Source organism: Citrobacter pasteurii, from assembly GCF_019047765.1.
Taxonomy (GTDB): Bacteria; Pseudomonadota; Gammaproteobacteria; order Enterobacterales; family Enterobacteriaceae; genus Citrobacter; species Citrobacter pasteurii.
In genome coordinates this window covers 229971-287641 of sequence record NZ_CP077262.1, presented here as the reverse complement: position 1 = coordinate 287641, position 57671 = coordinate 229971, and the positions used below count along the sequence as shown (strand labels likewise).

46 protein-coding genes, 3 tRNA genes and 3 rRNA genes (1 of these 52 only partly in view) are annotated in these 57671 nt (G+C 52.0%); 23 read left to right on the top strand and 29 right to left on the bottom strand.

What is annotated here, in order from left to right:
• From pstB to asnC, 19 genes are all read right to left on the bottom strand, one after another.
• Positions 1-138 carry the 5' end (the start) of a phosphate ABC transporter ATP-binding protein PstB gene (gene pstB, locus I6L54_RS01415; protein ID WP_003023821.1) on the bottom strand. It extends 636 nt beyond the left edge of the window, so 138 of the gene's 774 nt are visible here — the first part of the coding sequence; the start codon lies at positions 136-138; its stop codon lies beyond the left edge, outside the window.
• Between the two features lie 46 nt (positions 139-184).
• Positions 185-1075, bottom strand: a complete 891-nt coding sequence (gene pstA / locus I6L54_RS01410; RefSeq protein ID WP_005121466.1) for a phosphate ABC transporter permease PstA — start codon at positions 1073-1075, stop codon at positions 185-187.
• Complete coding sequence (gene pstC / locus I6L54_RS01405; protein WP_005121465.1) at positions 1075-2034, bottom strand: phosphate ABC transporter permease PstC; 960 nt, start codon at positions 2032-2034, stop codon at positions 1075-1077. The genes pstA and pstC overlap by 1 nt, the downstream gene beginning before the upstream one ends.
• Before the next feature lie 144 nt (positions 2035-2178).
• Positions 2179-3219: a phosphate ABC transporter substrate-binding protein PstS gene (pstS, locus tag I6L54_RS01400; RefSeq protein WP_040231490.1), complete on the bottom strand. Its 1041-nt coding sequence runs from the start codon at positions 3217-3219 to the stop codon at positions 2179-2181.
• A gap of 334 nt (positions 3220-3553) precedes the next feature.
• Positions 3554-5383, bottom strand: a complete 1830-nt coding sequence (glmS, locus tag I6L54_RS01395) for a glutamine--fructose-6-phosphate transaminase (isomerizing) (RefSeq protein WP_005121462.1) — start codon at positions 5381-5383, stop codon at positions 3554-3556.
• A gap of 347 nt (positions 5384-5730) precedes the next feature.
• Positions 5731-7101 (bottom strand): bifunctional UDP-N-acetylglucosamine diphosphorylase/glucosamine-1-phosphate N-acetyltransferase GlmU, encoded by a 1371-nt coding sequence (glmU, locus tag I6L54_RS01390; RefSeq protein WP_040231488.1) that lies wholly within the window; start codon positions 7099-7101, stop codon positions 5731-5733.
• A 649-nt stretch (positions 7102-7750) separates the two neighbouring features.
• Positions 7751-8170, bottom strand: a complete 420-nt coding sequence (locus I6L54_RS01385) for a F0F1 ATP synthase subunit epsilon (RefSeq protein ID WP_005121460.1) — start codon at positions 8168-8170, stop codon at positions 7751-7753.
• A 20-nt stretch (positions 8171-8190) separates the two neighbouring features.
• Positions 8191-9573, bottom strand: coding sequence for a F0F1 ATP synthase subunit beta (atpD, locus tag I6L54_RS01380; protein ID WP_005121459.1), 1383 nt, complete (start codon positions 9571-9573; stop codon positions 8191-8193).
• Between the two features lie 26 nt (positions 9574-9599).
• The gene (gene atpG / locus I6L54_RS01375) at positions 9600-10463 is read right to left on the bottom strand and encodes a F0F1 ATP synthase subunit gamma (protein WP_005121458.1); all 864 of its coding nucleotides are present in this window, start codon (positions 10461-10463) and stop codon (positions 9600-9602) included.
• Between the two features lie 50 nt (positions 10464-10513).
• The gene (gene atpA, locus I6L54_RS01370) at positions 10514-12055 is read right to left on the bottom strand and encodes a F0F1 ATP synthase subunit alpha (RefSeq protein WP_003827026.1); all 1542 of its coding nucleotides are present in this window, start codon (positions 12053-12055) and stop codon (positions 10514-10516) included.
• A 12-nt stretch (positions 12056-12067) separates the two neighbouring features.
• Positions 12068-12601 (bottom strand): F0F1 ATP synthase subunit delta, encoded by a 534-nt coding sequence (atpH, locus tag I6L54_RS01365; protein WP_005121457.1) that lies wholly within the window; start codon positions 12599-12601, stop codon positions 12068-12070.
• Positions 12602-12615: 14 nt separating this feature from the next.
• A complete protein-coding gene (gene atpF, locus I6L54_RS01360; RefSeq protein WP_040232304.1) occupies positions 12616-13086 on the bottom strand; it encodes a F0F1 ATP synthase subunit B in 471 nt (156 codons plus the stop codon).
• 59 nt (positions 13087-13145) lie between these two features.
• Positions 13146-13385, bottom strand: a complete 240-nt coding sequence (gene atpE, locus I6L54_RS01355) for a F0F1 ATP synthase subunit C (RefSeq protein WP_000429386.1) — start codon at positions 13383-13385, stop codon at positions 13146-13148.
• A 46-nt stretch (positions 13386-13431) separates the two neighbouring features.
• The gene (gene atpB / locus I6L54_RS01350) at positions 13432-14247 is read right to left on the bottom strand and encodes a F0F1 ATP synthase subunit A (RefSeq protein WP_005121454.1); all 816 of its coding nucleotides are present in this window, start codon (positions 14245-14247) and stop codon (positions 13432-13434) included.
• Between the two features lie 8 nt (positions 14248-14255).
• Positions 14256-14636 (bottom strand): F0F1 ATP synthase subunit I, encoded by a 381-nt coding sequence (gene atpI / locus I6L54_RS01345; protein ID WP_040232303.1) that lies wholly within the window; start codon positions 14634-14636, stop codon positions 14256-14258.
• 614 nt (positions 14637-15250) lie between these two features.
• Positions 15251-15874 (bottom strand): 16S rRNA (guanine(527)-N(7))-methyltransferase RsmG, encoded by a 624-nt coding sequence (rsmG, locus tag I6L54_RS01340; protein WP_005121451.1) that lies wholly within the window; start codon positions 15872-15874, stop codon positions 15251-15253.
• Between the two features lie 103 nt (positions 15875-15977).
• Entirely contained in the window at positions 15978-17867 is a 1890-nt protein-coding gene (gene mnmG / locus I6L54_RS01335) for a tRNA uridine-5-carboxymethylaminomethyl(34) synthesis enzyme MnmG (RefSeq protein ID WP_040232301.1), read from the bottom strand.
• Positions 17868-18239: 372 nt separating this feature from the next.
• On the bottom strand, positions 18240-18689 hold the full coding sequence (mioC, locus tag I6L54_RS01330) for an FMN-binding protein MioC (RefSeq protein WP_005121447.1): 450 nt from the start codon (positions 18687-18689) through the stop codon (positions 18240-18242).
• Between the two features lie 88 nt (positions 18690-18777).
• Positions 18778-19236 (bottom strand): transcriptional regulator AsnC, encoded by a 459-nt coding sequence (gene asnC / locus I6L54_RS01325; protein WP_003023780.1) that lies wholly within the window; start codon positions 19234-19236, stop codon positions 18778-18780.
• A gap of 151 nt (positions 19237-19387) precedes the next feature.
• Here asnC and asnA point away from each other — a divergent pair, with 151 nt between their 5' ends.
• Positions 19388-20380 (top strand): aspartate--ammonia ligase, encoded by a 993-nt coding sequence (asnA, locus tag I6L54_RS01320; RefSeq protein WP_005121446.1) that lies wholly within the window; start codon positions 19388-19390, stop codon positions 20378-20380.
• 3 nt (positions 20381-20383) lie between these two features.
• On the opposite strand, the gene viaA is transcribed toward asnA, so the two are convergent.
• Positions 20384-21835 (bottom strand): ATPase RavA stimulator ViaA, encoded by a 1452-nt coding sequence (viaA, locus tag I6L54_RS01315; protein ID WP_040232300.1) that lies wholly within the window; start codon positions 21833-21835, stop codon positions 20384-20386.
• Positions 21829-23325, bottom strand: coding sequence for an ATPase RavA (gene ravA / locus I6L54_RS01310; protein ID WP_005121444.1), 1497 nt, complete (start codon positions 23323-23325; stop codon positions 21829-21831). Before ravA ends, viaA begins: the two co-directional genes overlap by 7 nt.
• Positions 23326-23656: 331 nt before the next feature.
• Between ravA and kup the strand changes: the two genes are divergently transcribed.
• The 7 genes from kup to rbsR all read left to right on the top strand — a co-directional run bounded on the left by kup (position 23657) and on the right by rbsR (position 31603).
• Positions 23657-25525: a low affinity potassium transporter Kup gene (gene kup / locus I6L54_RS01305; protein WP_005121443.1), complete on the top strand. Its 1869-nt coding sequence runs from the start codon at positions 23657-23659 to the stop codon at positions 25523-25525.
• 192 nt (positions 25526-25717) lie between these two features.
• Positions 25718-26137 carry a D-ribose pyranase gene (rbsD, locus tag I6L54_RS01300; protein WP_003023766.1) on the top strand — a complete coding sequence of 140 codons (420 nt, stop codon included), beginning with the start codon at positions 25718-25720 and terminating at the stop codon, positions 26135-26137.
• Between the two features lie 7 nt (positions 26138-26144).
• Complete coding sequence (rbsA, locus tag I6L54_RS01295; RefSeq protein ID WP_040232307.1) at positions 26145-27650, top strand: ribose ABC transporter ATP-binding protein RbsA; 1506 nt, start codon at positions 26145-26147, stop codon at positions 27648-27650.
• Between the two features lie 5 nt (positions 27651-27655).
• On the top strand, positions 27656-28621 hold the full coding sequence (gene rbsC / locus I6L54_RS01290; protein ID WP_003023762.1) for a ribose ABC transporter permease: 966 nt from the start codon (positions 27656-27658) through the stop codon (positions 28619-28621).
• Positions 28622-28645: 24 nt separating this feature from the next.
• Complete coding sequence (gene rbsB / locus I6L54_RS01285; protein WP_003023760.1) at positions 28646-29536, top strand: ribose ABC transporter substrate-binding protein RbsB; 891 nt, start codon at positions 28646-28648, stop codon at positions 29534-29536.
• Positions 29537-29677: 141 nt separating this feature from the next.
• Positions 29678-30607, top strand: coding sequence for a ribokinase (gene rbsK / locus I6L54_RS01280; protein ID WP_005120884.1), 930 nt, complete (start codon positions 29678-29680; stop codon positions 30605-30607).
• A 3-nt stretch (positions 30608-30610) separates the two neighbouring features.
• On the top strand, positions 30611-31603 hold the full coding sequence (gene rbsR, locus I6L54_RS01275; RefSeq protein ID WP_086523518.1) for a ribose operon transcriptional repressor RbsR: 993 nt from the start codon (positions 30611-30613) through the stop codon (positions 31601-31603).
• Here the strand turns inward: rbsR and mdtD are convergent.
• Positions 31569-32996, bottom strand: a complete 1428-nt coding sequence (mdtD, locus tag I6L54_RS01270; RefSeq protein WP_005120882.1) for a multidrug transporter subunit MdtD — start codon at positions 32994-32996, stop codon at positions 31569-31571. The two genes, rbsR and mdtD, sit on opposite strands and share 35 nt — an antisense overlap.
• Before the next feature lie 3 nt (positions 32997-32999).
• Positions 33000-33704 carry a FadR/GntR family transcriptional regulator gene (locus I6L54_RS01265; RefSeq protein WP_005120881.1) on the bottom strand — a complete coding sequence of 235 codons (705 nt, stop codon included), beginning with the start codon at positions 33702-33704 and terminating at the stop codon, positions 33000-33002.
• A 475-nt stretch (positions 33705-34179) separates the two neighbouring features.
• Between I6L54_RS01265 and I6L54_RS01260 the strand changes: the two genes are divergently transcribed.
• From I6L54_RS01260 to I6L54_RS01235, 6 genes are all read left to right on the top strand, one after another.
• Positions 34180-35721 (top strand): 16S ribosomal RNA (locus I6L54_RS01260).
• Between the two features lie 85 nt (positions 35722-35806).
• Positions 35807-35882, top strand: a tRNA-Glu gene (locus I6L54_RS01255).
• 219 nt (positions 35883-36101) lie between these two features.
• Positions 36102-39008, top strand: a 23S ribosomal RNA gene (locus I6L54_RS01250).
• Between the two features lie 196 nt (positions 39009-39204).
• Positions 39205-39320, top strand: a 5S ribosomal RNA gene (gene rrf / locus I6L54_RS01245).
• The 16S, 23S and 5S rRNA genes sit together here with 3 tRNA genes alongside, the layout of an rRNA operon.
• Positions 39321-39375: 55 nt before the next feature.
• Positions 39376-39452, top strand: a tRNA-Asp gene (locus I6L54_RS01240).
• A 52-nt stretch (positions 39453-39504) separates the two neighbouring features.
• Positions 39505-39580, top strand: a tRNA-Trp gene (locus tag I6L54_RS01235).
• A 102-nt stretch (positions 39581-39682) separates the two neighbouring features.
• On the opposite strand, the gene hdfR is transcribed toward I6L54_RS01235, so the two are convergent.
• Positions 39683-40528, bottom strand: a complete 846-nt coding sequence (gene hdfR, locus I6L54_RS01230; RefSeq protein WP_137378410.1) for an HTH-type transcriptional regulator HdfR — start codon at positions 40526-40528, stop codon at positions 39683-39685.
• A 106-nt stretch (positions 40529-40634) separates the two neighbouring features.
• Between hdfR and maoP the strand changes: the two genes are divergently transcribed.
• Positions 40635-40973 carry a macrodomain Ori organization protein MaoP gene (gene maoP / locus I6L54_RS01225; RefSeq protein WP_003018025.1) on the top strand — a complete coding sequence of 113 codons (339 nt, stop codon included), beginning with the start codon at positions 40635-40637 and terminating at the stop codon, positions 40971-40973.
• A 25-nt stretch (positions 40974-40998) separates the two neighbouring features.
• Here maoP and I6L54_RS01220 read toward each other — a convergent pair whose 3' ends face one another.
• Positions 40999-42519, bottom strand: a complete 1521-nt coding sequence (locus tag I6L54_RS01220) for a YifB family Mg chelatase-like AAA ATPase (RefSeq protein ID WP_040230053.1) — start codon at positions 42517-42519, stop codon at positions 40999-41001.
• 352 nt (positions 42520-42871) lie between these two features.
• On the opposite strand from I6L54_RS01220, the gene ilvL reads away from it, so the two are divergent.
• The 6 genes from ilvL (at position 42872) to ilvA (ending at position 49423) form a co-directional block, all read left to right on the top strand.
• Positions 42872-42970 carry an ilv operon leader peptide gene (gene ilvL / locus I6L54_RS01215; RefSeq protein WP_001311244.1) on the top strand — a complete coding sequence of 33 codons (99 nt, stop codon included), beginning with the start codon at positions 42872-42874 and terminating at the stop codon, positions 42968-42970.
• Positions 42971-43109: 139 nt separating this feature from the next.
• Positions 43110-44756: an acetolactate synthase 2 catalytic subunit gene (ilvG, locus tag I6L54_RS01210; RefSeq protein WP_040230054.1), complete on the top strand. Its 1647-nt coding sequence runs from the start codon at positions 43110-43112 to the stop codon at positions 44754-44756.
• Positions 44753-45016, top strand: coding sequence for an acetolactate synthase 2 small subunit (ilvM, locus tag I6L54_RS01205; protein WP_040230055.1), 264 nt, complete (start codon positions 44753-44755; stop codon positions 45014-45016). The genes ilvG and ilvM overlap by 4 nt, the downstream gene beginning before the upstream one ends.
• Positions 45017-45033: 17 nt before the next feature.
• Positions 45034-45963 carry a branched-chain amino acid transaminase gene (locus I6L54_RS01200; RefSeq protein WP_003018014.1) on the top strand — a complete coding sequence of 310 codons (930 nt, stop codon included), beginning with the start codon at positions 45034-45036 and terminating at the stop codon, positions 45961-45963.
• A gap of 60 nt (positions 45964-46023) precedes the next feature.
• Entirely contained in the window at positions 46024-47874 is a 1851-nt protein-coding gene (gene ilvD / locus I6L54_RS01195) for a dihydroxy-acid dehydratase (protein ID WP_005133366.1), read from the top strand.
• Between the two features lie 4 nt (positions 47875-47878).
• Complete coding sequence (gene ilvA / locus I6L54_RS01190) at positions 47879-49423, top strand: threonine ammonia-lyase, biosynthetic (RefSeq protein ID WP_040230057.1); 1545 nt, start codon at positions 47879-47881, stop codon at positions 49421-49423.
• Positions 49424-49509: 86 nt separating this feature from the next.
• Here ilvA and ilvY read toward each other — a convergent pair whose 3' ends face one another.
• Entirely contained in the window at positions 49510-50400 is an 891-nt protein-coding gene (gene ilvY / locus I6L54_RS01185) for an HTH-type transcriptional activator IlvY (RefSeq protein WP_005133364.1), read from the bottom strand.
• 158 nt (positions 50401-50558) lie between these two features.
• On the opposite strand from ilvY, the gene ilvC reads away from it, so the two are divergent.
• Complete coding sequence (ilvC, locus tag I6L54_RS01180; protein ID WP_005133363.1) at positions 50559-52034, top strand: ketol-acid reductoisomerase; 1476 nt, start codon at positions 50559-50561, stop codon at positions 52032-52034.
• Between the two features lie 117 nt (positions 52035-52151).
• Here the strand turns inward: ilvC and ppiC are convergent, their stop codons facing one another.
• Positions 52152-52433, bottom strand: coding sequence for a peptidylprolyl isomerase PpiC (gene ppiC, locus I6L54_RS01175; RefSeq protein WP_003017999.1), 282 nt, complete (start codon positions 52431-52433; stop codon positions 52152-52154).
• Between the two features lie 84 nt (positions 52434-52517).
• Here ppiC and rep point away from each other — a divergent pair, with 84 nt between their 5' ends.
• Positions 52518-54539, top strand: coding sequence for a DNA helicase Rep (gene rep, locus I6L54_RS01170; RefSeq protein WP_040230059.1), 2022 nt, complete (start codon positions 52518-52520; stop codon positions 54537-54539).
• A 50-nt stretch (positions 54540-54589) separates the two neighbouring features.
• Here the strand turns inward: rep and gppA are convergent, their stop codons facing one another.
• Together gppA and rhlB are read right to left on the bottom strand one after the other, a co-directional pair.
• Positions 54590-56071, bottom strand: coding sequence for a guanosine-5'-triphosphate,3'-diphosphate diphosphatase (gppA, locus tag I6L54_RS01165; RefSeq protein WP_040230060.1), 1482 nt, complete (start codon positions 56069-56071; stop codon positions 54590-54592).
• A 136-nt stretch (positions 56072-56207) separates the two neighbouring features.
• A complete protein-coding gene (gene rhlB, locus I6L54_RS01160; protein ID WP_217124632.1) occupies positions 56208-57476 on the bottom strand; it encodes an ATP-dependent RNA helicase RhlB in 1269 nt (422 codons plus the stop codon).
• Positions 57477-57671 lie beyond the last annotated feature (195 nt).

The window sequence follows — 57671 nt, the reverse complement described above, 5'->3', positions numbered from 1 at the left end:
GCCTGACGGCCCGATAAACGCCGTTACCTGGTTTTTCGCGATATCCAGGTTGATGTTCTTCAGGGCATGGAATTTTCCATAGTAGAAGTTCAAATCACGAACCTGAATTTTACCCGGGGCAGTATCAACCATACTCATTTCAATCTCTTCCTCATCCGGCGCCGCATCAGCCGCGCCGTAAAAATTAACCGTGTTTCTTCTTCGCGAAAATGACGCGCGCCAGAATGTTCAGCAGCAGTACGCACAGGGTAATAATCAGTACCCCGGCCCAGGCCAGTTGCTGCCATTCAGCAAATGGGCTCATCGCAAACTTAAAGATAGTGACCGGCAGGTTGGCGATTGGCTGCATCATGTCAGTGCTCCAGAACTGGTTGGAGAGCGACGTAAACAGCAGCGGAGCCGTTTCACCGGCGATACGGGCAATTGCCAGCAGAATACCGGTAATAATGCCCGACACAGACGCCTTCAGGGTGATCGCGGAAATCATCTTCCACTTTGGTGTACCCAACGCATAGGCGGCTTCTCGCAGGCTATCCGGCACCAGCTTGAGCATGTTCTCAGTGGTACGAATAACGATAGGTACCTGCAGCAGCGCCAGCGCAATCACACCCGCCCAGCCGGAGAAGTGTTCCATTTTTGCCACCACGATGGTGTAGACGAACAGACCGACCACAATCGATGGTGCAGACAGCAGGATATCGTTGATAAAGCGGATGACTTCAGCCAGCCATGACTTACGCCCATATTCCGCCAGGTAGATGCCCGCCATAATACCGAGCGGCGTACCAAAGATGGTCGCCCATAGAATCAACAGCCCACTCCCGGCGAGCGCGTTCGCCAGACCACCACCCGCGGTATTCGGCGGCGGGGTCATTTCGGTGAACAGTGCCAGTGACATACCGTCAATACCGCGGGTGATCGTGGACATCAGGATCCAGATCAGCCAGAACAGACCGAACGCCATCGTCGCCATCGAGAGCGTCAGCGCGATGCGGTTCTTCAGACGACGACGCGCCTGCATTTTACGGCGGGATTCCGCAAGCTGAGCGGTGTTTTGCATTTCCAGCGTAGCCATTAGCGTGCCCCCTCGTTTTTCGCAAGGCGCATGATCATGAACTTAGATGCCGCCAGCACGATGAAGGTGATCACAAACAGAATCAGACCCAGCTCCATCAACGCGGCAACGTGCAGCCCTGATTCCGCTTCAGCAAATTCATTCGCCAGCGCAGAGGTGATACTGTTGCCCGGCATATACAGCGATGCGCTGTCGAGTTGGTAGGTGTTACCGATGATAAAGGTCACCGCCATGGTTTCACCCAGCGCGCGACCCAGACCCAGCATTACGCCGCCAATGACACCATTTTTAGTGAACGGCAGAACGATACGCCAGATAACTTCCCAGGTAGTACAGCCAATACCGTAGGCTGACTCTTTCATCAGTACCGGCGTTTGTTCGAACACATCACGCATCACCGCCGCAATGTATGGGATGATCATGATGGCGAGGATCACGCCAGCCGCCAGAATACCGATACCAAATGCCGGGCCAGCAAACAGTGCGCCAACAAACGGAATGTTGGAAAGAATATTACCGACCGGCTCCTGGAAATACGTCGCAAACAGCGGGGCAAAGATAAACAGGCCCCACATGCCGTAAACGATACTCGGGATCGCCGCCAGCAGTTCAATAGCGATACCCAGCGGACGTCTCAGCCAGCCAGGAGCAAGTTCCGTCAGGAACAAAGCAATGCCAAAACTCACCGGAACGGCGATCAGCAGTGCGATAAATGAGGTAACCAGCGTACCGTAAATCGGAACCAATGCACCGTAGATATCATTTGGCGCATCCCAGTCTTTGGTCCAAAGGAATGAGAAACCAAATTTCTGGATGCTTGGCCAGGAGGAGATGATCAGAGAGACAATAATGCCACCCAACATCAATAGCACAATCAGCGCTGCCAGTTTTACCAGCGCGCTGAATATCATGTCACCCTTTTTACCCGGTGGGTTAAAAGCAGGCTTGGTTGCAGCCATAAATCACTCTTTAAGTTAAACGCGTTTACGAAGTTGCCCATGCCGGATGGCGCTACGCTTATCCGGCCTACAAAGCGGGCCTACAGTCGAAACCGTAGGGCGGATAAGCGTAGCGCCATCCGCCAACTCGTTAAAGATATTCTATTAGTACAGCGCTTTACCGCTGCTGTCTTTCACGTTGGTCTTCCATGCAGCACGAATCTGCTCAACCACGCTGTCCGGCAGGCTGGCGTAATCCAGGTCATTTGCCTGTTTGCCGCCATTTTTATATGCCCAGTCAAAGAATTTCAGTACTTCAACGCCTTGCTCTGGTTTCTTCTGCTCTTTATGCACCAGGATGAAGGTGGTGGAAGTGATTGGCCACGCATTGTCACCTTTCTGGTTAGTCAGATCCTGAGCGAAGGTTTTGCTCCAGTCAGCGCCTTTCGCTGCATTAGCAAAGCTCTCTTCGGTCGGGCTTACCGGTTTGCCATCAGCAGAAACCAGTTTGGTGTATGCCAGGTTGTTCTGCTTAGCATAAGCGTACTCAACGTAGCCGATAGAGCCTGGCAGACGCTGTACGAACGCAGCGATACCGTCATTACCCTTACCGCCCAGACCGGTCGGCCAGTTCACAGTAGAGCCTGCGCCAATTTTAGATTTCCACTCTTCGTTCACTTTCGCCAGGTAGCTGGTGAAGACGAAGGAGGTACCGGAACCATCTGCACGACGCACAACGGCGATATTCTGTGAAGGCAGCTTCAGACCCGGGTTCAGTTTGGTGATGGCTTCATCATCCCACTTCTTAATTTTGCCGAGGTAGATATCGCCCAGGGTTTTACCGTCAAGCACCAGCTCACCGGACTTCAGGCCAGGGATATTCACCGCCAGCACCACACCGCCGATCACTGTCGGGAACTGGAACAGGCCTTCCTGAGCCAGCTTCTCGTCAGATAACGGTGCATCAGATGCACCGAAATCAACGGTATTTGCGGTAATTTGTTTTACACCACCGGAGGAGCCGATACCCTGGTAGTTTACTTTGCTACCGGTTTCTTTCTGATAGGTATCAGCCCATTTGGCATACACTGGCGCAGGAAAAGTTGCACCAGCACCTGTCAGGCTCGCTGCAGCAAAGGCAGAGAACGCGCTCATAGATAAGGTCGCGGCGACAACAGTTGCGACAGTGGTACGCATAACTTTCATAATGTCTCCTGCACGGTTTTCGTAAATTGTTGTTTGAGTTGCTACTGTGAGCAAAATAGGACAAACAGGTGACAGTTAAATGTACGAAATATGACAGTTTTATGACAATGAAAAATAATGCGCGAAAAACAATTAAAAATTGTATAAAAACAGTAATTTAATCGATTATATAACAATTATATTTCGGCAAAATTTTCTTTTTATGACACTGAAAACAGTAGCTGAAGATGACGGTTTGTCACATAAAACAGGCGGGATAATTGATTAAAAACAGAACAGGTTTAAAAAAATGCCCCGCTTTGAGCAGGGCATTTTCAGTTCAGCGAGGTATCGCTTATTCCACGGTAACCGACTTCGCCAGGTTACGCGGCTGGTCCACGTCAGTACCTTTAATCAGCGCCACGTGATACGCCAGCAGTTGCAGCGGAACGGTATAGAAGATCGGTGCAATCACCTCTTCCACATGCGGCATCTCGATGATGTGCATATTTTCATTACTGATAAAACCTGCATCCTGATCAGCGAAGACATACAACTGGCCGCCACGAGCACGCACTTCTTCAATGTTGGATTTCAGTTTTTCCAGCAACTCGTTGTTCGGTGCAACCACGATAACCGGCATATCCGCGTCAATCAGCGCCAGCGGGCCGTGCTTCAGCTCACCAGCGGCATACGCTTCTGCGTGAATATAAGAAATCTCTTTCAGCTTCAGGGCGCCTTCCAGCGCAATGGGGTACTGATCGCCACGACCAAGGAACAGTGCATGGTGTTTGTCAGAGAAGTCTTCCGCCAGCGCGGCAATACGCTTGTCCTGTGACAGCATCTGCTCAATACGGCTCGGCAGCGCCTGTAACCCGTGAACAATCTCTTGTTCAATAGACGCATCCAGACCTTTCAGACGAGACAGCTTCGCCACCAGCATTAACAGAACAGTCAGCTGGGTGGTAAAGGCTTTCGTGGAGGCCACGCCGATTTCGGTCCCGGCATTGGTCATCATCGCCAGATCAGATTCACGCACCAGAGAAGAGCCCGGTACGTTACAGATTGCCAGTGACCCCAGATAGCCCAGCTCTTTAGATAAGCGCAGACCCGCCAGGGTATCTGCCGTTTCACCGGATTGGGACAGGGTAATCATCAGACTGTTACGACGCACGGCAGATTTGCGATAGCGGAACTCGGAAGCGATTTCGACATCACAAGGAATACCCGCCAGCGACTCAAACCAGTAACGGGATACCATGCCTGAGTTGTATGACGTGCCGCAGGCGATAATCTGGATATGCTCAACCTGAGACAGCAACGCGTTGGCATTAGGGCCAAGCTCACTTAAATCCACTTCGCCATGACTGATACGCCCGGTCAGCGTATTTTTAATCGCGTTCGGCTGTTCGTAGATCTCTTTCTGCATGTAGTGGCGATAAATACCTTTTTCGCCCGCGTCGTACTGCAGATTAGATTCAATATCCTGACGTTTTACTTCCGCGCCAGTCTTGTCAAAAATAGAGACTGAACGACGCGTTACCTCGGCGATATCGCCCTCTTCCAGGAAGATAAAGCGACGGGTTACCGGCAGCAGCGCCAGCTGGTCGGAAGCGATAAAGTTTTCACCCATGCCCAGACCGATAACCAGCGGGCTACCAGAACGCGCCGCCAGCAGTGTTTCTGGGTTACGGGTATCCATGATCACTGTGCCGTAGGCCCCGCGCAGCTGCGGAATAGTACGCAGTACCGCTTCACGCAGCGTACCGCCCTGTTCCAGTTCCCAGTGCACCAGGTGAGCAATCACTTCGGTGTCCGTTTCAGACACAAAGGTGTAACCACGCGCTTTCAACATTTCACGCAGCGGTTCATGGTTTTCGATGATGCCGTTATGCACTACCACAATGTGCTCAGAAACATGGGGATGCGCGTTCGCTTCTGAAGGTTCACCGTGTGTCGCCCAACGGGTATGAGCGATACCTGTACCACCATGCAGCGGATGTTCTTCCGCCGCAGCAGTCAGCATCTGCACTTTACCCAGACGACGCAGACGGGTCATGTTACCTTCAGCATCAACAACAGCCAGACCGGCTGAGTCATAACCACGATATTCCAGACGACGTAAACCTTCGAGAAGGATTTCAGCTACATCACGCTGCGCGATAGCGCCAACAATTCCACACATATTTTTTGATTCCGAATTTAGGCATTGTGCCTGTCGTTGTCGCTGACCTGTTTCCCCTTCGTCTTTCACTCCGTAGCTACGTTGGCTACGCTTGCTCACTACGGTCACTTACTTTAGTAAGCTCCCGTAGATTCCCAAGCTTGCCGCCTTGCTACAGCGCGAAATACTTTGGGTAATACCCTTTCCGGGCGCCCCGAGCCTTGTAGAGAGTGGGGTTATTTTTATAGGTACTGCTTGTTGAGCGGAGGATTATGTTATCCCCTCATCTCTTGTCTGCCTGATGGCGCTCACGCTTATCAGGCCTACAGAACGTCATCGCACGTAGGCCGCCATCAGGCAAAAATCACTTACTTTTTCTTCACCGGGCGCTGCCAACCTTGTTTATGGACCTGCGGTACACGGCTTAATACCAGTTCGTTATCAGCGATATTACGCGTCACTGTGGTTCCAGCGGCGATCGTCGCGCCTTTACCCACGGTGACAGGCGCCACCAGTTGAGTATCCGAACCCACAAACACATCATCACCAATAATGGTTTTAAATTTATTAGCGCCATCGTAATTGCAGGTGATCGTACCCGCGCCGATGTTCACGTTATCGCCAATTTCAGCATCGCCCAGATAGGTCAGATGACCGGCTTTAGAACCTTTACCCAGACGCGCTTTTTTCATTTCGACGAAGTTACCCACGTGTGCGCCTTCCAGCAGCTCAGCGCCTGGGCGCAGACGCGCAAAAGGCCCGATAGTACAGGCTGCTTCCAGATGGGCATCTTCCACCACGCTGTACGGGCTAAGCTCACAGCCATCGCCAATTACGCTATTTTTGATAACGCAGCCAGTACCAATCTTGACGCGATCGCCAAGGGTTACGTTGCCTTCAATGATAACGTTAGTATCAATTTCAACATCGCGCCCGTGAATAAGCGAACCGCGAAGATCAAAACGTGCCGGATCACGCAACATAACGCCTGCTAACAGCAGTTTCTCTGCCTGTTCGGACTGATAGACACGTTCAAGACGGGATAACTGAAGACGGTTATTCACCCCTTCGGTTTCGCTAATACGTGCCGGATGTACCGCAGCAATTTCACGACCTTCCTGGTACGCCATCGCAATGATATCGGTGATGTAATATTCACCCTGCACATTATTGTTGGTTAGTTTAGACAACCAGCGCTTCATATCAGCGCCATTGGCAATCAGGATGCCGGTGTTAATTTCCTGGATCTGGCGTTGTTCATTGGTCGCATCTTTATGCTCAACGATGCCAGTAACTTTGCCGTTATCACGCGTAATGCGCCCATAGCCGGTTGGGTCGTCCAGTTTTACTGTTAATAAGCCAATACCACCCTGAGGTTTAGCATTGCGCAGGCGGCGTAACGTTTCGGTGGAGATTAACGGTACATCGCCATATAACATTAAAATGTCTTCGTCATCACCAAAGAACGGTGCAGCCTGCTGCATAGCATGGCCGGTTCCCAACTGCTCTGCCTGCAGAACCCAGTTCAGATTGCCATCTTTTAGCGTCTGCTTGAGCAAATCACCACCGTGCCCGTAGACCAGGTGTACATGAGTTGCGCCTAATTCATTAGCGGCATCAATAACATGCTGCACCATCGCTTTTCCTGCGAGAGTGTGCAGCACTTTAGGAAGATCGGAATACATACGTGTACCTTTGCCTGCGGCAAGGATCACGACGCTCATAGCATTATTCAACATACACATCCTGACTGTCATTTGAGAACGAATTTATACCCTTTAACATTGAAAATACTACATTTTTTTCATCATGAAATGGGCCGAAGATAAAACGTTCAATAGGGGGGAATCCCTAACTATTAACTCACTATTTTCGACTATATCGGCGCCTTTTGTCTCCCAAAAACCAGGAGCATGCTCTTATTAAAGCCTTAGGTTAATGTTTTTGCTATTTTTTTGCCGCATGAATAAAGAGTTACACATGCAAAGTCCGATTTTATTTATGTGATTCAGTGAGAAACCGAAAATGCGTACGCGAAAATAAAAAGTTGAGGGAGAAAAGTAGGGGAAGGGGAGTTATAACAACAAGTGGCGCTGACTGATAAACCCTATCAAGCATCGCGCCACAGGACGGGCAGGTAAAGGCTAAAAGCTCATATTGCTGAACATGGCGATGATTTTATTGAGTAATTTCATGTTGGTGTCTCTTTTTATCTGAATTCATTATGTGATATAAATCACATAAAAAGAGTCTACGCCGCATTTTTTAACCAATCAATATTTTTATGATCTAAATCACAAAACAGCTTTCACTTTAAATGTTCATGCAAAAAAACAAAAAAAAGCCAGCCTGGAAACCAGACTGGCTTTTGTGCTTTTCAAGCCGGTGTTACATCGCTTTTTTGGTCAACTCGATAACGCGCAGTTTCGCGATCGCTTTGGCCAGTTCCGCAGATGCCTGAGCGTAATCCACGTCACCATGAGAGCTCTTAATATGCTCTTCAGCCTTACGTTTCGCTTCCAGGGCTCTCGCTTCATCGAGATCCTGCCCGCGAATCGCGGTATCAGCCAGTACGGTCACGTTGCCAGGCTGCACTTCAAGAATGCCGCCAGACAGATAGATAAACTCTTCATGACCGAACTGTTTAACGATGCGGATCATACCAGGCTTAATGGCGGTGAGCAGCGGTGCGTGACCCGGGAAAATACCCAGTTCACCTTCACTACCCGTTACCTGGATTTTTTCGACCAGACCAGAGAACATTTGTTGCTCTGCACTGACGACGTCCAGGTGGTAAGTCATTGCCATATCACCCTCCGATTAAGGCGTTAAAGTTTTTTGGCTTTTTCTACGGCTTCGTCGATAGAACCAACCATGTAGAACGCCTGCTCTGGCAGGTGGTCGTATTCGCCTTCCATGATGCCTTTAAAGCCACGGATGGTGTCTTTCAGGGAAACGTATTTGCCCGGAGAACCGGTGAATACTTCCGCAACGAAGAACGGCTGGGACAGGAAGCGCTGGATCTTACGCGCACGAGCTACCACCAGTTTATCTTCTTCAGACAGTTCATCCATACCCAGGATGGCGATGATGTCTTTCAGTTCCTGATAACGCTGCAGCAGGGACTGTACGCCACGCGCAGTGTCATAGTGTTCCTGACCAACAACCAGCGGATCCAACTGACGGCTGGTGGAGTCCAGCGGATCAACTGCCGGGTAAATACCCAGAGAAGCGATCTGACGGCTCAGTACCACGGTTGCATCTAAGTGAGCAAAGGTGGTGGCTGGGGATGGGTCAGTCAAGTCATCCGCAGGTACGTATACCGCCTGAACGGAGGTGATAGAACCTGTTTTGGTAGAAGTGATACGTTCCTGCAGAACACCCATCTCTTCCGCCAGGGTCGGCTGGTAACCTACCGCTGATGGCATACGACCCAGCAGTGCGGATACTTCCGTTCCGGCCAGGGTGTAACGATAGATGTTATCGACGAACAGCAGTACGTCACGACCTTCGTCACGGAATTTCTCAGCCATGGTCAGACCGGTCAGCGCAACGCGCAGACGGTTTCCCGGCGGCTCGTTCATCTGGCCATAAACCAGGGATACTTTATCCAGAACGTTGGAGTCGGTCATTTCGTGGTAGAAGTCGTTACCCTCACGAGTACGTTCACCTACACCCGCAAACACAGAGTAACCGGAGTGCTCGATCGCGATGTTACGAATAAGCTCCATCATGTTTACGGTTTTACCTACACCCGCACCACCGAACAGACCAACTTTACCGCCCTTAGCGAACGGACACATCAGGTCGATAACTTTGATGCCGGTTTCCAGCAGTTCCTGAGAGCTGGACAGCTCTTCATAGGTAGGTGCTGCGCGGTGGATAGCCCAACGCTCTTCTTCACCGATATCGCCTTTCATGTCGATCGGGTGACCCAGAACGTTCATGATACGACCCAGAGTTGCTTTACCTACCGGGACTTCGATCGGGTGCTCGAGGTCTTTAACTTCCAGACCACGACGCAGACCGTCGGAAGAACCCATTGCGATGGTACGTACGATACCGCCGCCGAGCTGCTGCTGAACTTCCAGCACCAGGCTCTCTTTACCATTCATAACCTCAAGAGCATCGTACACGCGCGGTACGGCATCCTGAGGGAATTCGACGTCAACCACGGCGCCGATTACCTGGACAATTTTTCCAGTAGCCATCTTGAATCCTCTACGAATTAACCTGGTTATACCGCGGATGCACCACCGACGATTTCGGTGAGTTCCTGAGTAATGCTGGCCTGACGAGCTTTGTTGTATACCAACTGCAGCTCTTTAATCAGGCTGCCGCCATTGTCGGTCGCGGCTTTCATCGCCACCATACGTGCGGCCTGCTCGCTGGCCAGGTTTTCTACCACGCCCTGATAAACCTGAGATTCAACGTAACGACGCAGCAGGGTATCCAGCAGCGGTTTCGGGTCTGGTTCATACAGGTAATCCCAGGCTTTTTGTTTTAACTCTTCATCTTCTGAAGCCGGTAAAGGCAGCAGCTGAGTGAGAGTCGGAACCTGAGACATGGTGTTAATAAATTTGTTGCTGACAACGTACAGTCTGTCCAGACGACCTTCATCGTAGGCCTGCAGCATCACTTTAACCGGGCCGATCAGTTCGGACAGGGAAGGGTTATCCCCCATACCGGTTACCTGAGCAACCACGTTACCGCCTACGGAATTAAAGAAAGACACGCCCTTAGAGCCGATCATTGCGATGTCGCACTGAACGCCTTTATCGGACCATGTTTTCATATCCGCCAGCAGCTTTTTAAACAGGTTAATGTTCAAGCCACCGCACAGACCACGGTCGGTCGACACCACCAGGTAGCCCACGCGCTTAACGTCGCGTTCTTCCAGGTAAGGGTGCTTATATTCCAGATTACCATTCGCAAGGTGACCAATCACTTTGCGCATGGTCTCTGCATAAGGACGGCTGGCCGCCATGCGATCCTGCGATTTACGCATTTTGGAAGCGGCGACCATCTCCATCGCTTTAGTGATCTTCTGCGTGTTCTGGACGCTTGCGATCTTACTACGTATCTCTTTTGCGCCGGCCATGAGCTTCTCCTCAATGCCTTGCGGTCCGTCCTAAGACAGACCGCCAGACGTTACCAGGACTGGGTTGCTTTGAAGGAATCGAGGATAGCTTTCAGCTTGCCTTCGATTTCATCGTTATAGCCACCGGACTGGTTAATCTCTTGCATCAGCGGAGCGTGATCACGGTCAACGTAAGCCAGCAGAGCGGCTTCGAAGCTACCGATTTTCGCCAGTTCCACATCTTCGAGGTAACCGCGTTCAGCCGCAAACAGCACCACACCCTGCTGTGCAACAGACATTGGGGCATACTGTTTCTGCTTCAGCAGTTCCGTTACTTTCTGGCCGTGGCTCAGCTGCTTACGCGTAGCTTCGTCAAGGTCGGAAGCGAACTGAGAAAACGCTGCCAGTTCACGATACTGCGCCAGTGCGGTACGAATACCACCGGACAGTTTCTTGATGATCTTGGTCTGCGCTGCGCCACCTACACGAGATACGGAGATACCCGGGTTAACTGCCGGACGAATACCGGAGTTGAACAGGTTGGTTTCCAGGAAGATCTGACCATCGGTAATGGAAATTACGTTGGTCGGAACGAACGCAGAAACGTCACCCGCCTGGGTTTCGATAATCGGCAGAGCGGTCAGGGAGCCGGTTTTACCTTTAACTTCACCATTGGTGAATTTCTCAACGTATTCCGCGTTAACGCGGGATGCGCGTTCCAGCAGACGGGAGTGGAGGTAAAATACGTCGCCTGGGAATGCTTCACGTCCTGGTGGACGACGGAGCAGCAGGGAAACCTGACGGTAAGCAACAGCCTGTTTGGACAGGTCATCATAAACGATCAGTGCATCTTCACCGCGGTCACGGAAGTATTCGCCCATTGCGCAACCAGCATAAGGTGCCAGATATTGCAGTGCAGCAGATTCAGACGCGGTCGCCACAACAACGATGGTGTTGGACAGTGCGCCGTGTTCTTCCAGTTTACGAACCACGTTAGAAATGGTGGACGCTTTCTGGCCGATAGCCACGTACACACATTTGATGCCGGAATCACGCTGGTTGATGATGGCATCGATTGCCATCGCGGTTTTACCTGTCTGACGGTCACCGATGATCAGCTCACGCTGGCCACGACCGATTGGGATCATGGCATCAACAGATTTATAACCGGTCTGTACTGGCTGGTCGACGGACTGACGTTCGATTACGCCTGGTGCGATAACTTCGATTGGCGAGAAGCCATCGTTATCAACCGGACCTTTACCGTCAATAGGGGAACCCAGAGTGTTCACCACACGACCCAGCAGGCCACGGCCAACCGGAACTTCCAGAATACGCCCCGTACACTTAACCTTCATGCCTTCGGCGAGGTCAGCGTATGGACCCATCACAACTGCACCTACAGAGTCGCGCTCCAGGTTCAGTGCGATAGCGTAACGGTTACCCGGCAGAGAGATCATTTCCCCCTGCATACAGTCAGCAAGACCGTGGATGCGGATAACACCGTCACTTACAGAAACAATAGTACCTTCGTTGTGAGCTTCACTCACAACACTGAACTGAGCAATGCGCTGCTTGATCAGTTCGCTGATTTCGGTGGAATTCAGTTGCATGCTCCAGTCCCCTTAAGACTGCAAGACGTCTGCAAGGCGCTCAAGACGGCCGCGTACGCTGCCATCAATGACCATATCACCCGCACGGATGATTACGCCTGCCATTACAGACTTATCGATTTTGCAATTCAGCTTAACTTTGCGTGACAGACGTTTTTCCATCGCTGCACTAATCTTCGTAAGCTGTTCATCACTCAGTGCATTGGCAGAAGTGACTTCTACCTCAGAGATAGCCTCACTGGCTGCACGCAGGTGAATAAACTGCTCAAGAACATCCGGGAGCGCATTAAGACGGTTATTTTCAGCCATTACCTTAATCAGGTTTTGACCGCTTTCGTCCAACTGCTCACCGCAGATTGCGATAAACGACTCAGCGAGCGTTTCCGGCGCCAGCGCGCCAGAGAGAAGCTCTGCCATTTGTTCGTTCTTCGTCACCTCAGCGGCAAACGTCAGCATATCCTGCCAACGGTCAACGCTTTGGTGCTCAACGGCAAAGTCAAAAGCTGCTTTGGCGTAGGGGCGAGCTACCGTAATAAATTCAGACATCAGCCCCTCCCTCCTTACAGTTCAGCGACAAGTTTGTCCACGATGTCGCTGTTAGCAGCTTCATCCACGGAACGTTCGATGATCTTCTCGGCGCCAGCAACAGCCAGGACAGCAACTTGCTTACGCAGCTCTTCGCGAGCACGTTTACGCTCGGCGTCAATTTCCGCCTGCGCTTGTGCCACGATTTTAGTACGTTCCTGCTCTGCTTCAGTTTTAGCTTCGTCCAGGATCTGAGCGCGGCGTTTGTTTGCCTGCTCGATAATTACCTGAGCTTCCGCCTTCGCTTTTTTCAGCTGGTCAGTCGCGCTGGCCTTTGCAAGGTCAAGATCCTTATGTGCTCGTTCAGCAGAAGCAAGACCGTCAGCAATTTCTTTTTGACGTTTTTCGATGGCTGCCATTAATGGCGGCCATACGTACTTCATGCAGAACAGAACGAACAGGACAAACGCGATGGCCTGGCCGAGGATTGTTGCGTTAAGATTCACAGCACAATGCCTCTATCTAGTTAACGTTCTGATATTGCTCTTAATTCAAGCAACGCTTACTACGCGACAGCGAACATCACGTACAGACCCAGACCTACAGCGATCATCGGGATAGCATCCACCAGACCCATAACGATAAAGAACTGAGTACGCAGCAGAGGAATCAGATCAGGTTGACGCGCTGCGCCTTCCAGGAATTTACCCCCGAGGATGCCGATACCGATCGCAGCACCGATTGCCGCCAGACCCATCATCACAGCGGCAGCCATGTACAGCAGATCCATATTCAGGTTTTCCATGACAGTCTCCAGTTTGTTTCAGTTAAAACGTAGTAGTGTTGGTAAATTAATGCTCTTCAGACGCCATCGACAGATAGACAATCGTCAGAACCATGAAGATGAAGGCTTGCAGCGTGATAATCAGTATGTGGAAAATGGCCCACGGCACATTCAGAATCCACTGTGACCACCACGGCAACAGGCCAGCAATCAGAATGAAAATCAGCTCACCAGCGTACATGTTGCCGAACAGTCGCAGACCAAGAGAAACTGGTTTGGACAGCAGGCTTACCCCTTCAAGGATTAAGTTGACAGGAATGAACGCCCAGTGATTGAACGGCTGCAGCGTCAACTCTTTCGCGAAGCCGCCGATGCCTTTCATTTTGATGCTGTAGAACAGAATCAGGATAAACACGCCCAGCGCCATCGACAGGGTGATGTTTACGTCCGCAGACGGAACCACGCGCAGCGCCGGCAGGCCCAGTATATGCTCAGCAATATACGGCAGCAGGTCGATTGGCAGTAAATCCATCAGGTTCATCAGGAAGACCCAAACGAAGATCGTCAGGGCAAGCGGTGCGATAACCTTGCTTTTGCCATGGTACATGTCTTTGACACTGCCATGAACAAAGCCGATTACCAGCTCAATCGCGGTCTGAAATTTCCCTGGTACGCCGCTGGTTGCCTTTTTAGCAACGCTACGGAACATAAGCAGGAACAACAGACCCAGCACCACCGAGAAGAACATGGAGTCAATATTGAGCGTCCAGAAGGTGGCTGGGGGGTTATGCGGATCTACCAGCGAGAAAGTACGCAGGTCCAACTGAAGGTTATTCAGATGGTGCCCTATGTATTCCTGCGGCGTCATATTTTCAGAAGCCATGATGCCTTTTACCCTTTGTTGTTAATTACAGCCGGTGCCAGTATCTGAACCACCAGCACCAAAACCCACGTAACGATCAGCGGTAAGAACACCGCCTTCAAAACCGCCAACGCCACCACAAGCAAAACCAGCATCGCTAACACCTTGAAGGCTTCGCCGAAAGCGAACGACCAGGCCACTCGACCCTTTGCTGGTGTATGTGCCTGGTGACGCCAGGCAAATATCATAAAAAACATATTAGGCAGTAACACTGCCAATCCCCCGCACAATGCGGAGATGCCCCAGAAAGGGTCTTTGAGGCTAAACAGCAATCCACTTGCTATTATCGCCAGAAGCTGTGTGAGCAAAAGCTTACGAGCAACGTTTCGACTCAAGAGCGACATAGACATCACGTTTTTACTCCTGCTCCCTTCGAGGTATGCCGCGTGTCGTATAAAACGTTCTTTATGGCTTAGAGTCAAGCATCAAAAAGCGGTCAAATTATACGGTGCGGCTTCGTGATTTCAAACAATAAGTAGCTAAAAAGTGAATAAATGTTTAAATATTTTTCTCCAGGCCACATTTATTACTTTTCGGCAAACTGTGAACGATCATGCAAAACTGCAAAAGCCGCGTAAACACTGGCTGCAAAGCGTGCACCAGATCACATATTAAGCATATTCGCCCCGGCACTATTTATTTACTTGGCAAATGATGCCATTTCAACTTTTTGATATTTAAGCCTAAAATTCGTTACTGTTTTAAAAATAGCGAATAACAACAAAAAAACCACCCATTGACATTTATAATAAAAAATTAACACAAGCGGTGATTCTTTGATTCTATTTTTAGCAGGCTGATATTTTCACAGTTGACTTGTTTCACTTTTAACAAAAAACGGTACGTTATAGTTATGATGCAAAACCGTAAGACATTAGTGAAATGTAACGACATTTAACCACACTATTCCCTATGACTTTTAACACCTGAAGAGCCGTTTTTTTTCTATTTTTTTTGATAAAAATTAAATTTTGTTTGGCTTAATAACCACCAAATGACGCTCACCATCCAGTTGTGGAACCCGTAATTTTACAACTGATTCTACGCTGAACGTCGCAGGCAATGTGGCGATCTCATCTTCCGGTAATTGCCCTTTTAAAGCATAAAAACGCCCGTTTTGACCAGGTAAATGGTGGCACCAGCTCAGCATATCGTTAAGAGACGCAAAAGCACGACTTATCACGCCATCAAAAGGTGGCTCGGAAGGGAATTCTTCTACCCTGCTTTGCACTGGAGTGATGTTATCCAGTTTAAGTTCATGTTGTACCTGACGCAGAAAACGTACGCGTTTTCCCAAACTATCCAGCAGAGTAAAATGCGCCGCAGGACGCACGATAGAAAGAGGAATTCCTGGTAAGCCCGGTCCCGTGCCGACATCAATAAAACGTTCGCCATGCAGATGGGGGGCGGCAACAATGCTGTCCAGAATATGGCGCACCAGCATTTCGTTGGGATCCCGCACCGATGTCAGGTTGTACGCTTTATTCCATTTGTGCAGCATATCGACATACGCAATCAGCTGATTTTTCTGGTGATCGGTAAGAGAAATACCAGCATCAGCCAGCAGACGAGAGAGTTTGTTGAGCACGGTCGTTACCTGTTAATAATCAATGACCCGATAAGCTATAGCGTATCGGGTCGACAAATTTGCAGGACGGGCAAGCGAAGCGCCCCCCGCCCAAATAGTGTGATTAAGCGCTACGGCGCAGCATACCTTGTTTTTTCAACCAAACCAGCAGAATGGAGATGGCGGCTGGCGTGACACCAGAAATGCGCGATGCCTGGCCAATTGATACCGGTTTGTGATCGTTCAGCTTGGCAATAACTTCATTCGACAAACCGGAAACCTGACGATAATCCAGAGTCGCAGGCAGCAACGTATTCTCGTTACGCTGTTGTCTTTCGATTTCATCCTGCTGACGGGCGATATATCCTTCGTATTTCACCTGAATTTCAACCTGTTCCGCGGCCTGAGCATCATCAAGCGCAGGTGCGAACGCAGATAAAGAGGTCAACTGGGCATAGGTCATATCCGGGCGACGCAGCAAATCTTCACCGCTGGCTTCACGTGACAAAGGCGTAGCCAGGTGAGCATTCACTTCTGCTGCAGACTCCGCTAACGGGTTTACCCAGGTTGATTTCAGACGCTGGCGTTCTTGTTCGATGCGTTCCAGTTTTTCATTGAAGCGCGCCCAGCGTTCATCCCCCACCAGACCCAGTTCACGACCAATCTCGGTCAGACGGAGATCGGCGTTATCCTCGCGCAGCATCAAACGGTATTCTGCGCGCGAAGTAAACATGCGGTACGGTTCTTTGGTGCCCAGCGTACACAGGTCATCCACCAGCACACCAAGATAGGCCTGAGAACGCGCAGGTGCCCACCCCTCTTTGTCAGCGGACAAGCGTGCGGCGTTCAGACCCGCCAGCAAACCTTGCGCAGCGGCTTCTTCGTAACCGGTTGTACCGTTAATCTGACCAGCAAAGAACAGACCCTGAATGAACTTGCTTTCCAGAGTAGGTTTCAGGTCGCGCGGATCGAAGAAATCATACTCAATCGCATAGCCAGGGCGGACAATTTTGGCGTTTTCCATCCCCTGCATGGAGCGGACAATTTGCATCTGCACGTCAAACGGCAGGCTGGTGGAAATACCGTTCGGGTAAATTTCGTTAGACGTCAGTCCTTCTGGCTCCAGGAAGATCTGGTGCTGGTTACGATCGGCAAAGCGCATCACTTTGTCTTCGATCGACGGGCAGTAACGTGGGCCGATACCTTCGATCACGCCAGCGTACATCGGGCTACGATCGAGGTTATTACGGATCACGTCATGGGTTTTCTCGTTAGTATGCGTGATGTAGCACGGCATCTGGCGTGGATGTTGAGAAACATCGCCAAGGAACGAAAAGACCGGCATTGGGTTATCGCTGTTTTGCTGACCAAGTACGCTGAAATCGATGGTACGCGCATCAATACGCGGCGGTGTGCCGGTTTTCAGACGGCTAACGCGCAGCGGCAGTTCACGCAAACGGCGTGACAGTGGGATAGACGGCGGATCGCCAGCACGGCCACCACTGTAGTTGTCCAGACCAATGTGAATTTTCCCATCGAGGAAGGTTCCTACGGTTAATACAACCGCTTTGGCACGGAACTTCAGACCCATCTGAGTCACTGCACCGACAACACGATCGTTTTCAACAATCAGATCTTCAACCGCTTGTTGGAAGATCATCAGATTCGGCTGGTTCTCCAACGCAGTACGTACAGCCTGACGATAGAGCACGCGATCCGCCTGAGCACGGGTGGCGCGAACTGCCGGGCCTTTGCTGGCGTTTAGTATTCTAAACTGGATACCGGCATGGTCAATTGCAGTTGCCATCAGGCCGCCAAGCGCATCCACTTCTTTTACCAGGTGTCCCTTCCCAATGCCGCCAATCGCCGGGTTGCAGCTCATCTGTCCCAGAGTGTCGATATTGTGTGTCAACAGCAGGGTCTGTTGACCCATTCGCGCCGCAGCCATTGCGGCCTCGGTGCCTGCATGACCCCCGCCAATGATGATGACGTCAAAAGGATCCTGATAAAACATGGTAATTGCCTCGCATAACGCGGTGTGAAAATGGATTGAAGCCCGGGCCGTGGATTCTACTCAACTTTAGTCGATGGAGAAAGACTTCGGATCCTGGGTATTAAAAAGAAGATCTTTTTATTTAGAGATCTGTTTTATTGTGATCTCTTATTAGGATCGCAACTATCTGTGGATAAGGGCGATCCTTTGAATAAGATCAACAAGTTGTTGAGGATCATTAGCTGTGAATGATCGGTGATCCAGGTCCGTATAAGCTGGGATCAGAATGAAGGGTTATACACAACTCAAAAACTGAACAACAGTTATTCCTTGGATAACTACCGGTTGATCCAAGCTTTTAACCAGAGTTATCCACATAAAAAAGTACGATCTTTACAAATCTCTGAGCAATGGATGCCAGGATCCCAACCAAATTTCAGCCGGATCTTCCGGAATTTCATGTTCCAGTACGTTGATCCTGAGCGTTTCACCGATCTGTTTCGCCCCGCAGGCCTTCAGTTCAGCTTCCAGCTTGTCAATCGCACCGCAGAACGTGTCATATTCGCGGCTTCCAATGCCGATGGCACCAAAGCGTACCTGCGAAAGATCCGGTTTCTGCTCGCGCAATGCGTCATATAAAGGTTGCAGGTTATCAGGAATGTCTCCCGCACCGTGCGTTGAGCTGATTACCAGCCAAACCCCGTGAGTTGGAACCTCGTCGAGCATCGGTCCATGCAGTATTTCGCTGGAAAAACCGGCGTCATCCAGCTTTTCTGCCAGATGTTCTGCTACATATTCCGCACTGCCAAGCGTGCTACCGCTGATAAGAGTGATATCTGCCATTGATCGCTACCTCGATGAAGAGGCAGCATTGTACGCTGTGAGCGAGTTGGGATCTACCTGTGGAAAACCAGGGGATTAAAAAAAGCGATCAGGGCTTGATGGTACGCATGATCGGGTTCTGCAACACGATCAAAGTTTCAGTGGACTGAATTTCATCAATTGTTTGGATCTTGTTGATAAGTACCTGTTGCAGGGCATCGATAGATTTACACATCACCTTAATAAAGATGCTGTAGTGCCCGGTGGTGTAATACGCCTCGGTCACTTCATCGAGACTTTCCAGTCTGGCCAGCGCTGACGGATAGTCTTTCGCACTTTTCAGGATAATGCCGATAAAGCAGCCGACGTCATAACCCAGTTGTTTTGGACTGACATCAATACGTGCGCCAGTAATAATCCCTGCCTGCTTCATCTTTTCTACACGAACGTGAATTGTCCCTGGACTGACGCCGAACTGTTTGGCTAATTCTGCGTAGGCGGTACGGGCATTTTCCATCAGGGCGTCAAGAATGCCGCGGTCCAGATTGTCGATCTGATAATTTTCCATAGGTTTTTCTTATGTAGATTGATGATTCACTCTATTTTAGACGTTAATTTTAACGAATCAAAATCGAAGTTGGCTTTTTGTTTGTTGATTATTGAATATTACCCTCATTCTGTTGCTTAATCATAGGCAACAGGACACAGGAGTACACATAATGAAAACCGCTTACATTGCCAAACAACGTCAAATTAGCTTCGTAAAATCTCATTTTTCTCGTCAGCTGGAAGAGCGTTTAGGTCTGATCGAAGTTCAGGCTCCGATCCTCAGCCGCGTAGGAGATGGCACGCAGGATAACTTGTCGGGCTGTGAAAAAGCGGTGCAGGTGAAGGTTAAAGCATTGCCAGACGCTCAGTTCGAAGTGGTTCATTCCCTGGCGAAGTGGAAGCGTCAAACGTTAGGACAACACGACTTTAGCGCAGGCGAAGGGCTGTACACGCATATGAAGGCCCTGCGTCCCGATGAAGATCGCCTCTCCCCGCTGCACTCAGTATATGTTGACCAGTGGGACTGGGAGCGCGTGATGGGCGACGGCGAGCGTCAATTTTCCACTCTGAAAAGCACAGTAGAGGCTATCTGGGCGGGAATTAAGGCCACCGAAGCTGCGGTAAGCAAAGAATTTGGTCTGGCACCGTTCCTGCCGGAGCAGATCCACTTTGTGCATAGCCAGGAGCTGTTATCTCGCTACCCTGATCTTGATGCAAAAGGTCGTGAACGTGCAATCGCTAAAGAGCTGGGCGCGGTGTTCCTGGTCGGGATCGGCGGTAAACTCAGTGACGGTCACCGCCACGATGTTCGTGCGCCAGATTATGATGACTGGAGTTCAGCCTCCGAGCTGGGTCATGCCGGTTTGAACGGTGATATTCTGGTCTGGAACCCGGTACTGGAAGATGCGTTTGAACTGTCTTCTATGGGGATCCGCGTGGATGCCGATGCGCTGAAACACCAGCTTGCTCTGACCGGCGATGAAGATCGCCTGAGTCTGGAATGGCACCAGGCGCTGCTGCGCGGTGAAATGCCGCAGACGATTGGTGGAGGGATTGGACAGTCACGCCTGACGATGCTGCTGCTGCAGTTGCCGCACATTGGCCAGGTTCAGTGCGGTGTGTGGCCGGCTCAGGTACGTGAAAGCGTCGCATCTCTGCTGTAAAAATTAACGCCGCCAGCGTCTGAGCAGGCGGCTTCGCATCCCGGTATCAAAGCGCCAGATATGATCGAAAATGCGCATGATGCCGGGTTTGCCATGTGCTGACATCGCCACCGCATGGAAACGATGCTGGTGCACTCGTTGCAATTCCCCAACTTTGTTGACAACTTCGTCAGGTAATCGCTGGGCGATAAAATCCGAAATCACCACCGCATCGGCATCAAACCATTCCCGACCTTGCATACGTTCAATAATGGCGCGAAAACAGCTGGCAATGTCTGTACCACCGCGAAAACGCTGGCTTAAAAAACGGATTGCCTGCTCAATGCCTTCCGGACCGGATAGCTCATAGCGCACAACTTCTGTCGAAAATAACATGATGAAACAGCGACGGTTATCGGCGAGAGCCACGCGCATTAGTGCGAGGCAAAAGGCTTTCGCACACTGCTCATTAAATCCGCCCATCGATCCCGACGTATCGACGCAGACAATAAAGGGCCCGCGCGGCTGCTCGTCAAAATCCTGATGCACCACCGGTCGTTCCGTGACTTTCTCACGCCACGCTTCGCCGTGCAGGCGGTAAGTCAGCAGTTGTTTTTCCACCAGCCGACGGTAGAACTCGTATTCCAGTTCGGTAATGCCCAGCGTCGCCAGCTCCGGCGGTAGCAGGCGCAGGATATCGTCGCTTTGCTGGATGCCATCCACCTGCTCCGGGACGGTGGCCGGCTCGCGCACCAGGGTACGGAAGGTTTCCATTGGCGCATCTTTACGCGGCACGGATTTCGCCTCTCTGGAACGACCTAATTGCTCAGCCAGACGCTGGAGTTCAGGTTGTTGCGTCAGGAATTCGCCGTATTTCACCATCAGTTGATAATCACCGCGCTTGATTTGACCCGCGCTCATATCCCACAACCGACCCGCTGCGTTGTCATTTTCCGCCAGCACAGGTTCCAGTTGGCCACTGAGCGTCATCCGTTCCTGCACTTCACTGAGCAACTGTTCGCGTTCTTCTTCCAGTAGCTGCTGATTAAGCGTGGTGGTTTGAACCACCAGGCTCAGGCGCCAGCGCTGAAGAAAAAGCGTATGCAGGGCGGGCGTAAACGTGTTGTTGTCATCGACCAGTTGCTGCGCTTGTCCAGCCCATGGTGAGTGGAGTCGGTGCAGGAGCGCTAAGATTTGCGGTAGCTGGACGGTAAACTGCGGAGTGGAGAGGAGCTGACTTTGCTGATAGCACATGACCTCTTCTGTGAGCTCCGGCGGTACGTGGGTATCTTTGAGGCGGTTACGTAACGCTTCACGCCAGCGGGGGACATCGTCAGTAATCGCTTTTTTTAGCCGGGGAAATTTTTTGAAAAAGACCGCCATCTGCGGGGAAGCCAGCAGTGCGATGATCATCTCTTCAATCATCCCCTCTTCGCCGACCGCCAGCATGATATTTAGCGTATCAAGGGTCAGCATTGTTGTGCCTGTCGGATCTGTGTTCCGACGTCCTGAAGGCTGGCTTCAATGCGGCCTAACCAGTCACTATGAATAAACAGACATTTTTGCTGTTCACTAAATTCGCTGTGCTGCTGGTGCCATTCGTTGTCGAGCGCTTCAAGCTGCTGCTTTATCTCATTGGGCATGCTTTCTTCTGATGCACCGGGTAGTGCCAGTCGGGAACCTTGCAAACTGACGTCGCGTACGACCAGGTGCTGAGCGCTGTCGACTTCCATATTCAGCGTCTGGGCAAATCCGATACCGTTTAATTTTCCGCGGATCTCACCGCCTTTAGTCAGCCACTGCTCCAGAGCGCCGCGTTCAAAGGCAATATGGATAACCTCCATATCGTGCAGTTTTAGGGGTTTTTGCAGTAACAGCGTCAGTACGGAAGTGTTGGTTTCCGGCGGTAAATCATAGTGAGGACGGCGGCTGAACATTCCACCCTGACGAATTACCGTGAAGGCCGTTTTATCACTTTGCTGCTGCTGGAGCTGGATGCGGCGCTGCATTATGGCCCCAAGGCGAGTCAACATTGTCTGCTGCTGCCAGGCGTGCCCGGTCATCAATATTTCGATTTGTTGCTGCATCAGATTCAGGCTTTGTGCGTCATACCACAAGCAATCTTTCAGCAGAATAAGGTCGATAGGCGCAACGGCATCGCGCCCGCTAAAGAAGGCGCTGGCCTGGAGTAAGCGGATTGCTTTTTTCCAACGACGGTCAGATACGTAGGGGGCGTTCGGCAGCGCATCCAGTTGCTGGCGCAGAGTGAAAATCAATTCAAATACACGATCGGGAAGCGTGATTTTGCCAATGTCTTTTTGCCACTGGTAGTACTCTTCATCCGTCACTTGTAGCGTTGTTGGAACGGGGTTGTCACTTTCATCCTGTTGGCTTAACAGCATGGACCGGAAGTTGGCCTTGTCCTGTACTTTATCCAGCCACAGGCGAATCAGCATACGGTCGTATAATGCTTCCAGGCTGCTGTCCGCTTCAGGTAGTTCGTTGGAGGCCGCGACCAGCAGACGCATCGGGATTTTCTCCTCGTGTGCGCCGTTGCGGAAGTGGCGTTCGTTGATGGCGGTCAGCAGGGTGTTAAGAATCGCCGGGCCTGCTTTCCAGATTTCATCGAGAAAAACAATTTCGGCTTCAGGGAGATAGCCTGCTGTTAAGCGCTCATAGCGACCTTCGTCTTTAAGCGCCTGAATGGATAGTGGGCCAAAGACCTCTTCAGGTGTCGAGAAGCGCGTCATCAGATATTCGAAAGCACGGGCATTTTTAAAGGCAAACTTCAGTCGGCGAGCGATTAAGCTTTTCGCGATCCCTGGAGGGCCTAATAAGAAGACGCTCTCGCCGCTGAGTGCTGCCAGCAGACACAGACGAATGGCGTGGCTACGTTCATAAAGTCCCTTTTCCAGCGCATTGCTCAGACGGGAAATTCTTTCCGCTAATAAATGTGGGTGAGCCATAATGAAGTGGCGTCCTTTCGCCAAATGTACCGCGTTAAACAGCGAGTATAGATGTTTAGCCCCTGGGCTGTAATAGACTGAAGGCGCGTTTATTTTTCTTTGAGCCAGATTAATCTGGTCTCATTTAGGGGTACGATTTTGCGATTAATCGTGCATACTGTGCGCCTTTTTGTGGGCCAAGGGACGACGCACACATTTCTTATATATACACCATATCAATCAAGCTGCACCAAGGCGGCAATGGAGTTATTCCCTGGGATGGGTGGAATAACGAATGCAGCCAACGCGGAGGTAGCTTGAACGATGATGTGTATAAACGAAAGACGAGTCTATGAGCACTGATAATAAGCAATCATTGTCTGCGATTACCCTCGCGGCCATTGGGGTTGTCTACGGTGATATTGGTACCAGCCCACTTTATACGCTTCGTGAATGTTTGTCCGGGCAGTTTGGTTTTGGCGTTGAACGTGATGCCGTGTTTGGTTTTCTCTCGCTGATTTTCTGGCTGCTGATTCTGGTTGTTTCCGTTAAGTATCTGTCATTTGTTATGCGTGCTGATAACGCCGGGGAAGGCGGGATCCTGACGTTGATGTCGTTAGCCGGGCGTAATACGTCGGCGCGAACGACCTCGATGCTGGTAATTATGGGATTGATTGGCGGCAGCTTTTTCTATGGCGAGGTGGTGATTACGCCAGCGATTTCGGTGATGTCGGCGATTGAAGGTCTGGAGATTATTGCTCCACAACTGGACACCTGGATTGTTCCTCTCTCTATTATCGTACTTACCCTGCTGTTTTTGATTCAAAAACACGGTACCGGCATGGTCGGTAAGCTGTTTGCGCCGATTATGCTGATATGGTTCCTGGTACTTGCCGTGCTGGGTGCTCGCAGCATTATTGCAAATCCGGAAGTGTTGCATGCCCTAAATCCGTATTGGGCTGTGCATTTCTTCCTGGAATTCAAAACGCTGTCCTTTATTGCGCTGGGCGCGGTGGTGCTGTCGATTACCGGTGTTGAAGCGCTGTATGCGGATATGGGCCACTTCGGTAAGTTACCGATTCGCCTGGCATGGTTCTCCGTCGTATTGCCTTCGCTGGTGTTGAATTATTTTGGTCAGGGGGCATTGCTGTTAAAGCATCCCGAAGCGATTAAAAACCCGTTCTTCCTGCTGGCACCGGACTGGGCGCTGATTCCGCTGCTGATCCTTGCCGCTCTGGCAACGGTTATCGCCTCTCAGGCGGTTATCTCCGGCGTATTCTCACTGACGCGCCAGGCTGTGCGTCTGGGTTATTTATCGCCGATGCGGATTATCCATACCTCAGAAATGGAATCGGGTCAGATCTATATTCCTTTCGTAAACTGGATGCTTTATTTCGCCGTGGTTATCGTGATCGTGAGCTTTGAGCACTCCAGTAATCTGGCTGCTGCGTATGGTATTGCGGTAACGGGAACGATGGTACTGACGTCCATTCTGTCGACCACCGTGGCGCGGCAAAACTGGCACTGGAATAAATACTTCGTCTTCCTGATTCTGGTGGCGTTCTTGTGCGTTGATATTCCGTTGTTCTCCGCGAACCTCGATAAACTGATTTCCGGTGGTTGGCTGCCTCTGACGCTGGGTCTGGTGATGTTCACTATTATGACGACCTGGAAAAGCGAACGCTTCCGTCTGCTGCGTCGCATGCATGAGCACGGCAACTCTCTGGAGGCGATGATTGCCTCGCTGGAGAAATCCCCACCGGTACGCGTGCCGGGAACAGCGGTGTATATGTCCCGTGCGTTGAACGTTATCCCGTTTGCGCTGCTGCATAATCTCAAACACAACAAAGTGTTGCATGAACGCGTTATTCTACTGACGCTGCGTACGGAAGATGCGCCCTATGTACACAATGTACGTAGAGTGCAGATTGAGCAATTGTCGCCTACCTTCTGGCGCGTGGTGGCCAGCTACGGTTGGCGTGAAACGCCAAACGTTGAAGAAGTATTCCACCGCTGCGGTCTGGAAGGCTTAAGCTGTCGGATGATGGAAACCTCCTTCTTTATGTCGCACGAGTCGTTGATTGTCGGCAAGCGGCCATGGTATCTGCGCCTGCGCGGCAAGTTGTATCTGCTGCTACAGCGCAATGCGCTGCGCGCGCCGGACCAGTTTGAAATCCCACCGAACCGGGTTATTGAACTCGGTACGCAGGTCGAGATTTAATGTTGTTAACGCCCTCTTTCATCGTGAAAGGGGGCGTTTTGTTTGACCCCTCTCAGTTTTCTTTTCATCTCATGATAATCCTTGCGAAACGTTTCGATGGTGATCACATTTTCGTAACGTCGCGGTGGTTTTCTGTCCACTCTTCGAACTACACTTATCTTCAGCGAAACGTTTCGCTAGTGGGGAAAGAAAATGAAGAAAGGCACGGTACTCAACTCTGAAATTTCATCGGTGATCTCCCGTCTGGGGCATACCGATACGCTGGTGGTGTGTGATGCAGGTTTACCCATCCCGAACAGCACAACGCGTATCGATATGGCATTAACCCAGGGCGTACCTTCTTTTATGCAGGTATTGGATGTGGTTACACGTGAAATGCAGGTCGAGGCGGCCATTCTCGCGTCGGAAATTAAACAACATAATCCGCAACTCCACGAAACGTTGCTCAGTCACATTGAGCAACTGCAACAACACCAGGGAAACACCATAGAAATTCGTTACACCACGCATGAACAATTCAAAAAACAAACCGCAGACAGTCAGGCGGTAATTCGCAGCGGAGAATGTTCTCCGTATGCGAATATCATTCTCTGTGCTGGCGTCACGTTCTGAGGCCATCATGAACGCATTACTGCAACTCAAAGGGATCGATAAAGCGTTCCCGGGCGTAAAAGCGCTATCCGGCGCCGCGCTGAATGTTTACCCAGGCCGCGTAATGGCGCTGGTGGGCGAAAACGGCGCGGGCAAATCCACCATGATGAAGGTGCTGACCGGAATCTACACCCGTGATGCCGGTTCCTTATTGTGGCTGGGTAAAGAGACCACCTTTAACGGCCCGAAATCCTCCCAGGAAGCCGGAATCGGTATCATCCACCAGGAGCTGAACCTGATCCCGCAACTCACTATTGCCGAGAACATTTTTCTCGGTCGCGAGTTTGTGAATCGCTTTGGCAAAATTAACTGGAAAAAGATGTACGCCGAAGCCGATCTGCTGCTCGCCAAACTCAATCTGCGCTTTAAAAGCGACAGGCTGGTCGGTGAGCTGTCGATTGGCGATCAGCAGATGGTCGAAATTGCCAAAGTGCTGAGCTTTGAATCGAAGGTCATCATTATGGATGAACCGACGGATGCCCTCACCGACACCGAAACCGAATCCCTGTTCCGCGTCATCCGCGAACTGAAATCCCAGGGTCGCGGCATTGTCTATATTTCTCACCGCATGAAAGAGATCTTCGAGATTTGCGATGACGTAACCGTCTTTCGCGACGGGCAGTTTATTGCCGAGCGTGAAGTCGCATCGCTTACCGAAGACTCGCTGATTGAAATGATGGTGGGACGTAAGCTGGAAGATCAGTACCCGCGTCTGGAAAAAGCGCCGGGTGATATTCGCCTGAAGGTCGATAATCTGTGCGGCCCTGGCGTAAACGATGTGTCATTCACGCTGCGTAAAGGCGAGATCCTTGGCGTATCGGGGCTGATGGGTGCCGGACGTACCGAGCTGATGAAAGTGTTGTACGGCGCATTGCCGCGCACCAGCGGTTACGTCACGCTTGATGGCCATGAAGTTGTCACCCGTTCGCCGCAGGATGGACTGGCTAATGGCATCGTCTATATTTCTGAAGACCGTAAACGCGATGGTTTAGTGCTCGGCATGTCGGTGAAAGAGAACATGTCACTGACCGCTCTGCGCTATTTCAGCCGTGCAGGCGGAAGCCTTAAACATAAAGATGAGCAGCAGGCGGTGGGTGATTTTATTCGCCTGTTCAATGTTAAAACGCCATCGATGGAACAGGCTATCGGCCTTCTTTCCGGTGGTAACCAGCAGAAAGTAGCGATTGCGCGCGGTCTGATGACCCGGCCAAAAGTGCTGATCCTCGATGAGCCGACGCGCGGCGTCGATGTTGGGGCGAAAAAAGAAATCTATCAGCTTATCAACCAGTTTAAGGCTGATGGGCTGAGTATCATTCTGGTCTCTTCTGAGATGCCAGAAGTATTGGGCATGAGCGATCGAATTATCGTTATGCATGAAGGGCATCTCGGCGGTGAATTCACTCGCGAGCAGGCCACTCAGGAAGTATTAATGGCTGCCGCTGTGGGCAAGCTCAATCGCGTGAATCAGGAGTAAAAAAGATGACTACCCAGGCTGTTTCTGGTCGCCGTTATTTCACTAAAGCATGGCTTCTGGAGCAAAAGTCGCTCATCGCTCTGTTAGTGCTGATCGCGATTGTTTCCACCATGAGCCCCAACTTTTTTACCGTTAATAACCTGTTCAACATTCTCCAGCAAACGTCGGTGAACGCCATCATGGCGGTCGGCATGACGCTGGTCATCCTGACGTCGGGTATCGACCTGTCCGTCGGTTCCTTACTGGCGCTGACCGGCGCGGTTGCGGCTTCGATTGTCGGGATTGAAGTCAATGCGCTGGTGGCTGTTGCTGCGGCTCTGGCGCTCGGCGCTGCCATTGGCGCGGTAACCGGGGTGATTGTCGCGAAAGGTCGCGTGCAGGCATTTATCGCGACGCTGGTGATGATGCTGCTGCTGCGCGGTGTGACCATGGTTTACACCAACGGTAGTCCGGTAAACACCGGGTTTACTGATAATGCCGATCTGTTTGGCTGGTTCGGGATTGGTCGTCCGTTAGGCGTCCCGACGCCGGTGTGGATCATGGGGATTGTCTTCCTCGCGGCGTGGTACATGCTGCACCACACGCGTTTGGGGCGTTATATCTATGCGCTGGGCGGTAACGAAGCGGCAACGCGTCTGTCCGGTATCAGCGTCAGTAAAATCAAAATTATCGTTTACTCACTGTGCGGTCTGTTGGCATCGCTGGCGGGCATCATTGAAGTCGCGCGCCTCTCCTCTGCGCAACCGACGGCAGGTACCGGCTATGAGCTGGATGCTATCGCCGCGGTGGTATTAGGCGGTACCAGCCTGGCGGGTGGTAAAGGGAGAATTGTTGGGACGCTGATCGGCGCATTGATTCTTGGTTTCCTCAATAATGGGTTGAATTTGTTAGGTGTATCCTCCTATTACCAGATGATCGTCAAAGCGGTGGTTATTTTGCTGGCGGTACTGGTAGACAACAAAAAGCAGTAACAACGATTACAGGACATCTTAAATATGAACATGAAAAAACTGGCTACCCTGGTTTCTGCTGTTGCGCTGAGCGCCACCGTGAGCGCGAATGCGATGGCGAAAGATACCATTGCGCTGGTGGTCTCCACCCTCAATAACCCGTTCTTTGTTTCTCTGAAGGATGGGGCGCAAAAAGAGGCGGATAAGCTGGGTTACAACCTGGTGATTCTGGACTCGCAGAACAACCCGGCGAAAGAGCTGGCTAACGTTCAGGACTTAACGGTTCGCGGGACCAAAATTCTGCTGATCAACCCGACTGACTCCGATGCCGTGGGTAACGCTGTGAAGATGGCTAACCAGGCGAAAATTCCGGTTATCACCCTTGATCGCGTAGCGTCTAAAGGCGAAGTGGTAAGCCATATTGCATCTGATAACGTGCTGGGCGGCAAAATTGCCGGTGATTACATCGCGAAGAAAGCAGGTGAAGGCGCGAAAGTTATCGAACTGCAGGGGATTGCCGGAACGTCCGCGGCGCGTGAGCGTGGCGAAGGTTTCCAGCAGGCCGTTGCGGCACACAAATTTAACGTACTGGCCAGCCAGCCGGCAGACTTCGACCGCACTAAAGGTTTGAACGTCATGCAGAACCTGCTGACAGCACATCCTGACGTGCAGGCCGTATTTGCTCAGAACGATGAAATGGCGCTGGGTGCGCTGCGCGCACTGCAAACCGCGGGTAAATCTGATGTGATGGTGGTTGGATTTGACGGCACACCTGATGGCGAAAAAGCAGTAAATGATGGCAAACTGGCTGCGACCATTGCTCAGTTGCCGGATCAGATTGGCGCGAAAGGCGTTGAGACTGCGGATAAAGTCCTGAAAGGCGAGAAGGTTCAGGCTAAATATCCGGTTGACCTGAAGCTGGTCATCAAGCAGTAATACCGATTCAGGCCGCTCGCGGCCTGATGGAGACATAAATACGCCATCGTTAGACCTGGTTCTGAAGATGAAAGCGTAAAAAGAAAAGCAGGGCACGCGCCACCCTAACCCGGTGGCGCACTTTGACTTGGAATACCTAACATGAAAACCGCAGGCAACCTCGTTGTTCTTGGCAGCATTAATGCCGATCACATCCTCAACCTTAACTCTTTCCCGACACCGGGTGAAACCGTAACCGGTAGTCAATATCAGGTGGCGTTTGGCGGTAAAGGCGCGAATCAGGCGGTTGCTGCAGGGCGTAGTGGCGCGAATATCGCGTTCATTGCCTGTACGGGTGATGACGATATTGGCGAAAGTGTTCGTAAACAGTTAGCCCGCGATAATATTGATATTGCCCCGATTAGCGTTATTTCGGGTGAATCGACCGGTGTGGCGCTGATTTTTGTGAATGCTGAAGGTGAGAACGTTATCGGTATACATGCCGGCGCGAATGCTGCTCTTTCTCCGGCTTTGGTAGAAGCACAGCGTGAGCGTATTGCGCAGGCGTCTGCGTTACTGATGCAATTAGAATCACCTATCGAAAGCGTGTTGGCTGCGGCAAAAATTGCCCATCAGAATAAGACCACGGTCGCCCTTAACCCAGCTCCGGCACGTGAACTTTCTGACGAGCTGCTGGCGCTGGTGGATATTATTACCCCGAATGAAACCGAGGCTGAAAAGCTGACGGGGATCCGGGTAGAAAATGATGAAGATGCGGCTAAAGCGGCGCAGGCGTTGCACGCGAAGGGTATTCGTACTGTACTGATTACCTTAGGGAGTCGCGGTGTGTGGGCCAGCGTAAACGGTGAAGGTCAGCGAGTACCGGGTTTTAAAGTTGACGCGGTTGATACCATCGCCGCCGGGGATACTTTTAACGGCGCGTTAATTACGGCGTTACTGGAAGAGACTCCGCTATCGGAAGCCATCCGTTTTGCACATGCTGCCGCGGCAATTGCGGTCACACGTAAAGGTGCACAACCTTCCGTTCCATGGCGTGAAGAAATCGAAGCGTTTTTAAGTCAACAGAGGTAACGCTTGGCTACAATGAAGGACGTTGCCCGCCTGGCGGGTGTTTCCACGTCGACGGTTTCTCACGTCATTAATAAAGATCGCTTTGTCAGTGAGGCGATCACTGACAAAGTTGATGCGGCGATCAAAGAGCTTAACTATGCGCCTTCCGCGTTGGCGCGTAGTCTCAAACTGAATCAGACCCGCACTATTGGCATGTTAATCACAGCCAGTACCAATCCATTTTACTCTGAGCTGGTTCGTGGTGTTGAACGTAGCTGCTTTGAGCGCGGTTACAGCCTGGTGTTGTGCAACACTGAAGGTGATGAGCAGCGTATGAACCGTAATCTGGAAACGTTGATGCAAAAGCGTGTAGACGGCTTGCTGCTGCTCTGCACGGAAACACATCAGCCTTCCAGAGAAATCATGCAGCGTTACCCTTCTATACCCACCGTTATGATGGACTGGTCGCCTTTTGATGGTGAAAGCGATCTTATTCAGGATAACTCCCTGCTAGGTGGGGATTTAGCCACCCAGCATCTGATCGAAAAAGGGTTTACGCGCATTGCCTGCATCACGGGCCCTCTGGATAAAACACCGGCGCGTCTGCGTCTGGAAGGGTATCGCGCGGCAATGAAGCGTGCAGGGCTGGCTATCCCGGACGGTTACGAGATCACCGGTGACTTCGAGTTTGGCGGTGGGTTTGAAGCTATGCAAACGTTGTTGTCGCATAAAGACCGCCCACAGGCTGTTTTTACCGGCAATGACGCGATGGCGGTCGGCGCGTATCAGGCTCTGTACCAGTCTGGATTGCGTATCCCGCAGGATATGGCGGTAGTCGGTTATGATGACATAGAACTGGCGCGCTATATGACGCCGCCGCTGACAACTATTCACCAACCGAAAGATGAGTTGGGTGAACTGGCCATTGATGTGTTAATCCACCGTATGGCGCAGCCCGCATTGCAGCAGCAGCGCTTGCAGCTTACTCCTGTTCTGATGGAGCGGGGGTCGGTTTAGGCTTATGCCGCTCTTTGATCAGATTGCGCCCATCTTTGGCTCTTAACAGCATAAACATCAGCGCCGATACGACGGTGATCGCGCCCATTGTAATAAAGGTATAGTGGAACTGCTCGACCGTATTGGTTCCTTCCATACCTTCGTAGATACGCAGAACCGCGGCACTAATGGCAACCCCTAAACTAATAGACAGCTGCTGCGTAACGGCTAAAACGCTGTTGCCGCTGCTGGCGTTCTCATCAGTCAAATCGGCCAGAGTAATGGTATTCATTGAGGTAAACTGAGTGGACATCGCCATACCTAAAATGAACAGTGGCAGAATTAGCATCCAGACCGGCATGGCTGGAGACTGCAAAGAGAACTGTGCAATCATCAGGCCGATGAATACTGTAATACCGACCAGCGTGGTCCGGTAGCCGAGTCGGCGCAATACCTGTGTCACCATTGATTTCGCGAGAATTGACCCCAGCGCTGTTGGAGCCATCATGCAACCGGCAATGAGTGCCGGGTATCCAAAGCCTACCTGCAGCATTAGCGGCATTAAGAACGGTACGCATCCCGTTCCCAGGCGAGTAGCAAGGTTTCCGGCGATGCCAACAGAAAAGGTTCGCGTTTTAAAGATAGGAAGCGCAATCAGCGGTGTCGGATGGCGACGCGCATGATGGATGTAGGCGAGCAGTAGCACAATGCTGGCGAGAATAATGCCAAGTGCGACCCAACTGGCAACAAGTTTCTCGCCAAACAACTCAACACCGCTGGAAAACAGTACCAGGCTTAGACCAAAGAGAAAGAAACCGGTCATATCGAAGCCGCGGCGTGGGGTGGTGAAGTTCGGCATATATTTGCGGGCATAGAAGATACCGGCTATGCCGATGGGAATATTAATCAGGAAGATCCAGTGCCAACTGGCCCACGTTACCAGCACGCCACCCAGTACCGGACCTAAAATCGGTCCAACAAGACCGGGCATGGTCACGAAATTAAGTACGGGGAGCAGTTCGCTGCGCGGGTAAGCACGCAATAATGCCAGACGGGCAACAGGCATCATCATTGCTCCACCGATACCCTGTATCACGCGGAAAACCACCAGTTCACTTAATGAGCTGGAAAGTGCACAAGCCAGCGATCCCAACGTAAACAGGCTAACGGCAATCATAAATACGCGCCGGGTCCCGAATCTGTCAGCCAACCATCCACTCACCGGGATCAGCATAGCGACTGTCAGGGTATAGCTGATAATGGCTGATTGCATGGCAAGCGGGGAGCGGTTAAGACTATGTGCTATTGCTGGTAAGGCCGTGTTGAGGATAGTGGCATCTAATGCCTGCATAAAAAAGGCCATGGCGGCTATCCATGGCAACCCAGCCATACTGCGCGATTTCTTTTCTGACATAGATTATTTATCCGGGAGCTCGTTCGGTGCTATCAGTAATGCCTGACAGGCGGCAAAAGCGCGTTCGCCATCGCTATCTTCTATTGCATCGACAATGGACTGGTGCAAATCCAGCTTGACCACATCGTTATAGGTAATCGACGTAAAGTAGGTCTGATAAACGGAATGGAACAATGATGCGAAGGATATCAGGAATGGATTCGCACTCATTTCATAAATATGCTCATGCCAGGCAATATCAACTTCAATCCAACGTTCGCGTCTGAAGTTTCTTTTCAGCTCGACCATTTCTTCCATTAGTGTATTGAGATGAGCTTTCTGCTCTGCCGTACCAATCGTCGCCGCCAGTGAACAAGCTTGAGGTTCCAGGCTAATACGCATCACCAGAAAGTGTTTGATGACCTGTGGGAAATTATCTTCCGTCATCCACCAGGTGAGCAGCTCCTGATCGAGGAAGTTCCAGTTTGCCTGCGGCATAACGCGTGTACCAATACGTGGGCGCGGTAATACCATACCTTTAGCCGTTAATGTCTTAACTGCCTCCCTTACTGCAGTTCGGCTCACGCCAAACTGATCGCCCAACTCAATTTCACCTGGCAGGATAGCGCCGGGTGCGTATTCACCTTTTAATATTCTTTGAGCCAGCTTTTCTGCCAGAACATAGGAAAGATTCTTTTGGGCAGCTATCTGTTGGGCATTTAAAGGCATGAATGTTCTTCCTTACGCTTTTTCTTATTCATTAGTATGCCATCAGGGAGTGTGATTGCGGCTGCAAAAACGGCAAATTGCTTATTTTATGGCATGTTAATGGTGGTTTTGGTGAAAAAATACGCATTCGGAAAGTTATTTTAAATTTCCCCTTGTCAGCCTGAAATAACTCCCTATAATGCGCCTCCACTGACACGGAACAACGGCACGCAAGCCGCCGGGTCAGCGGGGTTCCACTGAGAACTCCGGCGAAGAAAGCGAAATTAAATGCTTGACTTCGTGGCGGGATGGCGTATTATACACACCCCGCGCCGCTGAGAAAAGCGAAGCGGCACTGCTCTTTAACAATTTATCAGACAATCTGTGTGGGCACTCGAAGATACGGATTCTTAACGTCGCAAGACGAAAAATGAATACCAAGTCTCTGAGTGAACACGTAATTCATTACGAAGTTTAATTCACGAGCATCAAACTTAAATTGAAGAGTTTGATCATGGCTCAGATTGAACGCTGGCGGCAGGCCTAACACATGCAAGTCGAACGGTAGCACAGAGGAGCTTGCTCCTTGGGTGACGAGTGGCGGACGGGTGAGTAATGTCTGGGAAACTGCCCGATGGAGGGGGATAACTACTGGAAACGGTAGCTAATACCGCATAACGTCGCAAGACCAAAGAGGGGGACCTTCGGGCCTCTTGCCATCGGATGTGCCCAGATGGGATTAGCTAGTAGGTGGGGTAACGGCTCACCTAGGCGACGATCCCTAGCTGGTCTGAGAGGATGACCAGCCACACTGGAACTGAGACACGGTCCAGACTCCTACGGGAGGCAGCAGTGGGGAATATTGCACAATGGGCGCAAGCCTGATGCAGCCATGCCGCGTGTATGAAGAAGGCCTTCGGGTTGTAAAGTACTTTCAGCGAGGAGGAAGGCGTTGTGGTTAATAACCGCAGCGATTGACGTTACTCGCAGAAGAAGCACCGGCTAACTCCGTGCCAGCAGCCGCGGTAATACGGAGGGTGCAAGCGTTAATCGGAATTACTGGGCGTAAAGCGCACGCAGGCGGTCTGTCAAGTCGGATGTGAAATCCCCGGGCTCAACCTGGGAACTGCATCCGAAACTGGCAGGCTAGAGTCTTGTAGAGGGGGGTAGAATTCCAGGTGTAGCGGTGAAATGCGTAGAGATCTGGAGGAATACCGGTGGCGAAGGCGGCCCCCTGGACAAAGACTGACGCTCAGGTGCGAAAGCGTGGGGAGCAAACAGGATTAGATACCCTGGTAGTCCACGCCGTAAACGATGTCGACTTGGAGGTTGTGCCCTTGAGGCGTGGCTTCCGGAGCTAACGCGTTAAGTCGACCGCCTGGGGAGTACGGCCGCAAGGTTAAAACTCAAATGAATTGACGGGGGCCCGCACAAGCGGTGGAGCATGTGGTTTAATTCGATGCAACGCGAAGAACCTTACCTACTCTTGACATCCAGAGAACTTAGCAGAGATGCTTTGGTGCCTTCGGGAACTCTGAGACAGGTGCTGCATGGCTGTCGTCAGCTCGTGTTGTGAAATGTTGGGTTAAGTCCCGCAACGAGCGCAACCCTTATCCTTTGTTGCCAGCGGTTCGGCCGGGAACTCAAAGGAGACTGCCAGTGATAAACTGGAGGAAGGTGGGGATGACGTCAAGTCATCATGGCCCTTACGAGTAGGGCTACACACGTGCTACAATGGCGCATACAAAGAGAAGCGACCTCGCGAGAGCAAGCGGACCTCATAAAGTGCGTCGTAGTCCGGATTGGAGTCTGCAACTCGACTCCATGAAGTCGGAATCGCTAGTAATCGTGGATCAGAATGCCACGGTGAATACGTTCCCGGGCCTTGTACACACCGCCCGTCACACCATGGGAGTGGGTTGCAAAAGAAGTAGGTAGCTTAACCTTCGGGAGGGCGCTTACCACTTTGTGATTCATGACTGGGGTGAAGTCGTAACAAGGTAACCGTAGGGGAACCTGCGGTTGGATCACCTCCTTACCTTAAAGAAGCGTTCTTTGTAGTGCTCACACAGATTGTCTGATGAAAAGTAAATAGCAAGGCGTCTTGCGATTGAGACTGACACGTCCCCTTCGTCTAGAGGCCCAGGACACCGCCCTTTCACGGCGGTAACAGGGGTTCGAATCCCCTAGGGGACGCCACTTGCTGGTTTGTGTGAGTGAAAGTCGCCGACCCCAATATCTCAAAACTTACCTTCGGGTGACGTTTGAGATATTTGCTCTTTAAAAATCTGGATCAAGCTGAAAATTGAAACGACACACTGTTTCATTTCTCCGTAATAAGAAATGAAAAGCGGTGTGTTCGAGTCTCTCAAATTTTCGCAACACGGTGGTGTTTTACGAAACATCTTCGGGTTGTGAGGTTAAGCGACTAAGCGTACACGGTGGATGCCCTGGCAGTCAGAGGCGATGAAGGACGTGCTAATCTGCGATAAGCGTCGGTAAGGTGATATGAACCGTTATAACCGGCGATTTCCGAATGGGGAAACCCAGTGTGATTCGTCACACTATCATTACGTGAATACATAGCGTAATGAAGCGAACCGGGGGAACTGAAACATCTAAGTACCCCGAGGAAAAGAAATCAACCGAGATTCCCCCAGTAGCGGCGAGCGAACGGGGAGCAGCCCAGAGTCTGAATCAGCTTGTGTGTTAGTGGAACGGTCTGGAAAGTCCGACGGTACAGGGTGATAGTCCCGTACACCAAAATGCACAGGTTGTGAACTCGAAGAGTAGGGCGGGACACGTGGTATCCTGTCTGAATATGGGGGGACCATCCTCCAAGGCTAAATACTCCTGACTGACCGATAGTGAACCAGTACCGTGAGGGAAAGGCGAAAAGAACCCCGGCGAGGGGAGTGAAAAAGAACCTGAAACCGTGTACGTACAAGCAGTGGGAGCCTCTTAATGGGGTGACTGCGTACCTTTTGTATAATGGGTCAGCGACTTATATTCTGTAGCAAGGTTAACCGTATAGGGGAGCCGAAGGGAAACCGAGTCTTAACTGGGCGTTAAGTTGCAGGGTATAGACCCGAAACCCGGTGATCTAGCCATGGGCAGGTTGAAGGTTGGGTAACACTAACTGGAGGACCGAACCGACTAATGTTGAAAAATTAGCGGATGACTTGTGGCTGGGGGTGAAAGGCCAATCAAACCGGGAGATAGCTGGTTCTCCCCGAAAGCTATTTAGGTAGCGCCTCGTGAACTCATCTTCGGGGGTAGAGCACTGTTTCGGCTAGGGGGTCATCCCGACTTACCAACCCGATGCAAACTGCGAATACCGAAGAATGTTATCACGGGAGACACACGGCGGGTGCTAACGTCCGTCGTGAAGAGGGAAACAACCCAGACCGCCAGCTAAGGTCCCAAAGTCACAGTTAAGTGGGAAACGATGTGGGAAGGCACAGACAGCCAGGATGTTGGCTTAGAAGCAGCCATCATTTAAAGAAAGCGTAATAGCTCACTGGTCGAGTCGGCCTGCGCGGAAGATGTAACGGGGCTAAACTGTGCACCGAAGCTGCGGCAGCGACACTATGTGTTGTTGGGTAGGGGAGCGTTCTGTAAGCCGTTGAAGGTGTGTCGTGAGGCATGCTGGAGGTATCAGAAGTGCGAATGCTGACATAAGTAACGATAATGCGGGTGAAAAACCCGCACGCCGGAAGACCAAGGGTTCCTGTCCAACGTTAATCGGGGCAGGGTGAGTCGACCCCTAAGGCGAGGCCGAAAGGCGTAGTCGATGGGAAACAGGTTAATATTCCTGTACTTGGTGTTACTGCGAAGGGGGGACGGAGAAGGCTATGTTAGCCGGGCGACGGTTGTCCCGGTTTAAGCATGTAGGCGGAGGTTCCAGGTAAATCCGGTACCTTATTAACGCTGAGGTGTGATGACGAGGCACTACGGTGCTGAAGTAACAAATGCCCTGCTTCCAGGAAAAGCCTCTAAGCATCAGGTAACACGAAATCGTACCCCAAACCGACACAGGTGGTCAGGTAGAGAATACCAAGGCGCTTGAGAGAACTCGGGTGAAGGAACTAGGCAAAATGGTGCCGTAACTTCGGGAGAAGGCACGCTGATATGTAGGTGAAGTGATTTACTCATGGAGCTGAAATCAGTCGAAGATACCAGCTGGCTGCAACTGTTTATTAAAAACACAGCACTGTGCAAACACGAAAGTGGACGTATACGGTGTGACGCCTGCCCGGTGCCGGAAGGTTAATTGATGGGGTTATCCGTAAGGAGAAGCTCTTGATCGAAGCCCCGGTAAACGGCGGCCGTAACTATAACGGTCCTAAGGTAGCGAAATTCCTTGTCGGGTAAGTTCCGACCTGCACGAATGGCGTAATGATGGCCAGGCTGTCTCCACCCGAGACTCAGTGAAATTGAACTCGCTGTGAAGATGCAGTGTACCCGCGGCAAGACGGAAAGACCCCGTGAACCTTTACTATAGCTTGACACTGAACACTGGTCCTTGATGTGTAGGATAGGTGGGAGGCTTTGAAGTGTGGACGCCAGTCTGCATGGAGCCAACCTTGAAATACCACCCTTTAATGGCTGGTGTTCTAACGTGGGCCCGTAATCCGGGTTGCGGACAGTGTCTGGTGGGTAGTTTGACTGGGGCGGTCTCCTCCTAAAGAGTAACGGAGGAGCACGAAGGTTAGCTAATCCTGGTCGGACATCAGGAGGTTAGTGCAAAGGCATAAGCTAGCTTGACTGCGAGAGTGACGGCTCGAGCAGGTGCGAAAGCAGGTCTTAGTGATCCGGTGGTTCTGAATGGAAGGGCCATCGCTCAACGGATAAAAGGTACTCCGGGGATAACAGGCTGATACCGCCCAAGAGTTCATATCGACGGCGGTGTTTGGCACCTCGATGTCGGCTCATCACATCCTGGGGCTGAAGTAGGTCCCAAGGGTATGGCTGTTCGCCATTTAAAGTGGTACGCGAGCTGGGTTTAGAACGTCGTGAGACAGTTCGGTCCCTATCTGCCGTGGGCGCTGGAGAATTGAGGGGGGCTGCTCCTAGTACGAGAGGACCGGAGTGGACGCATCACTGGTGTTCGGGTTGTCATGCCAATGGCATTGCCCGGTAGCTAAATGCGGAAGAGATAAGTGCTGAAAGCATCTAAGCACGAAACTTGCCCCGAGATGAGTTCTCCCTGAGACTGTAAGTCTCCTGAAGGAACGTTGAAGACGACGACGTTGATAGGTCGGGTGTGTAAGCGTAGCGATACGTTGAGCTAACCGATACTAATGAACCGTGAGGCTTAACCTTACAACGCCGAAGATGTTTTGGCGAAGAGAGACGATTTTCAGCCTGATACAGATTGTAAGTACGCAATAGTTTGCGCAGCAGCAAGGCGGCAAGTGAAGCGACGGAAGGAGCATACAGAAGTATGTGACTGAGGTTCGCGAAAGCAGCCAACGCGGCGGGTGCGATAAAGTATTGCGTACAGAGCACAAAGAATTTGCCTGGCGGCTGTAGCGCGGTGGTCCCACCTGACCCCATGCCGAACTCAGAAGTGAAACGCCGTAGCGCCGATGGTAGTGTGGGGTCTCCCCATGCGAGAGTAGGGAACTGCCAGGCATCAAATTGCAGTAAACCGGGATGAAGAATCCGGGTAGTGACAAAGAAATTCGGTGGAGCGGTAGTTCAGTTGGTTAGAATACCTGCCTGTCACGCAGGGGGTCGCGGGTTCGAGTCCCGTCCGTTCCGCCACTTATTAGAAAATTAAGCCTGCTACTAAGCAGGCTTAATGATAAGAAAATTTAGGGGCGTAGCTCAGTTGGTAGAGCACCGGTCTCCAAAACCGGGTGTCGCGAGTTCGAGTCTCTCCGCCCCTGCCAGAAACAATCCTTAGCATTTTTGCTAAGGATTTTTTTTTACCTGAACATTATGTTCGAGATCTTCCAGTTCATTGTTTCCCGGCATCCTTGCCAGCGTTTTTATTAATCTTCCAAAATATTTGTTTTCAGCAGATCGCGAATAAGTGCATGTTTGTCGCTATTTTGCAGCCAAACTGCATATAACGGACGTGAAAGAGTCGTACTGTCGGTAACTGTATGAAGATCGCTTTTGGTTCTGGCCCAGCTGACGGGAAGCCAACTAAATCCTTTAATTACAGAAAGTTGCTGTCTTGCCAGTTCTGCAGAACTGGTGGTAAGTACCGGCACTTCATCTCCGGCAATCAATCCCGCTTCGTGCTGCTGAAAATCCGGTCCCCATTCCAGGCGTAGGTAATTCAGTTCATCTTTGGTTTGCGAAGGGGTACTGCAATAAAGCGCCAGCGTGAAATATCCCAACAGTTGGCTGCTAAATTCGTCCATTTTTGGGGTTTCGGTCGTAATTAACAGATCCAGCTGTCGTTCATGGAGCTGCTTTACTAGCGACTGGCGTTGAGCGATTCGCGCTTCAAACTGCAGGCTGGATTGTGGCTCCTGAGATTGGTATAAACGCCGCAACCAGTCATTGAGCATGCATTCCCAAAGGGATGCACTGGCACCGATCGAAAATTCGTTGTGCCGTGAGGTATTTGCGACCTCCTTACGTGCTGCTTGCCACGTATTCATCAGCGTTTCTGCGTAAGGCAATAATTTTTCACCTGCAGCGGTCAAACGAATATTGTTTCTGTGTCGGGTGAACAGGTTCACACCCAGTTGATTTTCCAGTTGTCTGATCCGAAAACTCACCGCCGACTGGGTCAAGTAGAGCGCTTCAGCTGCCCGACCAAAGTGGCGTGTCCGGCTAACTTCCAGGAAAGTTTTTAACAATTCCGTATCCACAACGCGCTCCATAAAATTATTTGTCGTGATGATTTAAATCTTTTGTTTGACGCTCTGTCAAGCGTAACTAATACTCCGCGCCATAAATAGCTCGGCCAAAGAATTAGGAGCGTGCAGGATGGCGGAAAGCTTTACGACGACTAATCGATATTTCGACAATAAATATTACCCCCGCGGATTCTCCCGTCATGGTGATTTCACCATTAAAGAGGCACAACTGCTTGAGCGTCATGGCTATGCCTTCAACGAGCTGGATCTAGGTAAACGTGAGCCAGTAACTGAAGAAGAAAAATTGTTTGTTGCGGTATGCCGCGGTGAACGCGAACCGGTTACTGAAGCTGAGCGTGTGTGGTCCAAGTACATGACGCGGATTAAGCGTCCGAAACGTTTCCATACTCTGTCTGGCGGGAAACCTCAGGTAGAAGGTGCAGAAGATTACACCGAATCTGATGATTAATAAAAAAAGGGCGTAAGCCCTTTTTTTATGCCTGTAATTTCTGCAGGTGAATTAATAACCTGTCTATCGCCCGATAAGCAACGGCCTCCTGCAAGTGCTGGCGGGTGATATGGTCGCACTGTTCAATATCCGCAATGGTACGTGCGACTTTTATCAGGCGTAGCCAGGCGCGGATGGACAATCCAAGACGAGCTAACGTGTCCTCAAGCCAGTGCGCATCATCACTGCGAAGTATGCAAAATTTATGTATATCCTGACTGTCCAGATGCGCATTTAACTTATTTTGCCGCTGGTACTGACGTTCCCGAGCTGCCAGAACGCGTTGTTTTACCGTAGCGCTGTCTTCTCCTTTCACCGCGTTCTGGCTGAGTATGCCGGGTGGTGGCAAGGGGATTTCGAGGGAGAGATCAAAGCGGTCAAGAAAAGGTCCTGATAGTCGATTAAGATAACGCAGCGTTTGTTCTGAACTGCAGCGGTTATGGTTCCCCTGATAATGGCCCGTTGGGCTAGGATTCATAGCAGCAATCAGTTGAAAACGTGCCGGGTAGGTTATTTTAGCCCGCGTGCGGGACAAATGGATCTGCCCGGACTCAATAGGCTCACGTAGTGCATCCAGCGTGCGTCGCTCAAACTCAGGTAATTCATCCAGAAATAATATACCGTTATGTGCCAGGGAGATCTCTCCCGGTGCGGGAATAGAACCACCCCCCACCATTGCGGTTAATGAAGCACTGTGATGCGGAGAACGAAAAGGGCGTTGCTTCCACTGTTTTTGTATCGTATCGGAATTGACCAGACTGAGGATCGCTGCACTTTCCAGCGCCTCATCGTTGCTAAGTGGAGGAAGCAGTCCTCTGAGGCGGCTGGCCAGCATGGTCTTGCCCGTACCAGGCGGGCCGATAAACAGGAGGTTGTGACCACCTGCGGCGGTAATCTCCAGCCCTCGTTTACCCTGTTCCTGACCGATAACATCACTGAGATCCTCTGGTGAAGGTTCGGCGGTAAAGTCTGCAGATTGCGGTTTGTCTAAATCATGCTTTCCTTCCAGGAATGCGCATACCGCCTGCAGGTGATCGGCAATCAGGCATCCTTCGCCGTGTAGTAGACCAACCTCTGCGGCATTCTCTTTAGCGACAATGATTCGCCGGCCTGCACGAATCGCTTCGGTTGCGCTTGATATAGCGCCTGGAACGCCGCGTAAAGCGCCTGTAAGCGCTAATTCGCCTACCAGCTCATAGGTATCGAGATTATGGGGTGTAAGCTGCTCAGAAGCGACCAGAAGCGCAACAGCGATAGGTAAATCATATCGACCCCCTTCTTTGGGGAGGTCAGCCGGAGCCAGGTTGATGGTTATCTTCCTGGCCGGGAATTCATACCCGCTATTAATAATTGCGCTGCGTACCCGATCGCGCGCCTCTTTCACCGTCGTTTCAGGTAACCCCACCATGGTTAAACCAGGCAGACCATTGCTGATATGTACCTCGATGGTAATGGCTGGCGCATTCACGCCGAGTGCGGCGCGTGTGTGAACAATCGATAGTGACATAACCCCTCCTGAAGGGAACATTATGTCGCAATAGATACTGGCAGGATTCTGCATAATTGATGTTTTTAGATGCTTATTCCTGTGTTTTTGTGTAATCAGGAATTACTTGCTCCATGTCTGGAATCACGCTCGCAAATGTGTATGAGTGTGTCGAGGAAAGGGATCGCAGGTTGTGCTGATGCGCTGAAACGTGAAATATTTTCATTTTATATTTTTTGTATAAAAAACAACGGTATTTATCTAAACCGTTAACGGCGTCAGAAAAATGAAAACAAAAATATCTTGTGCTATTCGCAAATTCTATGGTAACTCTTTAGGCATTCCTTCGAACAAGATGCAAGAAAATACAAAAATGACAGCCCTTCTACGAGTGATTAGCCTGGTCGTGATTAGCGTGGTGGTGATTATTATCCCACCGTGCGGGGCTGCACTTGGACGAGGAAAGGCTTAGAAAACAAGCCTTAACGAACTAAGACCCCCGCACCGAAAGGTTCGGGGGTTTTTTTTGACCTTAAAAACAGACACGAGGAGCAGAAAGTGAACGGTAGCATAAAATTCTGTTTCTCAAGATTTACGGCGGGGATGTAACTATGAATGGGGCTCAGTGGGTGGTACATGCGTTGCGTGCACAAGGGGTTAAAACCGTTTTCGGTTATCCTGGTGGCGCAATTATGCCGGTTTACGATGCGTTGTATGACGGCGGCGTAGAACACCTGTTGTGCCGTCATGAGCAGGGGGCGGCGATGGCGGCTATTGGCTATGCCCGTTCTACAGGTAAAACCGGTGTATGTATTGCCACTTCCGGTCCGGGTGCTACCAACCTGATTACGGGTCTTGCTGATGCGCTGTTAGATTCCGTTCCTGTTGTGGCCATCACCGGCCAGGTTGCTGCACCATTCATCGGAACCGATGCGTTTCAGGAAGTAGACGTGCTTGGTATGTCGCTGTCCTGCACCAAACATAGCTTCCTGGTCCAGTCACTGGAGGAGTTGCCGCGCATTATGGCGGAAGCCTTCGCCGTGGCGAATTCTGGTCGTCCTGGTCCGGTTCTGGTGGATATCCCGAAAGATATCCAGTTAGCCAGCGGTACGCTGGAGCCGTATTTCACGACCGTAGAAGATGCGGCCGCATTCCCTCATGCTGACGTTGAGCAGGCGCGTAACATGCTGGCGCAGGCGCAAAAACCCATCCTGTACGTAGGTGGCGGCGTCGGTATGGCGCAGGCGGTTCCTGCCCTGCGTGAATTTATCGCGCTGACCCAATTACCGGTCGCTTGTACGCTGAAAGGTCTGGGCGCAGTTGACGCTGATTATCCGTATTATCTGGGAATGCTGGGGATGCACGGAACCAAGGCCGCGAATTTTGCGGTGCAGGAATGCGACTTACTGATCGCTGTCGGGGCGCGTTTTGATGACCGGGTAACTGGCAAGCTGAACACCTTCGCTCCGAACGCCAGCGTGATCCACATGGATATCGATCCGGCTGAGATGAACAAACTGCGTCAGGCGCACGTAGCGTTGCAGGGCGATTTGAATACGCTGTTACCGGCATTACAACAACCTCTGAACGTTGACGCCTGGCGTCAGCACAGTGCAGAACTGCGAGCAGAACATACCTGGCGCTACGATCATCCGGGTGAGGCCATCTATGCACCGTTGTTGTTAAAACAACTGTCGGACCGTAAACCAGCCGATAGCGTTGTTACGACGGATGTTGGCCAGCATCAGATGTGGTCTGCACAGCATATGACCTATACCCGCCCGGAAAATTTCATTACCTCGAGCGGCCTGGGTACGATGGGCTTTGGTTTACCTGCCGCGGTTGGCGCACAGGTTGCTCGCCCGAACGATACGGTAATCTGTATCTCCGGTGACGGTTCCTTCATGATGAATGTACAGGAACTCGGCACCGTAAAACGCAAGCAGTTGCCGCTGAAGATAGTTTTACTCGACAACCAGCGGTTAGGCATGGTGCGACAATGGCAGCAGCTGTTTTTCCAGGAACGTTATAGCGAAACCACCCTTACCGATAACCCCGATTTCCTCATGTTGGCCAGCGCCTTCGGCATACCTGGTCAGCACATCACCCGTAAAGACCAGGTTGAAGCGGCACTCGACACCATGCTGAACAGCGAGGGGCCATATCTGCTTCATGTCTCAATCGACGAACTTGAGAATGTCTGGCCTCTGGTGCCGCCTGGCGCCAGCAACTCAGAAATGCTGGAGAAATTATCATGATGCAACATCAGGTCGCCGTTGAGGCTCGTTTCAATCCGGAAACGTTAGAACGTGTTTTACGCGTGGTACGCCATCGTGGTTTTCAGGTGTGCTCCATGAATATGGAAGCCGCCAGCGATGCGCAGAATATAAATATCGAATTGACCGTTGCCAGCCTCCGGTCAGTCGACTTACTGTTTAGTCAGTTAAGTAAACTGGTAGACGTTGCACATGTTGCCATCTGCCAGAGTACAACCACATCACAACAAATCCGCGCCTGAGCGCAAAAGGAAGAAAAATGACGACGAAAAAAGCTGATTACATTTGGTCTAATGGCGAGATGATTCGTTGGGAAGACGCGAAGGTTCACGTGATGTCCCACGCACTGCATTACGGTACTTCCGTATTTGAAGGTATCCGTTGCTACGATTCTCACAAAGGCCCGGTGGTGTTCCGTCATCGCGAACATATGCAGCGTCTGCGTGATTCAGCCAAGATCTATCGTTTTCCGGTCTCTCAGAGCGTTGATGAGCTGATGGAAGCTTGCCGCGAGGTGATTCGTAAAAACAACCTGACCAGCGCCTATATCCGTCCGCTGGTGTTTGTTGGCGATGTGGGGATGGGCGTTAACCCGCCGGCGGGTTACACCACAGACGTGATTATCGCCGCGTTCCCGTGGGGGGCTTACCTTGGTGCTGAAGCGCTGGAACAGGGGATCGATGCGATGGTTTCTTCCTGGAACCGCGTTGCGCCAAACACTATCCCTACTGCGGCTAAAGCGGGTGGTAACTATCTGTCTTCGCTGCTGGTGGGTAGCGAAGCGCGTCGTCATGGTTATCAGGAAGGTATTGCGCTGGATGTGAATGGTTACATCTCCGAAGGCGCGGGCGAAAACCTGTTTGAAGTTAAAGACGGCATTCTGTTTACCCCGCCATTTACCTCTTCCGCGCTGCCAGGTATCACCCGTGACGCGATCATTAAGTTGGCGAAAGATCTCGATATCGAAGTGCGTGAGCAGGTGCTGTCCCGTGAATCGCTGTACCTGGCCGATGAAGTGTTCATGTCCGGCACCGCGGCGGAAATCACACCAGTACGCAGCGTCGATGGTATCCAGGTGGGCGAAGGCCGCTGCGGTCCGGTCACCAAACGCATCCAGCAGGCCTTCTTTGGCCTCTTCACCGGTGAAACAGAAGATAAATACGGTTGGTTGGATCAGGTTAACCAATAAACATAAATTTGGGGCGGCACGCACCGTCCCAATGATTAGACAGACGGGAGTATATACAGCATGCCTAAGTATCGTTCTGCCACCACCACCCATGGCCGTAATATGGCGGGTGCCCGCGCATTGTGGCGCGCCACCGGGATGACCGATGACGACTTCGGTAAACCGATTATCGCTGTGGTGAACTCTTTTACCCAGTTTGTGCCGGGCCATGTCCACCTGCGCGATCTCGGTAAGCTGGTTGCCGAACAAATCGAAGCCTCAGGCGGTGTGGCGAAAGAGTTCAACACCATTGCTGTGGATGATGGTATCGCCATGGGCCACGGGGGCATGCTGTATTCACTGCCGTCGCGCGAGCTGATCGCTGACTCTGTTGAGTACATGGTTAACGCCCACTGCGCCGATGCGATGGTCTGTATCTCTAACTGCGACAAAATCACCCCGGGGATGTTAATGGCCTCCCTGCGCCTGAACATTCCGGTGATCTTTGTTTCCGGCGGCCCGATGGAGGCCGGGAAAACCAAGCTCTCTGACCAAATTATCAAGCTCGACCTGGTTGATGCCATGATTCAGGGCGCCGATCCGAAAGTTTCCGACTCGCAGAGCGAGCAGGTTGAACGTTCTGCTTGCCCAACCTGCGGCTCATGCTCAGGGATGTTCACCGCGAACTCGATGAACTGTCTGACCGAAGCGCTTGGGTTGTCGCAGCCGGGTAATGGTTCTCTGCTGGCGACTCACGCTGATCGTAAAACGCTGTTCCTTAATGCGGGTAAACGCATCGTTGAGCTGACTAAACGCTACTATGAGCAGGATGATGCTTCTGCGCTGCCGCGCAACATTGCCAGCAAGGCGGCGTTTGAAAACGCCATGACCCTGGATATCGCCATGGGCGGCTCCACCAACACCGTTCTGCACCTGCTGGCGGCGGCGCAGGAAGCGGAAATTGACTTCACCATGAGTGATATCGATAAGCTGTCCCGCAAGGTTCCGCAGCTGTGTAAAGTGGCGCCAAGTACCCAGAAATACCATATGGAAGATGTACACCGCGCAGGCGGCGTGCTGGGGATTCTCGGCGAGCTGGACAGAGCTGGCCTGCTGAACCGCGACGCGAAAAACGTCCTCGGCCTCTCCCTGGCACAGACGCTGGAGCAGTACGATATCACCCTTACCCAGGACGAAGCGGTCAAGAAAATGTTCCGCGCTGGCCCGGCGGGCATCCGTACCACTCAGGCGTTCTCGCAGGACTGCCGCTGGGACACGCTGGATGACGATCGCGCCGAAGGCTGTATCCGTTCGCTGGAACACGCCTACAGCAAAGATGGCGGCTTAGCCGTGCTGTACGGTAACTTCGCGGAAAACGGCTGTATCGTGAAAACTGCGGGCGTGGATGACAGTATCCTGAAATTCACCGGCCCGGCAAAAGTGTATGAAAGTCAGGACGATGCGGTTGAGGCTATTCTTGGCGGCAAAGTGGTTGCCGGCGACGTGGTGGTGATTCGCTACGAAGGGCCGAAAGGCGGACCTGGGATGCAGGAAATGCTTTACCCAACCACCTTCCTGAAATCAATGGGTCTTGGCAAGGCCTGTGCGCTGATAACAGATGGCCGTTTCTCCGGCGGTACTTCGGGCCTCTCTATCGGCCACGTTTCACCGGAAGCGGCCAGCGGCGGTAATATCGCGATTATTGAAGATGGCGACATGATTGCTATCGATATCCCGAATCGTGGTATTCAACTGCAGTTGAGCGATGCGGAAATTGCTGCGCGTCGTGAAGCGCAGGAGGCTCGCGGTGACAAAGCCTGGACACCAAAAGATCGTCAGCGTCAGGTCTCCTTTGCCCTGCGCGCCTATGCCAGCCTGGCAACCAGCGCCGACAAAGGTGCGGTGCGCGATAAATCGAAACTGGGGGGTTAAGACGATGGCGGATTCACAACCCCTGTCCGGCACGCCGGAAGGTGCTGAATATCTCAGAGCGGTACTGCGTGCGCCGGTGTACGAAGCAGCGCAGGTCACGCCGCTACAAAAAATGGACAAGCTCTCTTCGCGCCTCGATAACGTAATTCTGGTGAAACGCGAAGACCGTCAACCCGTGCACAGCTTCAAGCTGCGCGGAGCCTATGCCATGATGGCGGGACTGACTGAAGCGCAGAAAGCGCATGGTGTGATCACTGCATCAGCAGGAAACCATGCCCAGGGCGTCGCTTTTTCCTCTGCGCGTTTAGGCGTGAAGGCGCTGATTGTCATGCCGACAGCTACCGCTGATATCAAAGTCGATGCCGTGCGCGGTTTCGGTGGCGAAGTATTGCTGCACGGGGCGAACTTTGATGAAGCCAAAGCCAAAGCAATTGAGCTGTCGCAACAGCAAGGCTTTACCTGGGTCCCGCCATTCGATCACCCGATGGTGATTGCCGGGCAAGGTACGCTGGCGCTGGAGTTACTGCAGCAGGATGCCCATCTTGACCGTGTTTTTGTACCGGTCGGTGGCGGTGGTCTGGCCGCCGGTGTCGCAGTGCTGATCAAACAGTTGATGCCACAAATCAAAGTGATTGCCGTTGAAGCTGAGGATTCTGCCTGCCTGAAAGCGGCGCTGGATGCCGGCCAACCGGTCGATCTTCCGCGCGTTGGCCTCTTTGCTGAAGGTGTGGCGGTGAAGCGTATCGGCGACGAAACTTTCCGTCTGTGCCAGGAATACCTCGACGACATCATTACCGTTGATAGCGATGCTATCTGTGCGGCGATGAAAGACCTGTTCGAAGACGTGCGTGCGGTGGCGGAACCTTCCGGGGCGCTGGCGCTGGCGGGGATGAAAAAGTACATCGCCCAGCACAATATTCGCGGTGAACGACTGGCACATGTGCTGTCCGGTGCGAACGTTAACTTCCATGGCCTGCGCTACGTGTCTGAACGCTGTGAATTGGGGGAACAGCGCGAAGCGCTGCTGGCGGTGACCATCCCGGAAGAGAAGGGCAGTTTCCTGAAATTCTGTCAGTTGCTGGGTGGGCGTTCAGTGACCGAGTTTAACTACCGCTTTGCCGATGCCAAAGATGCCTGCATTTTTGTCGGCGTACGCCTGAGTCGTGGTCTGGAAGAACGTAAAGAAATCCTCCAGTTGCTTAGCGACGGCGGCTACAGCGTCGTGGATCTGTCCGACGACGAAATGGCGAAGCTGCACGTGCGCTATATGGTTGGCGGCCGTCCGTCGAAACCCTTGCAGGAACGGCTGTTCAGCTTCGAATTCCCGGAATCGCCGGGGGCGCTGCTGAAGTTTCTGCATACACTGGGGACGCACTGGAATATTTCATTGTTCCACTATCGCAGTCATGGAACTGACTACGGCCGTGTACTGGCGGCGTTTGAGTTGGGTGAGCATGAACCTGATTTCGAAACGCGGCTGAACGAACTGGGCTATGACTGTCACGATGAAACACATAACCCGGCGTTTCGTTTTTTTCTCGCGGGGTGATGTTTGGGAAGCCTGATGGCACTGCGCCTATCAGGCCTACGCCCTGACTATCTGCCGGATAAGGCGCTTGCGCCGCCATTCGGCGGCTAGTGATTCGGCAATATCTTCCAGAAAGCATCAATAAGCGGCTCATGCAGCCGCTTTTTTTGTGCGCATACGCCCAGCTCGAACGGTGTTTTTTCGTCGCTACGTTCCAGAATCATCACGCGGTTACGTACCGGCTCCGGGCTGTTTTCCAGCACCACTTCTGGCAACAATGCTACGCCGCAGCCCAGTGCGACCATGGATACCATCGCCTCGTGACCGCCCACCGTGGCGTAAATCGACGGATTGCTGATTTTATTGCGCCGGAACCATAGCTCAATACGGCGGCGAACTGGCCCCTGGTCAGCCATGATAAAGGGTACCGTTGACCAGTCAGGGGCTTCTACAGAAATCTGATTGCGTACCGGGCAAGGCAGTGCTGGCGCTATCAATACCACAGCCAGATTCTCCAGCATGGAAAAGGCCACCGCGCCAGGCAGCGTTTCCGGCTTCCCGGCAATCGCCAGGTCGGCCTCGCCAGTGACTACTTTATCCATCGCATCGGCGGCATCACCGGTAGTGAGTTTGATTTCCACCGACGGGTGTTCGGCGCGGAAGCGGTCAAGGATCGGTGGTAAATGGCTGTAGGCGGCAGTCACTGAGCAGAAGATATGCAGTTCACCGGACAACGACGGTCCTTGCTGATCAATAGTATGGCGTAATTGCTGATACTGCAGCAGCGTCTGTTGGGCAAACACGCGCAGCTCCTCACCCGCTTCGGTGAGCGTGACCGTACGGTTATCGCGAACAAACAGCGGCTGGCCGAGGTCTTCTTCGAGACGCTGAATTTGCCGGGAAAGCGTGGACGGGCTGACGTGCATCGCCCGTGCGCTGCGGCCAAAATGGCGGCTTTCCGCCAGATGCAGGAACATTTTCAGATCGCGTAAATCCACAGACGAGCCTCCGGGTTTCTACGTTGCATAAATTGCAATGTGACGTTGTGAATATATCAATTTCCGCAATAAATTTCCTGTTGTAATGTGAGTCTAATCTCGCTGAAACGCGAACCGAATAATAAGCACCACAACACAACATCACGGAGTACACCACCATGGCTAACTACTTTAATACACTGAACCTGCGCCAGCAGCTGGCACAGCTGGGCAAATGTCGCTTTATGGGTCGCGACGAATTCGCCGATGGCGCAAGCTACCTTCAGGGTAAAAAAGTGGTCATCGTCGGCTGTGGCGCGCAGGGTCTGAACCAGGGCCTGAACATGCGTGACTCCGGTCTGGATATCTCTTATGCCCTGCGTAAAGAAGCGATCGCTGAGAAGCGTGCTTCCTGGCGCAAAGCGACCGAAAACGGCTTCAAAGTCGGTACCTATGAAGAGCTGATCCCGCAGGCTGACCTGGTGGTTAACCTGACGCCAGACAAACAGCACTCTGACGTGGTGCGTTCCGTACAGCCGCTGATGAAAGACGGCGCGGCGCTGGGCTATTCCCACGGCTTCAACATCGTCGAAGTGGGCGAGCAGATCCGTAAAGACATTACTGTAGTGATGGTGGCGCCGAAGTGTCCGGGCACCGAAGTGCGTGAAGAGTACAAACGTGGTTTCGGTGTTCCAACCCTGATCGCGGTGCACCCGGAAAACGATCCAAAAGGCGAAGGCATGGCCATCGCTAAAGCTTGGGCTGCGGCAACTGGCGGTCACCGCGCTGGCGTACTGGAATCCTCCTTCGTGGCAGAAGTGAAATCTGATCTGATGGGCGAGCAGACTATCCTGTGCGGTATGCTGCAGGCGGGCTCTCTGCTGTGCTTCGACAAGCTGGTGGAAGAAGGTACCGACCCGGCTTATGCAGAAAAACTGATTCAGTTCGGTTGGGAAACTATCACCGAAGCGCTGAAGCAGGGCGGCATCACCCTGATGATGGACCGTCTGTCTAACCCGGCGAAACTGCGCGCTTATGCGCTGTCCGAACAGCTGAAAGAGATTATGGCGCCGCTGTTCCAGAAGCACATGGACGATATCATCTCCGGTGAATTCTCTTCGGGCATGATGGCTGACTGGGCCAACGACGATAAGAAACTGCTGACCTGGCGTGAAGAGACCGGTAAAACCGCGTTCGAAACCGCCCCGCAGTTTGAAGGCAAAATCGGCGAACAGGAGTACTTCGATAAAGGCGTTCTGATGATTGCGATGGTGAAAGCGGGCGTTGAGCTGGCGTTCGAAACCATGGTTGATTCCGGCATCATCGAAGAGTCTGCTTACTACGAATCATTGCACGAGCTGCCGCTGATTGCGAACACCATCGCCCGTAAGCGTCTGTACGAAATGAACGTGGTTATCTCCGATACCGCAGAATACGGTAACTACCTGTTCTCTTACGCATGCGTACCGCTGCTGAAAGAGTTTATGACTACCCTGCAGACCGGCGATCTGGGCAAAGCGATTGCCGAAGGTGCGGTAGATAATGCTCAACTGCGCGACGTGAACGAAGCTATTCGCGGCCACGCTATCGAGCAGGTTGGTAAGAAACTGCGTGGTTATATGACGGATATGAAACGTATTGCAGTTGCTGGCTAAATAGGATGTCGAGTGGCGCTTGCGCTTACCCGACCTACGCACAGCAGATGTAGGCCGGATAAGGCGTAGCCGCCATCCGGAAAAAAAGCCCGGCGCCTGAACGCACCGGGCTTTTTATTAGTTACGGTACAGCACTTTAATGATGTGGTAACCGAACTGTGTGTGCAGCGGGCCAGTTGGCTCCAGCACCGGGCAAGAGAAGACGACTTTATCGAACGCCGGAACCATCTGGCCCTGGCGGAACTCGCCTAAATCACCGCCGCGTTTGCCTGATGGGCAGATGGAATGCTTTTTCGCCAGCTTACCGAAGTCGGCGCCGTTTTTAATCTGTTCCAGAAGATCCAGTGCCAGTTTCTCTTCTTTAACAAGGATATGCACTGCTGCTGCTGTTTTTGCCATGATCGTGCCTTGAGTGGGGTGGTTAAGGCTGGCTATACTACCACGCTGTTATTTTCCCCTCCCGACTTTCATGAGTGACCCTTTATGCGTTTGAATCCCGGACAACAACAAGCCGTCGAATTTGTCACCGGACCTTGCCTGGTGCTGGCGGGAGCGGGTTCCGGTAAGACGCGCGTTATTACCAATAAAATTGCGCACCTGATCCGCGTTTGTGGCTATCAGGCACGCCATATCGCGGCGGTGACTTTTACCAATAAGGCCGCGCGTGAAATGAAAGAGCGCGTGGCGCAAACGCTGGGTCGTAAAGAGGCGCGTGGATTGATGATCTCCACCTTCCACACTCTGGGGCTGGACGTCATCAAGCGCGAATATGCGGCGCTGGGGATGAAGTCGAATTTCTCGCTGTTTGACGATACCGACCAGGTGGCTCTGCTTAAAGAGCTGACCGAAGGGTTAATTGAGGACGATAAACTTATCCTTCAACAGCTGATCTCGACGATCTCCAACTGGAAAAACGATCTGATGACCCCGGCACAGGCGGCGGCCAGCGCGAAAGGCGAGCGCGATCGTATTTTTGCTCACTGCTATGGTCTGTACGACGCGCATATGAAGGCGTGTAACGTTCTCGACTTTGACGATCTGATCCTGCTCCCCACGCTGCTGTTGCAGCGCAATGAAGAGGTACGTGAGCGCTGGCAAAACAAGATTCGCTACCTGCTGGTGGATGAATATCAGGATACCAACACCAGCCAGTACGAGTTGGTGAAGTTATTGGTGGGCAGCCGTGCACGCTTCACCGTTGTGGGTGATGACGATCAGTCGATTTACTCGTGGCGTGGTGCGCGTCCGCAAAACCTGGTGCTGTTGAGCAAAGATTTTCCGGCGCTGCAGGTGGTTAAGCTGGAGCAGAACTATCGTTCTTCCGGACGTATCCTGAAGGCCGCAAATATTCTCATTGCTAACAATCCGCACGTATTTGAAAAGCGGTTGTTCTCTGAGCTGGGCTACGGACCTGAGTTGAAAGTACTGAGCGCCAACAACGAAGAGCATGAAGCGGAACGTGTGACCGGGGAGTTGATTGCTCATCACTTTGTGAATAAGACGCAGTATAAGGACTATGCGATCCTGTATCGCGGCAACCACCAGTCACGGGTGTTCGAAAAATTCCTGATGCAGAACCGCATCCCGTACAAAATTTCCGGGGGGACATCGTTTTTCTCGCGTCCGGAAATCAAAGATCTGCTGGCCTACCTGCGTGTGCTGAGCAACCCGGATGACGACAGCGCGTTTCTGCGTATTGTTAATACACCGAAGCGTGAGATCGGTCCGGCGACCCTGCAAAAGTTGGGTGAGTGGGCCATGACGCGGAATAAAAGCCTGTTTACCGCCAGTTTTGATATGGGGCTTAGCCAGACGCTGACCGGCCGCGGTTATGATTCTCTAACCCGCTTTACGCACTGGCTGGGGGAAATCCAACGCCTGGCGGAGCGTGAGCCGGTTGCCGCCGTACGCGATTTGATCCACGGCATTGATTACGAATCCTGGCTGTATGAAACCTCGCCGAGCCCGAAAGCGGCAGAGATGCGTATGAAAAACGTCAACACGTTGTTCAGTTGGATGACGGAGATGCTGGAAGGCAGTGAGCTGGAAGAGCCGATGACCCTGACTCAGGTTGTTACCCGTTTTACCCTGCGCGACATGATGGAGCGCGGAGAAAGCGAAGAAGAGCTGGACCAGGTGCAGTTGATGACGTTACATGCCTCAAAAGGGCTGGAGTTCCCGTATGTGTTTATGGTGGGAATGGAAGAGGGCTTCTTACCTCATCAGAGCAGCATTGATGAAGACAACATTGATGAAGAGCGTCGTCTGGCCTATGTCGGCATTACCCGTGCACAGAAAGAGCTTATCTTCACGTTGTGCAAGGAGCGCCGTCAGTACGGGGAGCTGGTGCGCCCGGAGCCGAGCCGCTTCCTGCTTGAACTGCCACAGGATGATGTAATCTGGGAACAGGAGCGTAAAGTGATGAGCGCTGAGGAGCGGATGCAAAAGGGGCAGGCCAGCATTGCGAATATCCGGGCTATGATGGCGAAAGCCAAAGAGAAGTAATATTTATTTGGTAGGCCGGATAAGCGTGAGCGCCATCCGGCAGCCAGCATCTAACGCACTTCCAGCGGCCAGTGGACATAGCTTTGCCACTGGATTTCCTGATCGATCAACTCGTTACCTAATGGATGATGTTCCAGCCAGCCTTCCGGCAACGTTAGCGTCAGATTTTCATCCTGAGCTTGCAGGATGATGCGCGGTACTAAATCGTCACGACGGCGTGCGGCGAAGATGATCGCCAGACGTAGTAAACGGCAAAGGTGCTCAGCGATACGCGGCGGCACGGCGTTTTGCTGGTGCAGCGAAGAGAGATCGACTGGGTTGGTCTGATTTAATAGCAGCGTGGCTAACAGTTTTTTTTGCGCGGGGGTAAAACCCGGAAGATCGAGATTACGCACCAGCCAGGCGGCATGCAGCGGTGCCTGCTTATATTCCACGCTCAGCCCTATTTCATGCAGCTGACAGGCACTTTGCAGCAGTTCACGGCTAATGGCCTCAAGATGCCACTCATCTTTCACCTGATCGAATAAATGTACAGCCAACTGTGCGACGCGGTTCGCCTGATCGGTGTCAACCATAAACCGACGCTGAATATTACGTAGCGTACGGCTGCGAATATCCTGATCGACTGGCAGGTGCAGCATACCGTAGACCAGACCTTCACGCAGTGCGCCGCCGGCCAGGGTCATGCACTGAATGTTCAGTTCGGTGAAAATGGCGAGCAGAATGGCCAATCCGCTGGGGAAAACCAGCGCACGTTCCAGCGTTAATCCTTCTATTTCCAGCTCTTCCAGACGACCGCAGTGAATAGCGCGCTGCTTAAGCTGCTGAAGTTTGGCTAGCGTAATGCGCTCGTCCATACCCTGCGCCATCATGATTTCCTGCAACGCCTGGACGGTACCGGAGGCACCGACGCAAACTTTCCAGCCATGAAAACGCAGTTTATCGGCGACGGGGCGCAGAACTTCACGAGCCGCTTTCTCGGCTTCGTCAAAGTTTTCCTGTGCCAGATTACGATCGGTGAAGTACCGTTCGAGCCAGGTAACGCAGCCCATTGACAGACTAAACAAGGAGGTGGTTTGTGCGCCGGAGCCAGTAACCAGCTCGGTACTGGCGCCGCCAATATCAACGACCAGGCGTTGATCGGCTCCGCCGGTCGTATGGGCAACACCCTGATAAATCAGACGCGCTTCTTCTTCACCACTGATGACCTGGACAGGGCAGCCGAGGATCTCTTGCGCTTTGGCGATAAAGACATCGGCGTTTACCGCGATGCGCAATGTTGCCGTGGCGACCACGCGGATTTGCGGTTGCGGGATATCCTGCAGGCGTTCAGCAAACAGGCGCAGGCATTGCCAGCCGCGTTCCATGGCTTCAGCGGAGAGAGCGTTGTCGTTGTTCAGGCCGGCAGCCAGACGCACCTTGCGTTTGATACGCGTGAGCGTCTGGATGCTTCCCGCCACCTCGCGTACGACCAGCATATGAAAACTATTCGAGCCGAGATCAATTGCCGCATACAGCGAAGTAGAATTCATACACTTCATCCTTCAGCCTGTATCTGTGTTGGCTGCGTTCTCTCACCCGAATCACTTACTAAAGTAAGCTCATCGGGATTCGTTTTCTTGCCGCCTTGATGCAGGCTGAATGATTTTGTGTATGGCATAACTTTTCTTAACCTGAACGACGACGATTACGCGGAGCACCACCGGTGCGACGCGGGCCATTGCCAGTGCGTGGGCGCGTTAAGCGTAACGGCTTCGGCAGATCGGTCATCAGCGCATCTGGGTTGTACTTACTAACCGGAATCGAGTGGCCAATATAGGTCTCGATAGCGGGTAAATTCAGCGCGTATTCTTCACAGGCCAGGCTGATCGAGTGACCGCTCGCGCCAGCACGACCGGTACGACCGATACGGTGGACGTAATCTTCACAGTCATCCGGCAGGTCATAGTTAAATACGTGCGTTACGGCTGGGATATGCAGACCGCGCGCGGCGACATCCGTCGCAACGAGAATGTCCAGATCGCCACGAGTGAACTCATCAAGGATACGCAGACGTTTTTTCTGCGCCACGTCACCGGTAAGCAGGCCTACGCGATGACCGTCAGCGGCAAGGCTGCCCCAGATATCTTCACAACGATGCTTAGTGTTCGCAAAGACGATGGCGCGATCTGGCCACTCTTCTTCAATCAGCGTTTGCAGCAAACGCATTTTCTCTTCGTTGGAAGGATAGAAGAGTTCTTCTTTAATACGATGACCTGTCTTCTGTTCCGGTTCGACTTCAACGTACTCGGCGTTATTCATCTGTTCGAACGCCAGTTCGCGAACGCGGTAAGAGAGGGTGGCAGAAAACAGCATGTTCAGGCGTTGAGTGGTTGGCGGCATACGGCGGAACAGCCAACGAATGTCTTTAATAAAGCCGAGATCGTACATACGATCGGCTTCATCCAGTACCACGACCTGAATCGCGCCCAGGTTGATATGGTTCTGTTTTGCGTAGTCAATGAGACGACCAGTAGTGCCGATAAGAATATCGACGCCGCTTTCCAGCACTTTCAGCTGTTTGTCATAGCCATCACCGCCATAAGCCAGGCCTAATTTCAGACCGGTGGTCTGTGCCAGCGGCTCGGCATCGGCGTGGTTCTGCACGGCTAACTCACGCGTTGGCGCCATAATTAACGCACGCGGTTGGTTCACCTTGCGATCGGCAATCGCGGGATGGGAGAGAAGATAATGAAACGTTGACGTCAGGAACGCCATCGTTTTTCCGGTACCGGTTTGCGCCTGCCCTGCAACATCACGACCTGCCAGCGTTAGCGGCAGCGCGAGGGCCTGAATGGGCGTGCAGTTATGAAACCCTTTATTTTCAAGGGCTTCTATCACCTTTGGGTGCAGGGCGAAGTCGGAAAACTTCTGTTCTGTTAAATGTGTTTTGCTCATAGTGTGGTAGAATATCAGCTTACTATTGCTTTACGAAAGCGTATCCGGTGAAATAAAGTCAACCTTTAGTTGGTTAATACTGTACACAATTCATTCATGATGCGTCGAGATGGCAAGTGAATGGGTCCAAAGAAGCGTATTGAGTACGTGACCAGGACGCAGCGCACAGCCAACAAAAAGGCGCTTGAAGGATGA

Excerpts from the sequence above, each read along its gene's own strand:
- hdfR (WP_137378410.1), bottom strand. The coding sequence starts at position 40,528 with ATGGAGCGCGTTGTGGATACGGAATTGTTAAAAACTTTCCTGGAAGTT.
- gppA (WP_040230060.1), bottom strand. The coding sequence starts at position 56,071 with ATGAATTCTACTTCGCTGTATGCGGCAATTGATCTCGGCTCGAATAGT.
- rep (WP_040230059.1), top strand. The coding sequence starts at position 52,518 with ATGCGTTTGAATCCCGGACAACAACAAGCCGTCGAATTTGTCACCGGA.
- ilvM (WP_040230055.1), top strand. The coding sequence starts at position 44,753 with ATGATGCAACATCAGGTCGCCGTTGAGGCTCGTTTCAATCCGGAAACG.
- pstA (WP_005121466.1), bottom strand. The coding sequence starts at position 1,075 with ATGGCTACGCTGGAAATGCAAAACACCGCTCAGCTTGCGGAATCCCGC.
- atpD (WP_005121459.1), bottom strand. The coding sequence starts at position 9,573 with ATGGCTACTGGAAAAATTGTCCAGGTAATCGGCGCCGTGGTTGACGTC.
- rbsC (WP_003023762.1), top strand. The coding sequence starts at position 27,656 with ATGACTACCCAGGCTGTTTCTGGTCGCCGTTATTTCACTAAAGCATGG.
- mnmG (WP_040232301.1), bottom strand. The coding sequence starts at position 17,867 with ATGTTTTATCAGGATCCTTTTGACGTCATCATCATTGGCGGGGGTCAT.
- rbsA (WP_040232307.1), top strand. The coding sequence starts at position 26,145 with ATGAACGCATTACTGCAACTCAAAGGGATCGATAAAGCGTTCCCGGGC.
- mioC (WP_005121447.1), bottom strand. The coding sequence starts at position 18,689 with ATGGCAGATATCACTCTTATCAGCGGTAGCACGCTTGGCAGTGCGGAA.
- pstC (WP_005121465.1), bottom strand. The coding sequence starts at position 2,034 with ATGGCTGCAACCAAGCCTGCTTTTAACCCACCGGGTAAAAAGGGTGAC.
- rbsB (WP_003023760.1), top strand. The coding sequence starts at position 28,646 with ATGAACATGAAAAAACTGGCTACCCTGGTTTCTGCTGTTGCGCTGAGC.
- ilvG (WP_040230054.1), top strand. The coding sequence starts at position 43,110 with ATGAATGGGGCTCAGTGGGTGGTACATGCGTTGCGTGCACAAGGGGTT.
- rhlB (WP_217124632.1), bottom strand. The coding sequence starts at position 57,476 with ATGAGCAAAACACATTTAACAGAACAGAAGTTTTCCGACTTCGCCCTG.
- atpI (WP_040232303.1), bottom strand. The coding sequence starts at position 14,636 with ATGTCTATGTCGCTCTTGAGTCGAAACGTTGCTCGTAAGCTTTTGCTC.
- ilvL (WP_001311244.1), top strand. The coding sequence starts at position 42,872 with ATGACAGCCCTTCTACGAGTGATTAGCCTGGTCGTGATTAGCGTGGTG.
- ppiC (WP_003017999.1), bottom strand. The coding sequence starts at position 52,433 with ATGGCAAAAACAGCAGCAGCAGTGCATATCCTTGTTAAAGAAGAGAAA.
- kup (WP_005121443.1), top strand. The coding sequence starts at position 23,657 with ATGAGCACTGATAATAAGCAATCATTGTCTGCGATTACCCTCGCGGCC.
- atpH (WP_005121457.1), bottom strand. The coding sequence starts at position 12,601 with ATGTCTGAATTTATTACGGTAGCTCGCCCCTACGCCAAAGCAGCTTTT.
- glmS (WP_005121462.1), bottom strand. The coding sequence starts at position 5,383 with ATGTGTGGAATTGTTGGCGCTATCGCGCAGCGTGATGTAGCTGAAATC.
- ilvD (WP_005133366.1), top strand. The coding sequence starts at position 46,024 with ATGCCTAAGTATCGTTCTGCCACCACCACCCATGGCCGTAATATGGCG.
- ilvC (WP_005133363.1), top strand. The coding sequence starts at position 50,559 with ATGGCTAACTACTTTAATACACTGAACCTGCGCCAGCAGCTGGCACAG.
- I6L54_RS01265 (WP_005120881.1), bottom strand. The coding sequence starts at position 33,704 with ATGCCTTTAAATGCCCAACAGATAGCTGCCCAAAAGAATCTTTCCTAT.
- rbsD (WP_003023766.1), top strand. The coding sequence starts at position 25,718 with ATGAAGAAAGGCACGGTACTCAACTCTGAAATTTCATCGGTGATCTCC.
- asnA (WP_005121446.1), top strand. The coding sequence starts at position 19,388 with ATGAAAACCGCTTACATTGCCAAACAACGTCAAATTAGCTTCGTAAAA.
- maoP (WP_003018025.1), top strand. The coding sequence starts at position 40,635 with ATGGCGGAAAGCTTTACGACGACTAATCGATATTTCGACAATAAATAT.
- mdtD (WP_005120882.1), bottom strand. The coding sequence starts at position 32,996 with ATGTCAGAAAAGAAATCGCGCAGTATGGCTGGGTTGCCATGGATAGCC.
- asnC (WP_003023780.1), bottom strand. The coding sequence starts at position 19,236 with ATGGAAAATTATCAGATCGACAATCTGGACCGCGGCATTCTTGACGCC.
- I6L54_RS01200 (WP_003018014.1), top strand. The coding sequence starts at position 45,034 with ATGACGACGAAAAAAGCTGATTACATTTGGTCTAATGGCGAGATGATT.
- rbsK (WP_005120884.1), top strand. The coding sequence starts at position 29,678 with ATGAAAACCGCAGGCAACCTCGTTGTTCTTGGCAGCATTAATGCCGAT.
- atpE (WP_000429386.1), bottom strand. The coding sequence starts at position 13,385 with ATGGAAAACCTGAATATGGATCTGCTGTACATGGCTGCCGCTGTGATG.
- atpG (WP_005121458.1), bottom strand. The coding sequence starts at position 10,463 with ATGGCCGGCGCAAAAGAGATACGTAGTAAGATCGCAAGCGTCCAGAAC.
- I6L54_RS01220 (WP_040230053.1), bottom strand. The coding sequence starts at position 42,519 with ATGTCACTATCGATTGTTCACACACGCGCCGCACTCGGCGTGAATGCG.
- glmU (WP_040231488.1), bottom strand. The coding sequence starts at position 7,101 with ATGTTGAATAATGCTATGAGCGTCGTGATCCTTGCCGCAGGCAAAGGT.
- I6L54_RS01385 (WP_005121460.1), bottom strand. The coding sequence starts at position 8,170 with ATGGCAATGACTTACCACCTGGACGTCGTCAGTGCAGAGCAACAAATG.
- atpB (WP_005121454.1), bottom strand. The coding sequence starts at position 14,247 with ATGGCTTCTGAAAATATGACGCCGCAGGAATACATAGGGCACCATCTG.
- pstS (WP_040231490.1), bottom strand. The coding sequence starts at position 3,219 with ATGAAAGTTATGCGTACCACTGTCGCAACTGTTGTCGCCGCGACCTTA.
- viaA (WP_040232300.1), bottom strand. The coding sequence starts at position 21,835 with ATGCTGACCCTTGATACGCTAAATATCATGCTGGCGGTCGGCGAAGAG.
- ravA (WP_005121444.1), bottom strand. The coding sequence starts at position 23,325 with ATGGCTCACCCACATTTATTAGCGGAAAGAATTTCCCGTCTGAGCAAT.
- atpA (WP_003827026.1), bottom strand. The coding sequence starts at position 12,055 with ATGCAACTGAATTCCACCGAAATCAGCGAACTGATCAAGCAGCGCATT.
- ilvA (WP_040230057.1), top strand. The coding sequence starts at position 47,879 with ATGGCGGATTCACAACCCCTGTCCGGCACGCCGGAAGGTGCTGAATAT.